This window comes from Enterococcus sp. DIV1375a (assembly GCF_051712205.1).
Classification (GTDB): domain Bacteria; phylum Bacillota; class Bacilli; order Lactobacillales; family Enterococcaceae; genus Enterococcus; species Enterococcus faecalis.
Genome location: NZ_JBIOOM010000001.1, coordinates 1,604,902 through 1,661,619, shown reverse-complemented (window position 1 = coordinate 1,661,619; position 56,718 = coordinate 1,604,902). Strand labels below are relative to the sequence as shown.

Genomic DNA, 56,718 nt, shown 5'->3' with positions numbered 1-56,718 from the left:
GGTCGTAAAAAGATTGGAATTATCGGGGCGAGTGGTTCTGGTAAGTCAACGTTAATTAATTTATTAAGTGGCTTTTTATTACCAACAGAAGAAACGAGTCAATTGGCAATAAATGGCCAAACGATTCCACATTTTTTACAAAAAGACTGGCAAAAGCAAATCCTTTATATTCCGCAAGCGCCATATATTTTCCAGGATACTTTGGCAAACAATATTCGCTTTTATACACCTGAAGCAACAGATGAGGCGATTCAGCAAGCGATTCAGTTAGTTGGCTTAGACGAGCTGGTTAAAGATCTTCCCGAAGGAATTCATACCTTGATTGGGGAAAGCGGTCGAATGTTAAGTGGGGGACAAGCGCAACGAGTAGCGTTGGCCCGCGCCTTTGTTGATCAAAAACGCCACGTCTTGCTGTTTGATGAGCCGACAGCGCATTTGGATATTGAAACAGAAGTTGAAATGAAAGAGCGCATGTTGCCATTAATGAACAATCATCTTGTCTTCTTTGCGACACATCGTCTGCATTGGATGGAAGAAATGGATTACATTTTAGTGATGGAAAAAGGTCAATTAGTGGAACAAGGAACGCTAGCAGAGTTGATTGAAAAAGATGGCTACTATGTTCAATTAATGAAGCAAATGAGAGGAGGACGCCAATGATGGAAAAACAGCCGACAACGAAAGACGTTTGGAAAAACGATCAATGGGTTCGTCCTTTCTTAAAACGCTATAAAAAAACCTTGTATTTTGCCTTACTTTTAGGCTTCTTGACGTTCTTTAGCGCAGGGGCATTAATGTTTACTTCTGGTTACTTAATCAGTCGTGCGGCTTCCTTACCAGAGAATATTTTATTAATTTATATTCCCATTGTTTTAACAAGAGCATTTGGGATTGGCCGTCCTGTTTTTCGTTATGTGGAGCGTCTAACGAGTCATAACTGGGTGTTAAAAATGACCTCTGATCTGCGCTTAAAACTTTATAATGTGCTAGAAAAAGATGCGATTTTCTTTAAGACAAAATATCGCACTGGGGATATCTTAGGTTTGCTTTCAGAGGATATTAATCATATCCAAAACTTGTATTTACGAACGATTTTCCCAACCGTTATTGCTTGGATTTTGTATATCTTTTTAGTGATTGCATTAGGTTTCTTTTCTTGGTGGTTTGCTTTATGTATGTTACTGATGTTAGGAGTGGTTGTTTTTCTATTGCCACTTGTTTCAGTTCTAGTGAATGGTGCGCGTCAAGAAAAACATAAATATGCCAAAAATGAGTTATATCAAACACTAACCGACAATATTCTAGGTGTGTCTGATTGGGTATTTAGTCAACGAGGCTCTGAATTCGTTGCTCGTTATGAAACAGATGAAGCAAACGTTCGTGCATTAGATGAAAAAATGAAGCAATTTAACCGTGGCCGAGACTTTGTTTTACAACTTCTGTTTGGTGTGATTGCGATTGCTGTCTTAGCTTGGACTAGTGTGCGGTTTCCAGGTAATCATGGGGGCGCAGCCAATTGGATTGGTGCCTTTGTTTTAACCGTTTTTCCGTTAATTGATGCCTTTGCTCCGCTACCTGCTGCAGCACAGGAAACAACGATTTATAAGGATTCCATTCGTCGTTTTAATGAGCTTCCTGAAGGGGAAGATGACTCAACAGAAGCGCCTGTTCAGCCAAATGGTACCAGTTTATCGATAGAACATTTGTCTTTTGCATATGAAAATCAAGAGAAAAAGGTATTAAATGACTTATCGTTAACAATTCCTGAAAAACAAAAATTAGCGATTTTAGGGCGCAGTGGTTCCGGAAAGAGTACGTTGGCTTCGCTCATTCGTGGTGATTTACGGCCTACTTCGGGAGAAATCCTTTTAGGAAACATCCCAACTGAGGCATTTGGAGAGACGATGACTGAATATATTGGGGTTATGCACCAAGCACCGTACCTATTTCGAACAACCATTTTAAATAATATTCGGATTGGTAGAGAAGAAGCGAGCGAAGCAGAAGTTTGGGCGGTTTTAGAAAAAGTTGGCTTAAAAGAAATGGTTGCCCAATTACCAGAAGGTTTACAAACAATGGTGGATGAAGCAGGTTTGCGTTTTTCTGGTGGCGAACGACATCGCTTGGCACTAGCGCGGATTCTTTTGCAAGATACACCGATTGTGTTATTAGACGAACCAACTACTGGTTTAGATCCAATTACAGAACAGCAATTGCTGGAAACCTTTTTTGAGGCATTAAAAGATAAAACCGTCATCTGGATTACCCACCATTTGCAAGGCGTAACTTTGATGGATCAAGTGATCTTTATTGAAGATGGCCAATTAGAGATGAGTGGTACACCAGAAGAATTACTTGCAACCAATGCGCATTATCAAAAACTTTACCGAATTGATCGTGGCATTAGTTCTTTCGAGGAATAAAAAAACGACTGGTTGTTGATTAAAGCAAACAATCAGTCGTTTTTCTATTTCAATTAATGGCAATTCTTCCATAAAACGTTTAAAATGAACGATGTAATAAGAGCTCAGTTAAGGAAAGTAAGGTTTCTTTTGCTGTGCCATCAGGCAATTGTTGAATATCAGTGATTGCTTTGTTGGTTACTTTTTTAGCAAAAGCTTGTGCTTCTGTAACGCCATGATAGTCGTTGACTAGCGCCGCAACTTCAGCTGCTTCTTCTAAGGTAATGGCGCGTCCTTTATCCAAATAAGGGCTGAATACGTCAGGTGCTGCTTGGTAAGCGAAGAGAAGGGGTAACGTATAAACACCTTGTGACAAGTCTTCTAAAGCGGGCTTTTTCAAGGTTTCCGTGTCGGCAGTATAATCTAAAATATCGTCATAGACTTGAAAAGCAATGCCAATATGACGGCCAATTCGTTTAGCTAAACGTTGGACTTCTTTTGAACTATGACCGAAATAGGCCCCTTCAAGACAGCTTAGTGAAAAAAGTTCGGCTGTTTTGCCGTTGACACTTCTTAAATAAGCAGGAATCGACATGCGGCGGTCAAATCGATGACTCATTTGATCGAGTTCACCAAGTAATAACCGTTTCATTCCTTGTGCATTGATTTTCATAAATTCAGAGCCATTCATGGCATCTGCAATCAAAGTAAAGAATTCAGTGAATAGTAAATCACCTGTGTAAACAGCCACGTCTTTACCATATTGTGATTGAATAGTCACAGCGCCTCGGCGCAATGGAGAATCGTCAATAATGTCATCGTGAATCAACGTAGCCATATGTAGGATTTCCAAAGATGCAGCTATTTTTAATAGTTGTTGTTTCTCTTGTTTTTCTTCATCACCCAGTTGAGCAAAAAGAAAGAAAAAAGCGGGGCGTAATAATTTGCCGCCAGAACGAGCCAAAGTTACTAAGGCTTCTTCAATGTCTTCGTTGCGTGTATGCAACGTTTGTTCAATTAATTCACATGTTTCCGTTAAAGAACGTTCAACGTCAGGAAACGACTTCCAAAATGTGTTCATAAATATACTACGATCCTTTCAGTGGTTCAATACTATTTGATTGTATACGAATTGGCGACAGAAATACAGTAATTAAGTTTTAAAAGTAACAAAGTTTGTAAAAAAGTAGCGGAGGGATAGTTTGAATCGAGAAATATTTTTTGAATTAGTAGAATTAAAAGCAAAAACAGCTAGTGTTTTGCCATTTTTGTTAGGAATTTGTTTTAGTTGGTACCAATATGGTCGGCTCCATGTTGGTTATGTTTTAATTTTTTTCATTGCGATGTTTATTTTTAATATGGCGGTCGATATTTTAGATAATTATAATGATTACCATCATGCCACAGAAGTTCATGATTATAAGGAAAAAACGAATATTATCGGTCGAGAAAATTTATCTTTGCCATTAATACGCAAAATGATTTTTTGGATGATTCTCGTTTCTGCTTTAATGGGGATTGGGTTGTCATTTATTGTCGGCTGGCCGTTATTAATTATGGGTCTTTATTGCTACTTAATTGGTATTTTTTATTCATCAGGACCGAAACCTTTGTCCAGTCTACCATTAGGGGAAGTTTTCTCAGGATTTACAATGGGGTTCATGATTACCCTTATTTGTGTCTACATTAATACGTTTGAAGTTTTCAATTGGTCAGCAGCTAATTTATGGGGGATTTTCTTAGTCGCCTTACCTAACACTTGTTACATTGCTAACTTAATGTTAGCAAATAATATCTGTGACTTAGAGGAAGATGAAAATAACAAGAGATATACATTAGTTCATTACCTTGGCAAAGCAAGTTCTTTGAAATTATTCGTCGGATTAAATACAATAGCAATGTTAGCCATTTTGTTAGCTGTCGGTTTAGGATTAACCCCGCCAACAATGTTACTCATGCTTTTAACTTTACCTTTTGTACGGAAACAAACCCAAGCCTTACTGAAGGAACAAGTGAAGAGTAAAACATTTGTTTGTGCTGTGAAAATCTTAGCTGTGGGAGCAACTGCACAAGTGCTATTTTTTGCCATAGGTTTGTGGTGGCTGTAAATTTTTTATAGAGTGGAAGGGAATCAAAATGAATAAGAAACATGTTGTTATTTTAGGTGCTGGTTACGCAGGCTTAAAAACATTACGCGAATTACAAAAAGGCGCCAAAGACGTCGAAATTACTTTAGTGGATCGTAACAACTATCACTACGAAGCAACGGATTTGCATGAAGTTGCTGCTGGAACACAACCAGCTGAAAAAATCACATACAATATTATGGATGTTGTCAATGAAAAAATGACCACCTTTATCCAAGGAACAGTTAAAACAATTGATGCTGCAACACAAACAGTTGCTTTAGAAGGTGGCCAAACAATCAATTATGATTACTTAGTTGTTTCTCTTGGGTTTGAATCAGAATCATTTGGTATCCCTGGTGTGCAAGAACATGCTCTACAAATGGTAGATGTGAAAACGGCTTTAAACGTGTATGAACATATCCAAGAACAAATGCGTCAATACAAAGCGACTCAAAACGAAGAATTCTTAAAAATTGTTGTCTGCGGAGCAGGCTTTACAGGGATTGAATTATTAGGTTCTCTTGTTGAAAACAAACCAAAATTTGCTGAAATCGCAGGTGTCTCAGCAGATCAAATCCAAATTTATTGTGTCGAAGCAGTTACTCGCCTATTGCTGATGTTTAACGAAAAACTTGCGAACTATGGTGTGCAATTATTAAAAGATTCAGCTATTCATTTATTATTAGGTAAACCGATTAAAGAAATCAAACCAGGCGCAGTTGTTTATCAAGACAACGAAGCAGGCGACTTGGCAGAACTTTCTGCCAAAACAATTATTTGGACAACGGGTGTTAGTGGAAGCCACGTTGTAGGCGATTCTGGCTTTGAAGCTCGTCGTGGTCGTGTCATGGTTCAACCAGATTTAACAGATGCGAACCATAGCAACGTCTATATTATTGGTGACTGCTCAGCAGTTATGGATACAGAAACTAATCGACCTTACCCAACAACAGCACAAATCGCCTTGAAGATGGGCGCTCATGCTGCTAAAAATATTCAAGCACAATTGAAAGGGGAAGCAACTAAACCTTTCAGCTTTAAATCACAAGGTTCTGTTTGTTCTATCGGAAATACACGTGCCTTAGGAATTGTTGGTAAAACAGACATTAAAGGATACCCAGCTTCATTCATGAAAAAAATTATCATGAACAAAGCGCTCTTTGAAACAGGTGGTACCAAAGAAATGATGGCTAAAGGTCGTTTCGACTTATACCATTAAGAATCAGTAAAATAAGAAATAATGGAACAGTGGTTGAGAGACCATTGTTCCATTTTTCTTAAATGAAAGTTTTTAAAAAATTTCCATGATTTTTCAAGTAAAATGAGGTGGGCACTTTTGTTCGATTCCATTTTTATGTATAATGAGAAGTGATGGAAAGAGGGAAGTTAAATGGCACAAAAAAGAGCAACAAATAAGAAAAAAAGTACGACAAAGAAAAAGACCAAAAATCAACAGCAACAACAAGAACGTTTAAATTATATGTTTCTTGGCCTGATTTTTATTTTATTCGGTGTCTTTGGACTCTTTCGCTTAGGGTTTTTAGGCACGTTATTAGCAAATTGTTTACGCTTAGTTGTAGGTAATACCTTTCCATTTGCAGCGATTTTACTAATCCTGTATGGCTTATTAGTCATGATTTATGGGAAAGATTTTCCGTTAAAAAGAGGGCGCCCTATTTTTGGAGCTGCTCTGATTTATATTAGTGTTTTGTTATTTTTCCATGCCTTTATGTTTCGAAATGTTAGTGGTAGTCAACCAGATATTTTAGGTAACACTTGGGAATTTTTGCAAAGCGATTTAAAAGCCAACCAAGTGACGCAAAATGTAGGGGGCGGTATGATTGGCGCGCTGCTTTATCAAGGAACGTACTTTTTGGTGGCACAATTTGGTAGCTATTTAATTGCTACATTGCTACTGTTAGCGGGTATTTTCTTGATGAGTATGTGGGATTTTCAGCAAATTGTTGATCATTTCCAAAGTATTCAAGATCGCCTAAGTCATGTTTCGGCAAAATCACAGGCGCGACAAGAAGAAAAAGAGGCGAAGCGAGCAGTGAAGAAAGAAGCCAAAGCTGCAGAACGCCAAGCAAAAATTGAAGCCGCTGCCCAACAAAAATTACAAGAGCGGGAACGCATGGAACAAGCGGCAGCCGAGCGCTTAACAAAAACACCAGTTGAAACCCACCAACCAATGGTGGAAGAACCGGCTGCACCAACGCCTGTTCAAATTGATTCGTTTCAACAGCAAAATCAGGCGATGCCTGTACCACCAATCGCAGCAACAAAACCGCAACGAGAGCAGGAAGAAGAGGCGTCAGATGAAGCTGGTGTTCTCGAATTTGAAATTTCTGAAGAAGCGGAAGATCGTGATTATCAACTACCACCAACTGATTTGTTAGATACAATTCAAGCAACGGATCAAAGTAGTGAATATGAAAAAATCGAAAAAAATATTGGCGTCTTAGAACAAACCTTCAAGAGCTTTGGTGTTGATGCTAAAGTAGTCAAAGCTAGTTTAGGACCATCTGTCACAAAATTTGAAGTTCAACCCGCTGTTGGGGTAAAAGTTAGCAAAATTGTTAACTTGACGGATGACATTGCTTTAGCGCTTGCGGCCAAAGACGTTCGTATGGAGGCCCCAATCCCTGGCAAATCACTAATCGGGATTGAAGTTCCTAATAGTGCAATTAGTACAGTATCCTTTAGAGATATTGTTGAGGCACAACCAAGTCATCCAGATAAACTACTAGAAGTACCTTTAGGTCGAGATATTTCAGGGATGGTTCAAACTGCGGATCTATCAAAAATGCCGCATTTATTAATTGCAGGATCGACAGGGAGTGGGAAATCGGTTGCTATCAATGGCATCATCACAGGTATTTTGATGCAAGCGAAACCCCATGAAGTAAAATTAATGATGATTGACCCGAAAATGGTGGAATTGAATGTGTATAACGGGATTCCTCATTTATTAACGCCAGTGGTTACTAATCCGAGAAAAGCGGCCCAAGCCCTACAAAAAGTAGTTCAAGAAATGGAATTTCGTTATGAAAAATTTGCAGCAACAGGCGTCCGAAATATTACTGGTTACAATCAACTAATTCAACAGAAAAATGCGGAAGATGGCGAAAATCGTCCGATTCTACCATTTATTGTTGTCATTGTTGATGAGTTAGCTGATTTAATGATGGTGGCAAGTAACGAAGTAGAAGATGCGATTATCCGCTTAGCCCAAATGGCACGGGCAGCGGGTATTCATATGATTTTAGCGACACAACGGCCAAGTGTGGATGTCATTACAGGAATCATCAAAGCAAATGTCCCTTCTCGAATGGCTTTTGCGGTCTCAAGTGGGACAGACTCGCGTACCATTATTGATACCAACGGGGCGGAGAAACTATTAGGTCGAGGCGATATGCTCTTCTTACCAATGGGAGAAAATAAACCAATTCGTATCCAAGGGGCCTTTATCTCTGATCAAGAAGTCGAACGAGTGGTTGCGTTTGTAACGGACCAACAAGAAGCTGAATATCAAGAAAGCATGATGCCAACAGATGAACCGACCACTTCAGGCGGTGGCGAAGCTCCTCAAGATGAGTTGTTTGAAGAAGCGAAAAACTTGGTGGTTGAAATGCAAACAGCTAGTATTTCATTGCTACAAAGACGTTTTAGAATTGGCTATAATCGTGCGGCTCGCTTAGTGGATGAATTGGAAGCACACGGAGTTATTGGACCATCAGAAGGTAGCAAACCAAGAAAAGTCTTTCTACAAGCGGAATCAGAAGAGGCAGCAACTGAAACGCCAGAACAATAAACAAAAAGAACAAAAATAGATAAATTTATCTATTTTTGTTCTTTTTTTATAATTTCAGCAAAGCATCATGTTATAATCATCATTTTCTGGTAAAATAGAAAGGAATAGTGCGGTTGGGAGGGAGCGTATCATGAGAAGAAAGAGCGTGCTTTATTTAGAAGTAGCAGATCAGATTAAAGAAGATATTTTGAGTGGCAAGTATCCAGTAGGAACGTTTTTACCAACAGAAACAGAATTGGAAGAGATGTTTAACGTTAGTAAAATTACGATTCGGCGGGCAATCGAAATGTTAGCAACGGAAGAATTTGTTGAGAAAAAAAGTGGCCGGGGCACAACTGTTTTAAGCAATCGTCCCTATAATAAACTATCAAAAGCAGGGACGTTCACTGAATTTTTGAATGAATCAGGTCAGAAAGTAACTAAAAAAGTTTTACAAGTTGAAAACTTGACGTTGTCAAAAGAGATGCCGGCTTATCAATTTTTAGGAGAAGAAGTGGTTCACCTTTCACGGTTATATCTAATCGATGAACAACCCTATATTTATTTTAATTACTATTTGCCAGCTGCCATGAAAGATGTATCATTGACTGAATACAAAGAAGAATCCTTGTATCGTTTGATGGATCGCCATGCCATTGAAATTTATAAATTTGAAGACCGTTTTGAAGTTGCAACTTTGACAGAAGCAGAGCAAAAGATGTTGCAAACAACTGAAACAACGGGCTTAAAAAGAATTCGGCGTTCGTTAAGCCCAACAGGTCGTTGCGTAGAATATTCAGAAGCTATTTATAATACGAAGATTCATCCTTATGTGATTGAATATGAAGCATAACTTTTAAAAGAATAACAGTGCACTTACAGTAATGTAAGTTCATTGTTATTCTTTTCTATTGTCGTTTTTTCTCGTTTTCGATACACTAAATGAGTGAGAAGAATAGGAGTGGAAAATATGTTAGAAGTACAAAATTTGAAAAAAGTTTACGGAAACGAAATTAAATATGAAGCCTTAAAAGGGATTAATTTAACTGTCCAAGATGGTGAATTTATTGGTATTATGGGACCTTCTGGAAGTGGGAAAAGTACACTTTTAAATTTATTGGCAACAATCGATAGTCCAACAGACGGTGAAATACTTTTAAATGGAAAAAATCCAAACAATTTGAATCAAGAACAAATTGCTAAATTCCGTCGTACAGAATTAGGATTTGTTTTTCAAAGCTTTAATTTAATGCCAACATTAACCGTTGAAGAAAATATTGTTTTGCCATTGACGCTTGATGGAGAAAAAGTCTCTGTAATGAAACGACAATTAGCAGAATTAAGTGAGCGTTTAGGTATCAATCATCTGTTGAAAAAACGAATTGCAGAAATTTCTGGTGGACAAGCACAACGGGTCGCCGTTGCGCGGGCAATGATTCATCATCCACAATTATTATTGGCTGATGAACCAACAGGAAACTTAGATACGAAATCATCTAAGGATGTGATGGGCTTGTTACAACAATTAAACGAAGAAGAAGCGGCGACTATTTTAATGGTGACCCATGATCCGCTAGCCGCAAGTTATTGCAAGCGCATCGTCTTTATTAAAGATGGTGAATTAATTGATGAAATTGTCCAAAATGGCAATCAAAAAGAGTTCTACGATTTAATCATGATGAAACTGGCTGAGATTGAAGGTGTCGATAATGAATTTTAATCAGTTTGTTATAAGAAACACGATTCGAAATAAGCATTTATATTTGGCTTATTTCCTAAGTACAATGTTTTCTGTGATGATCTTTTTTACGTTCACTGGTTTTGTCTTTCATCCAGCCTTAGCTAATGGTTTAAATCCTAAAGCACAAATGGGAATGACGGCTGCGGCTATTATAATCTATGGTTTCTCTTTCTTATTTGTTTTATACTCGATGGATGTCTTTATCCAATCTCGAAAAAAAGAGTTTGGAACCTTGATGATTCAAGGGATGAGTCCAAAACAGTTAAAGAAAATGATTTTTATTGAAAACTTAGTGATTGGTTTCTTTGCTACAATTTTTGGTAGCATTTTAGGTGTTGGATTTTCACAGTTTATTTTATGGATTAGCAATTTATTGATGCATCTAGGTTTAGGTTTTTATTTGCCAGTGATGCCGTTTATCATTACTGTCATTTCATTTGCGGTCTTGTTTTTAGTAATTTCTTTCTTTATTCAATTCCGCTTGCCAAAAGCGACACTTCAAGAGCTATTAAAAGCAGGAGAAATGGGTAAAGGTGAAATCAAAAGCTCTAAAGTTAAATCTTTCTTAGCCGTGTTACTTTTAATTGTCGGTTACGGAATTGCTTTAGTTGCTAAGGGACAGTTAGTTTTAATGGTGATGTTCCCAGTAATTTTCTTAGTTATTTTAGGGACAAAATTCTTATTTGACCAATTGAGTGTTTCTGTCATTGAACGTTTAAAACGGAAACCAAAAATCTTTTGGAAAAAAACCAATATGGTCGTTTTATCAGATTTGGCTTTCCGTATGAAAGATAATGCACGTTCGTTCTTCTTGGTTTCGGTGATTTCAACGGTCGCTTTTGCTGCCATTGGAACGTTATACGGCGTGAACGAGATGATTTTTAAAGGAATAAGTTCTGTACCGTACGAACTGACATTGTCTGATTCGACCAACCCAGAAAATCAAGAAATGAAACAATTTGCGACAAAAACATTCCAAGAAAAAAATATTCAGTTTGATCAGATTGATTACACAATGTACAAAACAAGTGCCGGTATCCAATTGATTAAAACATCTGAATATAATAAACTTGCAAAATTTATAGATGAACCAACTTTAACAGGTGAGAAAGTAGTTAATTTATCACAAAAAGATGCTCCTTCTGCTGCATCAGTAGATGTCAAATCTGTTCAATTGGGAAATGATCAAGTTTTAAACATTGATAAAACAGAAGAAACCAATGTATTACCGACTTTTGGCGGTGTGGTTGTTATCCCAGATAGTACCTCAACTGATGGAATCAAAGCGGAAACAGAAACAATTTGGCAGCCCAAAGCAGGAACCAATCGTGAAGAATTGATAAAAGCAGAAAATATCATTGGTGACAAGTATCCCATGTTAGTAGGAACAGCTGCAATGTCGGCAGCCATTACGCAACATTATACGCCAGTTCTATTTGTCGGACTATTTATCGGTATCGTGTTCTTTGTCTCTGCGGGTAGTTTCTTATACTTCCGTTTATACAGTGATATGAATACAGACGTTGAAAAATTCAAGATGATTTACAAACTTGGTTTGACGAAAAAAGAATTGAAGAAAATGATTTACCAACAAGTAGGTATTTTATTCTTTACCCCAATTGTTGTTTCATTTATTCATGGAGCTGTTGCTTTGAAAGCAATGTATGCTGTCTTAGATCAGCCAATGCAATTAGCTGGCTGGGAAGTTTTAGGTGTTTTCTTATTGATTCAGGTCGTTTACTATTTAATTGCCAGAACGTTCTACTTCAAAAAAGTTTATCACTTAGTGAAAGATTAATTATAAAAAATCGTTAAGTATACACGCTTAACGATTTTTTTTGATGCTCTTCGTGATATTGCATTCAAAGTGAGAATACGTTATAGTTATGAAGCGAATGTAATAGCAGAAATGAGGAAAAGAAATGCAGAAAGAATCCATTTATGGACTGACGAGAGAACAGCTTGTGGACTGGTTTTTAGCCCATGGCGAGAAGAAATTTCGCGCAACACAAGTGTGGGAATGGTTGTATACAAAACGTGTTGCTTCATTTAGTGAAATGTCGAACATTTCTAAATCGCTGATGACTTTATTAGAAGAGAATTTTTTATTAAATCCATTAAAACAAGTCATTGTGCAAGAAGCGCAGGATGGTACTGTGAAGTATTTATTTGAATTACCAGATAAAAATATGATTGAAACAGTCTTAATGCGTCAAGAATATGGATTATCTGTTTGTGTGACCACTCAAGTTGGCTGCAATATTGGGTGTACATTTTGTGCTAGCGGGCTATTAAAAAAACAAAGAGATTTAACTGCTGGCGAGATTGTCGCCCAAATTATGTGGGTACAACATTATTTCGATGAACGTGGGTTGGATGAACGTGTTAGCCATGTCGTTGTGATGGGAATTGGTGAACCATTTGATAATTATGCCAATGTCATGAACTTTTTACGAACGATTAATGATGATAAAGGGTTGGCTATTGGTGCCCGCCATATTACAGTTTCAACAAGTGGTTTAGTGCCAAAAATTCGTGAATTTGCAGACAGTGGACTACAAGTAAACTTAGCAATCTCATTACATGCTCCTAACAATGAAGTCCGTACATCAATTATGCGGATTAATCGTAGTTTTCCAATTGAAAAATTAATGGCAGCAATTGATGAATACATTGAAAAAACCAACCGGCGTGTTACATTTGAATATATTATGTTGAGTCAAGTGAACGACCGACCAGAACATGCTCAACAATTAGCAGATTTACTACGGAATAAGAAAAAACTTTCTTATGTTAATCTGATTCCGTATAACCCAGTGAGTGAACACGATCAATATAGCCGAAGCTCTAAAGAAGCGGTATTAAAATTTTATGATGTACTCAAAAAGAATGGCATCAATTGTGTTATTCGTAAAGAGCACGGAACAGATATTGATGCGGCTTGCGGACAATTACGCAGCAAACAAATGAAAAAAGAAAAAGTCAAAAACCAATAACGTAGTTAAAATCGGATCAGAAAGGTTTCTTTTTGATTCGATTTTTCATTTATTTAATGAAAAATCGTCGGTTTCTCAGTTCTTGTTTATAAACAAAAGATGAATGCTCTAAAACTTTTATGACAAATTTTCTTTTTGTGGTTTTCAAACTTGAAATTCTAAAAGAAATAGCTATACTGAAAAGAGATCGTCACAGAATTTTTCATGAAAACAGCTATTATTTTCGTTATCTTTTCAAGAAAGTGAAAATTTTGTTACGCTTGTTTAGTTTAAATGAAATGAGGGAGTCTATGGAGAAAAAGCAATTAAAAAGAGAGATCACAACGTTTGGCGCATTATCCACGGTAATGGGTACGGTGATTGGCGCTGGTGTTTTCTTTAAAGCTGCGAGTGTCGTTGGACACGCACAGTCAGCTAGTTTAGCTATCTTTGCTTGGGTGTTAGGTGGTGCCTTAACCATTTGTGCAGGATTAACCAGCGCCGAACTTGCTACAGCAATCCCTGAAACAGGTGGCGCCGTGAAGTATATTGAATATACATATGGTAAATTAGCTGGTTTTCTTTTAGGGTGGGCACAAAGTATCATTTATTATCCTGCCAACATTTCGGCGTTATCCATTATTTTTAGTACACAACTAATCAATTTGTTTCATCTATCGGCAAATTTATTGATCCCGATTGCCATTCTTGCGGGAACTAGTATCACCGTAATTAATTTATTAGGAACAAAAATTGCTTCTTTGGTCCAATCAACGACATTGGTAGTAAAACTGATTCCAATTGCCTTGATTTCTTTAGTGGGGTTATTTACTCCAGGACAAGTAGCTGTTTCGCTTTTTCCCATTGAAACAACAGCGAATACTGGCTTTTTAGTTGCTTTTAGTGGCGCCTTAGTTGCCACCATGTTTGCTTATGATGGCTGGCTAGGTGTGGGTAACGTGGCTGGTGAAATGAAGCGACCAGAAAGAGACTTGCCTAAAGCCATTATTTTTGGTTTGTTATTGATTACTTTAATTTATGCCTTAATTAATTTTGTGTTTCTAAAAACATTACCAATTGAGCAAATCGCTGGGAATTTGAATGCAGCTTCGGATGCTTCTGTGGCTATTTTTGGACCAATTGGCGGCAAAATCGTAACTATTGGGATTTTAATCTCTGTATATGGTGCGTTAAACGGCTACACAATGACAGGGATTCGGATTCCTTATGCCTTAGCCTTAGATAATCTGATGCCTTTTAGTCGTCAGTTTCAAAAGTTGTCTAAACGTTTTGTTGTTCCTTACGTTGCTGGAATTTTTCAGTTAGCCGTGGCCATTATTATGATGTTTTTCGGGACCTTCGATTTATTGACGGATATGTTAGTTTTTGTTATGTGGCTGTTTAATCTATTAATTTTCTTAGCCGTTTTTATTTTAAGAAAACGAGAACCTGAATTAAAACGACCGTATAAAGTTCCTGGCTATCCAATTATTCCAATTATCGCAAGTCTAGGTGGTATCTTCATCTTGGTTACAACAAGTATTACACAGCCTATTCTTGCATTGATTGGTATAGGGATTACGCTTCTAGGAATTCCAGTTTATTTAGTTAATAAACAAAAAACGAAGCCAAAAACGTAAACGATCCGATCAGATTCTGATAGTTTTTCTCAAAAATTTTGTGATTCAGAGAAATTTTTGAAAACTAAACGCAAGATTTTTTTAGTATAATATTAAGTGTCTAGGAGTTCCACTATTTTGGGGAAGATAGATGGACAGCGCAAACTTCAAAAAAAGAACCTTCATCTTATTGGTGAAGGTTCTTTTTTTTGCTGAAATCATAAAATAAATGCGTAGTTTATTAGTGAGAGGAGGAAATGAATGACTGAAAATGTAAAAAAATTAGCCCATCAATTAATTGAATGGGGCGTTCTTCATGGAGCGCAAGACGTTTATTTTTTACCTAATGATACTGAAATAGCCATCTCTTTTCGGACAGGGATGCAACGGACACCTTACACACAAGTTTCCGCAGAAATAGGCGAAAAGTTAATTTTCCACTTTAAATTTATCGGCGGCATGGATGTCGGAGAAAGACGAAAAGCACAATTAGGCGCGACAACTTATCTAATTGGCGAGACGAAGCAACGCTTGCGTTTATCATCTGTGGGAGATTTTCAGAATCGAGAGAGCTTAGTGATTCGTTTTTTGCACCGATTTGGTGAACAAGCTGAACATTTTTTCTTTCCCCACCAGCTGAATGAAATTGAAGCATCTTGTCAGAAACGAGGACTTTATTTATTCAGTGGGCCAGTTGGTTCTGGGAAAACAACAACCATGTATCGTGTGGCTAAACAAAGAAGTGGCGAACAACAAGTGATAACAATTGAGGATCCTGTTGAAATTGAGGAAAAGCAGTTTTTACAGTTGCAAACAAATGAAAAAATTCAGTTAACGTACGAAGCCTTGATCAAAGTTTGCTTGCGCCATCATCCTGATATTTTGATTATTGGTGAAATTCGTGATGGCGAGACGGCTCAAGCAGTTATTCGAGCCGCCTTAACGGGTCATACTATTTTTGCGACAATTCACGCCCGTAACTTATTGGGGGTGCAACGGCGTTTGATAGAATTAGGTGGCCCAGAGCATGAATTGGCTGAATGCTTGCAAGGTATCATTTACCAACAGATTTTGACAACCACGATTAATAAGGAACAAGTAGCGGGAATTCTTTATGATTATTTCTTCTTTAAGGAAGCTGTTATAAAGAGTAGTTGGCAAAAGAATCTAAGAAAGGCGTGGGCGTATGGGTTTATTACAGAAAAAACGTATTTTCAAGCCATCGAATAAACTAACGAAAAAACAACAGCAGCTTTTTTTGAAACTATTAGCGGATTTACTTGCCAATGGTTTTAATATACAAGAAAGTTTTTCCTTCATGAAAAAATCAAACGCATTACCTCAGCACAGTATAACTTTTTTAGTTGAAGGTTTTTCCTCAGGCATTGCCTTACAAGCTTTAGTCGAAGAATTAGGATTTTCAACAATGGTCTCGGCTCAATTATCGTTTGCTACCGCACACGGGGATTTGGTAGGGACACTACAAGCGATTTCCGAACATTTTTTTCAAACGGAAAAATATCGGCAACAGTTCTTTAAAATAATTAGTTATCCGCTGCTCCTGATTGTTTTTTTGATTCTCGTCATTGTTGGTATTCGGCAATTTTTATTGCCCCAATTAATAGAAAATGATGCCAATAGTTATTCTAAAAATATTGGGATTCTTCTGATTGTGTACAGTCCGTACATTCTGGTTACCTTAGTTTTTGTCCTCTCATTTAGTTTCTTTATTTTAAGCCGTTATTTGAAGCATCAGTCTGCTATTCAGCGAGCGTTCATTTATCTGAAATTGCCAATTATCCGTGGCCTTTATCGGGAATACGTCAGTGCTTTTTTTGCACTAGAATGGGGGAAGTTGCTCGCACAAGGATTAGAAATGAAAGAAGTCATCGATTTGATGCGCCATACAACCAATTACCCCTTAATGAAAGAATTAGCTGGAGCAATTAGTGAAGGTCTGCTAGTTGGTGAAACCTTACATAGACAATTAGCTGCTTATCCTTTTTTTACAAAAGCATTGGGTTTAATGATTCAACAAGGAGAAGTAAAAGGAAAATTAGGCAAGGAGTTGATGGTTTATAGTAATGTCTGTTTCCAAGGTTTTTTCAAAAAAATTGAACGAGTCATTACTCTTGTTCAACCATTTATTTTTATCATAATTGCTTGTTTAATTATCGGTGTTTATGGGGCAATGTTGCTGCCTATTTATGGCAATATGGAAGGAGTTTTATAATGAAAAAGAAACAAAAATACGCAGGGTTTACATTATTAGAAATGTTGATTGTCTTATTGATTATTTCCGTATTGATTTTACTTTTTGTCCCTAACTTAGCGAAACATAAAGAAACAGTTGATAAAAAAGGCAATGAAGCAATCGTAAAAATTGTAGAATCACAAATCGAGCTCTACACACTAGAAAAAAATAAGACGCCTTCCTTAAATGAATTAGTCAACGAAGGCTACATTACTAAAGAACAGTTAGATAAATATACAGCAGAAAAGCAATGAACAAGTCAGCAGGATTCACATTAATGGAAACACTTGCTAGTTTGACGATTGTTTGCTTTATGACTATGCTCCCAACACTCGCTATTCACCGCTGGCAAGAAACGTTAAAAATTGAACAGTTTCTTGCTACGGTAGAAAAACAACTTCGTTTTGCGCAACAGCAAGCAATTGTTTTAGAGGAAACACAAGAAGTTTGGTTTTTTGAAGAACAACAAAGCTTTTCATTTCCTGATAAATTGAACCAATCAGCTCGAAGGACTTCGCTAGCTGTACCTGAAAAAATGACAGTGAGTGGTCCAAACAAGCTCAGTTTTCTTCATTCGTCAGGGAACAATGGCCGTTTAGTGAAATATATTTTTACTTGGACTGAAAAGAAACAGCAACTTATTTTACAATTTCAGATGGGGAGTGGCAAATTACTTATATATCAATAGTTTTTGATGTTTTTACCACAAATTTACCACAAATCACAAGTTCTCAATAAGTTTATCCATCATATCAGCTGTTTCTTTTTCTTCTTCTTTTAATACATCGCTATAAACATCCAAAGTTATATTAATATTCTTGTGTCCTAACCGAGTTGAAACGTACTTAATGTTTGCTCCTGCTTCAATTAAAAACGTTGCATGGGTATGTCTTAGACCGTGTACGGTTATGTTTTGAACTTCTGCCTTTTCACATAACAGGCGAAACATATACGTAATTCTAGATTGTTTGATAGGTAAATTTCTAGAACTTAAAATAAAGTAGTCCTTATCTTTTAAAATTATTCCTTCTTTGAAAAGGCGTTCTTTCTCGTGATTTTTGTATTTTTTTATTAAAGTGAGTAATGAGTTGTCAAAATAAACTTTACGAATACTAGTTTTTGTTTTCGGCTTATTTTCACCATAATCGCCACGTGTAGAATTGATATCGAAATATTTTTCGTTTAAATCAATATCACTCCAACGCAGCCCCATCAATTCACCTTTTCTCATTCCTGATTTTAGCAGAGTCAAAAATATAACTTGTGTTTGAATATCTTCGTTTTCTAAAACCGCTACAAATCGCTGTAATTCCTTTTTAGAGAATGAACGAACATTATTACTTAAATCAAATTTAAAGCCTGTTAGCGTGTTGCTAGGTATGATTTGATTGTGTACCGCAGCGTTAATCATCCTCATTACAATTTTATGCCACGTTTGAATCGTAGATTCTGTATATTTGTTTTCTTGTCTTAATTTGTCAATAAATTCTCGCTTATAGGTAATCTTATTTAAAGAAGATAGTTTCTGATTTCCAATTAATGGTGATATGTGAAATTTGATAGCAGATTCAATATTTTGTTTTGTTGAAACACTCCAATTGTCTTGGGCGTAAGGTATCCAGACTTTGATCCATTCATCTATGGTGAGTTGTTTATTTTCGACGAAGGAAGTATTTTGTGTTTCTAAATCATATTGGATTTTTAGCAATGCTTTATTCGCCGCTCTTTCACTTTCAAATCCACGTTTGCTAGCTTCTTTTCGGTGTTTTAGAGAGTTGTAATAAGGATAGCGATATCCCCAAAAAGTTCCTTTTTTATTTGAGTAAGAAAAAACATATTTGTATTTTTTGGACCAATTTAGTTTCGCCATATTTTCACATCCTTTTCTTTGTGGTAAAATAGGCGTAACAAAATAAGCCTATTTTGGTTCTATTTTTAACGCACTAACTTCTTAGCCGGAGAGGGTGCGTTATTTTTATTGTAACAATTCACGTTTTTTTATTTCAAATTCTTGTTTTGTAATAATGCCATCATCTAACAAGGCTTTAAATTTTCTTATCTCGTCTGCAGAAGATAATACAGTGTTATCTTTATTACTTGAATTAGTTTTTAGTATTTGGTCCAGTTTTGCAATTAATTCGTTGTATTTATCCATTAAACCTTTACCAATCATAGAATCAGTTTTTGTTTCAGTTGTGATTAACATATATTTTACTGTCTGATTATTAGGAAGATGTAACATAACTCCTAATTGCTTAATGGAAGTAAATTCTTTTCCACCTGTTCCAGCACCAACTAAAGCCCCAACAGGACCAGCTAAAACGCCACCAACAACTGCACGAGTTATTCCGTGATGTTTTTTTATATTGCCACCAACAAAAATATCTGTGTAACTAATCAAATCATCATAGTTGATAACTTGTTGTTTTCTTGATTCAGAAATACTTTTTGAGATAAATATTTTTTTGTCTGAATCATTAAAATAAATACCGCCTATTACAATATCATGATTATTTTTAAAATATTCTTTTATTTGCTTTTCTTCTGCTTTCTTTACCTTTTTTTCTTCTTTATTTCCAAATAAAAACATACTATATTCCTCCATTTTTGTTGTTAGTTTTATCAACAAACCTCAAGATAAGTTTTAAGTCTGTGTCCTTACACGAGATTTTTTACGCAAAAATAATTCTTTGTAGTTCATCAGCACAAGCACATTTTTATATAACTGATTAATTTTGTTGAATTATAGTTATATCTATATTGATTAATAGCTGATCTTGCTAAGCATGGATTTAATAAGAATATTTTTGTTAAAAAATCATATAACCTTACGTATAGTGCTGCAGCACTCATTTCAAATTCTTCGCAAATTTGACGGAAAGACATTTGTTTTTGTAAACATTCTTTCAATGCTTCATTGTTTATTAAAGCAAGGGATGCAAATATATTAGCTCTTATTTCTTTTGGTTCATCTTCGCTAGTGTATCCTTTTCCAGTAATTAAATCTGAAAAACTTTGAGACTTGCATTCCTTATTCATATCAAAAAAATAATGTGCAGATTCATGAAGTATTGAGAAATTTTGCCTTCCTTTAACCATTGTTGAATTATAGGAAATTCCGCATTTATCGTGAAATCTTATTATGTTTCCTGAAAATATTTTTCTTGAAACATCACCGAAACTATAGGGAATTATGTCAACATTTTCTACGTCAATCATATAATCTTTGTAGTGTTTCCATCTTAACTCTTTTAATTCAATTCCATAGTAATTAGCAACTTTTTCAATAATAATATATGTCTGGTCATGATATTCAAAATAAGTATCGTAGTCTAAATACATAGGGGTCATCCAATCATTTGTTTTTAAGTCTTGATTTCATGAATTCTAAGTACTCTTTTAACTCTTCTCTGAGCTGATCTTTTTCGGATTCGGTTAAATCTTCTGTATTTACACGGAAGAAAGTTGTAATTTCATCTTCTTCTAAGTTACCAGAATTTGGATTATCAGTACGACCTAGTAGATAATCGGTAGTTACATCAAAATATTCAGCAACTTTTTCTAAGGTTTCTGCTTTAGGACTACTTTTTTTCCATGAATATATTGAGTTACGGCTTAAATTTAATTTTTCTGCTAAATCAAATACGGATAATCCTTGTTTTTTTGCTAGATACGAAATCCTTTCAAATAAGGTCATTTTAGCATATTCTCCTTTGTTGAACAGTTATTTAATACAAAACTTTTAACTTTGCTGTTTACAAATTAAAAGTTTTGTATTATTCTGTTCTTGTAAGTTATTTAGATAGAAAAAAGCAAATTAAAAACACTACCTTTAAAGCATTAAGTTTGGCGACCGAGTGCAAAATAAAGGCTTTTCTATGTTTTTTCTATACACCGATAGTACAAAACTTTTAACTTTGTGTCAATAGTTTTGTAGTTTATTTTCTATCTAATTAACTTACTAATACTAATGAAAGGAGCATCGAAAATGCCAGACACATCAGTAAGTCGTCAAAAAATTCGTGATTACTTTGAAAGCAAGGGAATTTCGTTGGTTAGTGTTGCTACTTATTTTGATATTCCAAGACAAGATTTGATCGATTATCTGAACGGAAAAAATAAAAGTAAAAAAGCACACGAAACACTTTTGGCAATTATCGACTTTTACAAAATCAGATAGGAGGAATGAAAATGGAAAATTTCTTAGATACATCTTCAAAAAACTTTCTATACAACATTATTGAAAAAATCCTGAGAAAAATGTTTGAACAAGTCATAAATGAAGCTAGTCAAGGATTAAATGAACGTGCTGAGTATTTAGACATCAAACAGTTATCGTCTAGATATTCAATGTCTGTTCCTGAAGTTGAACAAAACTTTGTAAAAGATAAACGTATGCAAATGATTGAAAAAAGAAAGCCTGGTACTAGCAAGGGAAAAAGATATTGGCCTGCTAAAGAAGCTATAAAAATTTGTAATGACATCATGAATCATTGGGATTAAAGGAAAGAGCGATACAGAAACAATTTAAGGAGGAAAAAATGGACAACTTAGTAATTATGAAAAACCAACAAGCAGTAACAACTAGTTTACAAGTTGCTGAAGTATTTGAAAAACAACATAAGCATGTTATTGAAGCAATAGAGGCTAAAATTCAATCGGCCGAAAATTCGGCTTATTACCAAAGTATGTTTGTTGAGGGAGAATATAAAGATTCTCGAGGTAGAAAACAAAGATTGTACTACATGAATCGAGATGGCTTTTCTTTCATTGCATTTGGATTCACTGGGAAAAAAGCAGATTCATTCAAACTGAAATACATTGAAGCATTCAATCGAATGGAAAAAGAAATTCAACAGCCTAAATTACCAACCTCAAAGCGAGAATTAGCTTTACTAGCTTTATCAGCAAACGAAGAAACAAACGAACGTGTAGATGTAATCGAAAAAGAAGTAGCTGATTTAAAAAACAATCAAAAAATAGATGCGGGTGATTATAGCTATTTATCACGACGAGTTCATCAGAGAGTTGCAGAAGTGGCGAAAGGATTTGGAAAAATCACAAAAGAACAGCGTAGCAAGCTATACAAAGATATTAATTCAGGCATTAAGCAAATTACTGGTGTAGGGTCTCGCTCCCAATTAAGAGAAAAACATTATGAAACCGTAATTGAATATATCAACGATTGGGAACCGTCCACAGCAACAAAAACAGTTGTAAGACAGATGAATTTAGACTTAAACGACGTAATATAAGGAGAATATTATGGCTTATACGATTGATCAAGAAGCTTGGATACTTAATCAAATCAAAAAAGAGCGTAAACAGCTTCAAGATGATAGAGCAGCACTCAGACAATCTGAACAATTAACGGAAAATAAAGCAGCTCAAATCGAAATAGAGCTTGAATTTTTAAGAGGTTTAGAAATTCAAAATAGAATTCATTTATAGGAGGTTAATCATGAAAGAAAATGAATTCAACGAAGAAAGAAAACAAAAAATATATGAATTAGCATTGGAAATTGTAGAGCTATTAAAAGAACATGGTAATCCTAATATGAAAATTGAAATTAGCATAGATAGAATCGAACAAACAAGTGTTGACTGGTCAGAGCCAACACCTGCATGGGACTGATTAGTATCCACGTCTGAAAGGGTACCTTTTAATATTTTGATGATAGTAGCTACCTTTTGAAGAAGACGACAATAGTCCCTCGTAAATATAATGAGGCACACCTGTATGCGTATAAACACCGTTGTGGAATTGGACCGTCAACTCTTGATTGGATGAATTATATCCAACAGCAACCATATTACTAGAAGAAACAGGAATCATTTCCACTCATATTCACCACCTTATTAGTTATTTCAGTGGACCACTCACTGATAAGAGAATTTTAGCAAAAAAAAATTATATAAATCAATAGCATAGGAGGTTAATCATGAAAGCAATACGTGAAGCACGATTGATAGGCGCATTTTTATTGATGATTGTACTAGGTGTGTTATTGAAAAGTTATTTTTCAGTGTTAGTAGTGACTATATTCATTGTAGCGATCTTTATCTATTGGTTTTTTAACTGGGATGAAGCGAAGTATCAATACTCTAAAAAAAAGAAGAGGAATTAAATATGAATAAAAAGAAACAAATAAAAAAATTACTCACCGCATTGGCTATTGGAGTAGTCATTGGGCAGGTAGTTTTAATAAGAGTTGAATTTTATGACTAATTCAATTTAGTTTTTGCACCGCAAGCAGGGCAAGTTACAGAGCTAGAAACTCCGCTAGGGAGTTTTCTACCACAATTGAAACAAATCAAATTTTTACGGACAGCCTTAGTAAGCTCACGTCTAATTTTAGCTTTACTAGGGACTTTAACCTTGATTTTAACCCCCATAGTATCACCTACTTTCCATAAGTATTTGAATAAAGCTCAGTTGGCATTAGGTCTTTATTCTTTGTAAATATATCACAATATACTGTATTAAATGTTAAGTTGATACTACATGTTGTATTTATTGTGTTACAAATGTTACGAAAATACGTTCGTAAAAAGGGAGATAAGATTATGTGGAAAAAAATAGAAGAAATTATGCAAGAAAAAGAGATGAGCCAATATAAATTAGCTAAAAAGATGAAGGTTCATGGTTCTGTAATTACTGAATTAAAGAAAGGAAGAATTAAAAAACCAAGTTTTGAGTTAGCTTGTAAATTGGCAGATGCATTGGGAATTAGTGTAGATGATTTGAGGGATGATAAGAAATGACAAAAAAGGAGGGGATAAAAAATGTATGTAGCTGTAGGTGAAACTAGTAGAGAAATATACGTGATTGGAGAAACACAAGCGGAAGTCTTTAGAAAATTACTTGAAAAATATCCATATGTTTCATTTGATGAAGGTGTTTACCCAGAGAGATTAAGCATAGTACAAAAAAGCCCCAATCGTTTGCAGACGATTAAGGCGCATAACAAAAAATATACAAATAAATAATAGCATAATTTACGGAGGAAAACTAGATGATTGAAGTAAGAGGTTTAGGCAACGACATTTACGAATTAATGTTAGCAAACGCACAGAATAACATTGTCCAATCTGTTCGGACATCTGCATCTTATGGCAATACAAGTTGTGTGGTAAGCAGTAAAGGAGCTACAAAACCATTTTTAGATCAACTACAAATGCAAGGTGTCGATTATATCGAATTGGAAGATGAAAAAATAAAACTATTTTGGGAGGGATTGTAATGCCTGAATTTGATTCGTTAGGGGCAAGACAAGAGCCATCCGCAGAAAAAGAAGTGTTAGAGCCAACGTGGGAATATGACGAGGAGGAAGACGATTATGCAAACACTCTATGAACTTAGTAATGATTATTTAAAAGTATTATCACTTGCTGAAGAGCTTGACGATGGCACTTTGAAAGATACGTTAGATAGTATTAACGATTCTATCGATTTAAAGGTTGAAAATACAGCGAAAGTCATTAAAGAACTTGAAAGCACTTCGTCAATTGTGGATACGGAAATTAAACGATTGCAAGCACGAAAAAAGGCACTTTCAACTAACGTCGATAACCTTAAAGGATATTTGCAACAGGAAATGGAAAAAGTCGGTAAAACAAAAATTAAAGGGGAGTTATTTAATGTAAGTATTCGGAATAACCAAGCTTCGGTAAAAATTACTGATGAAAAATTAATTCCGTCAGGCTTTTTAATTCCGCAACCTCCTAAAGTAGATAAAAAGGCGTTGAAAGAAGAATTGAAACATGGAGAAGTTGAGGGTGCAGAATTAGTTCGAACAAAATCAATTCAAATCCGATAGGGGCTAAGTAAAATGACAACAGAAATTATAAATCAAAACCATTCTATGGATATGGTAATGGATGCAGATTTAAGTAAAGTGACACAACAATTACAAGCAATATCTAATTTTCAAACAGTAGTGCAAGAGAATCTAAAGAGTGGACAAGATTTCGGATTGATTCCAGGAACAAATAAACCTACGTTATTAAAGCCAGGTGCAGAAAAGATTCAGATGCTATTTGGAGTAACAAGTGAATATGAAGAAATTGAACGGATTCAAGATTATGATAACGGTTTTTTCGCTTATACAATCAAGTGTACATTGTCTAAAAATGGACAGAAGATTACTGAGGGCATGGGACATTGCAACACGAAAGAGAAAAAATATATCAAACAAGATCCATTTACTTTGGCTAATACCTGCCTGAAGATGGCAAAAAAACGTGCACAAATTGATGCTACGTTAACGATTGCGAGCCTATCCGAAGTATTTACTCAAGATATGGAAGATTTACAAGAATTTGTTCAAAGAGAACAAACGGAAACGATGAATGAACAAGATGCTCGATTAATGAAAGTTACATTTGGTAAACATAAAGGGCGTACGCTGGGAGACATCGTTCAAGAAGATGCTTCTTATGTGGAATGGTTAGCAAAAAATGCAAAACAAGAAGCGATGAAACAAGCTGCTAATATGCTTCTTGGAAAATCTAAAGGACAACAGAATGCTGTCCCGTTGATTACAAAAGAACAAATAGATGAAGTATATTCATTAGCCGATATAATTGCTAAGGCAAATAATCTTTCTCGAGAAGAAGTTATAAAAGCTTATGGAATTAATGAACTTGAAAAAATTAATCAAATGAAAGCAAAAGAATTTATTGAACGATTAGGAAATAAAGTTTCTTCATTAATGCCAGAAAGTGTGGAAAAACAAGAAGAGCTGTTTGATGATTCTAATCCTCCTTTTGAAGGAACAGAAATTGATATTTCTAATGATGATTTACCATTTTAATAGCAAACAAGTCGAGAGGGGATTTTCCCCTCTTAATAAGGAAGTGATAAAGTGGCAAGGCCATATAAACAAGGCGTTGACTACTATTCATTAGATGTTGATTTTTTGAAAGATATTAAGTATCGAAAAATTCGAAAATCGTGTGGACCACAAACTTGCGAGATACTACTTTGCTTGCTGAGTTATATCTATGGAGATATGGGATATTTCTTGCGGTGGGATGAAGATTCGGCGTTCTTAGTTGCTGACGATGTTGGGGCGAAAGAGGGTCTAGTAGAAGAAGTTGTAAACAAAGCGGTACAAGTAGGATTTTTTGATCATGATAAATATCAAAAATATAAAATCTTAACATCAAATGGTATTCAAAAAAGATATAAATTGATGACATCTAAACGGAAAGAAGTAGTCTTACAAGAAGAGTATTTGATTATTGACGGCAATAATTCTCTTTCAACCGTAGTTAATGACGTCAATAACTCACCTTTGGATAGATGTCAATAAAGTAGACACAAAAAGAGAAGATACTTAAAGACATTCAAAGTAAAGAGCCTCCTTTTCATTTGGTGTAAGCATATCTAATGTTCCGTGAGGACGTTTGGTGTTATAGAATCCTTCAATGTAAGCGAAACAAGCCAAACGTACTTCTTCGATTGAATGGAATGAACGGCGATTTAATTCTTCTTTTTTCATATATTTAAAAAAAGCTTCGGTAACGGCGTTATCCCACGGATAACCTGGTTTTGAAAGAGAATGGACAATCGGATGATGCTCTATAAACTTTCTAAATTCAAAAGAGGTATATTGAGACCCTTGATCTGTATGAAAAAGAACAGGATTCATTAATTTTCGAGAATGAAGTGCTTTTTCTAATGTTTGAATGGCTAGTTTTGTATCAATCGTTGATCCTACGGTCCAAGCAATTACTTTTCTAGAAAACAAATCTAAAACGACACACAAATACGCAAATGTTTTCTTCCCGATGGGGATATAAGAAAAATCACTTGTCCAAACTTGATTTGGTGCAGGTGGATTGAACGCTTGGTTTAGATGATTTGGCCGTGTTAAAGAAACCTTGTTTTTCCTTTTTTTGAAAACAGGCTTTACTGTAGACATTTTTGGGAGGTCCATTGCTTTCATCAAGCGATAAACACGACCAATACTAATCGAAATGCCATAATCACGCAAAAGAATCTGGCGGATTTTTGCAGCGCCAAGACGTTTTTGAGAAGAAGTATAAATTTCTAAAATCACTTTTCTTAGGTGTTGATTTTCTTTTGTTCTTGGGGCTACTTTTCCAGAAAAGCGTTTGTAATAAGTGGAACGATTGACTTTGAGTACACGACAGAGTGTAACAATACTGTGTTCATATCGAAGAATGTGTATGGCTTTTAATCGTTCGTCAAGCGAGGCGTGAATATGGCAATCGCTTTTTTTAGGATTAAATTTTCCTCCTCGAGTTGCGCATTTCGTTTTTGTAGCTGTTTGATTTGACGGGCCGTAAGGATCGTGTCATCGTCAATTTTTACTTCGGAATATTGTTTGACCCAACGAGCAATTGAAGAAAGAGCAATGCCGTACTCCTTAGCTAAAGCATTTTGAGTTTTACCACTTTCGTGAAGTTTTACAATGGATTTTTTAAACTCTTCGTCAAATTTACGTGGTGATTTTCTGTTATTTACCATATTAAAAATTCCTTTCAAAATTTCTGTCTATTTATTTAATAGTATACCAAAAAATGTGTCTACTTTATTAGGATACATGCACCTTCAACTGTAGTTAATGGTGTCAATAATACACAAAGAGAAAAAGAAAGAGAAAGTAAAGTAAATAAAAGTAAAGTAAACAAAAAAGAAACAGAAAGTAGCATCAATCCGTCGTCACCTGAAACGTCGGTTGAAAAAGCATTCTTTGAAGAGCCGTTAGGTGAAGAAAAGCTAACGGAGTTAATCCGCTATTATTCACAGAATGTAAGTCCTGCTACTCCTGTTAATATCACTGATTTACAATACGATCTTTCTGATTTTGACGGAGACCTCGAGCTATTGAAAGAGGCTGTTAATATCTGTGCTAGAAATAACGAACGAAGATATAGCTATTTTGCTGGTATTTTGAAAAATTGGCGAGCAAATGGTGTAAAAACATATGCTGATTATCTAAATAACGAGAGAGAACGAGCAGATAAAAAAACACAAAATAAGCAATATCAAAATAAACCTGTTCGGCAAGAAAAGGTGCCTGAATGGATGAATCAAGCAAACGGTGAAGAAGAAAAGCTATCACCAGAAGAACAAGCTGAATTTGAAAGACAAATGCAAGAATTGTTGGGAGGATAAAAACATGGATGAATTAGTTAAATTAGTGGAAGAATGGGCGAAAGAAAAGCGTTTAGATAAAGCAGAGCCTGAAAAGCAAATGCTAAAAGTGATTGAGGAAGTCGGAGAAGTTGGGGCTGCATTGGCAAGAAACAACGAAAACGACCTAAGAGATGGCATTGGTGATGTGGTTGTGACGTTAATTATTCTCGCTATGCAAAAAAACATGGATTTATACGAATGCTTAAATCAAGCATATAGCGAAATCAAAAATCGCCAAGGAGAAATGGTAAACGGAGTATTCGTCAAAGAAGCCGATTTGTAAGGTTCGAGGTGGAAGAGATGCGAATTATTCTACCGATTGAGCCCAAGCCACAAAGTCGCCCACGATTCGCAAGGCGTGGGAATTATGTTCAAACCTATGAAGATAGCGCAATGAGAGCTTATAAACAAAAGGTAAAAGCGTATCTACGAAAGGCAAAACCAGAATTGATTGAAAAAGGGGCTATTTTTGCGCATGTGACGTTTTACGTTCCTGCACCTAAATATCTATTAAGTTCTAAAAAGAAACGCTTAGAAGTGAAATTAGAGCGGAAATATTGCGATAAAAAGCCCGATTTAGACAATTATTTTAAAGCAGTGACAGATGCTGCCGAAGGTATTTTATATAAAAACGATGGTCAAATTGCTGTAATGGTTTGCCAAAAGTTGTACAGTATGCGACCACGGACAGAAATTGAAATTATGGGTTTGGAGGAACAAAAGTAGTGGAAAAAAAAGGAAAACGGATCAAAAAGCGAAATCGAAAACAAAAAAACGCAAAAATTGCAAACGGCACATACAGCAAGCGAGGGAAAAGCGATGGTATGTATAAAATGCAAGTGACAGATGATTGTCTGGGAAAAAGATAGATTCGGTCATTCAAAAGCAACTTCTTGTCCGTTATGCAACAAAAGCGGACAGAATGTTGCGAAAAAGTTAGCAAAGATTAGGAGGAAACGGAATGTCTACAGGTAGATTAATAATTAATGGCAAAACGTGGGGCGAATTTGAGTCAGCTAAACGTATTAAAAGCCATATTGTCATAAGTGGCTATGAATCGTATGGTGGATGTCACACTGTTAGAGGAATCAAACAATCAGAACTCAACGAAAATCAAAAGCTTTTACTTAATTGGTTGAAAGCTCGATTTAATGAAACTGAAATTAAAGCGCCATGTTTGTTTTATCTTTGTGAATTATATCAAAGTTACCCATATAACCTTATTAATGTATGTAAATATTATGAAGAAATCGAAGTGGTACGAGCGTTTGTAGACTGGATTGAACAGGAGGAAAACAGCGATGAATAAATTATACTTATTTACAATAGAAAGATTGGTAAAAGAAATAAAAAAACAAAAATCCCTCGTAGGTTACTACAAAGGACTTTATACAGCTGAAAAAATTAAGAATCAGAATCTGCGAGAACATCGTTGAGTTTTTTGAATGCTTCCGGATCTTGTGTGGCCATTTGCAATATTGGCCCCAAAATACTACCTACAATCTCTGCTTCTGCTGATTTTTGTGGATGGGAATATTTTGACATTAATTCTGCAATTCGTTCGGTTTCTCTATCATTTCTGAGCTGAACAGCAGCTTCAATATCTTCAAGCTTATCAATAATATTTAGAAGCAATGTATTATCAATATTCAATTCATTTTGAACGGACGCAGTTGATGTTTCAAAATTCATATGTTTTATTGTTTCGGATAGTTTGTTTTTTACATTTTCAACTTTATCTAAATCAGTCGTAACATAATAAATTGTTCTAAGTGTGTTCACATCAAAAGGAATACTTTCACCCTCTGTAATTAAAGGTATTAGCGGTAATTTTAATGCTTGTCTGAATCCAAATTCATAAAAAACGTTAGCATTATGATACGTTAAGTCCACTATGACTAGATCTGACTCGGTTAAATATTCAGTTATTGTGTGGTCGATTCTATCTACTGTATGTAATTGATCAACACGAATTACCTCAAAACCTAATTTTTCACAAACTGGTTTTATGATGTGCTTAAGTACAGTGTCAGAATTTTTTCTTTCGAGAGAGTCGTCTTCACCGATAGGCGTTACAAAAAAGCATTTTTTCAAAATCATCATCCTTTCTTTTTTTTATATTATATCAAAAAAAGAAAAAAATAAGTATAAATAATAAGTTGGAGGAACAGCGATGAATAAACAAGAATTGATTGAAGAATTAGAATGCATAGAAGTTTCTACAGACAGCCTTGATTATTTGAAAGGTGCTGACTATGCCAACGAAAGAGCAATTAGTTTAGCAAAACAACTAGACGAACCGAAAAAAGTCGTGATACCACAAGTTGTGGCTGACTGGATTAAATATGCTAAAAGACAAGGCTATGGATTTATGCAGTCGTATGATCCAATATATATGTCTTATCCAATTAACGATGGCCTCGATAAATGGCTAGATGACAATAAAGAGACGTTCGCTCATGCATGGCTTGATGGCTACGAAGTCATGAAAGAGCCGCTTTATTATGTGAAGTTGCCAGAAATTGGATATGCGAGATTTGGTTTTTGTATACCTATTACAGAAAGTATAGACGAAGCAAAAAAATATACTGAACAAGAAATCAAAGCAATTGACGAGCGCTATTGGCCGTTTGCTGTGAAAGTCGATGGTGAATAGATGAACAGGATATTTAGAGTCATAGGAAATAGCCGTTTTGATCATAATTTTAAAGTTGGACAACTAGTAGAATTGGTCCGACTTTACCCAGACGGTGTCTGTGAGGTTAGAGGAAAGTACTTCATGTCAGAAATTAACCAAGATATACACCCTTGTGATCTAGAAGAGATTTTTGGGAAGGAAAAGTAAAAATGTTAAGTTATCCAGAATTATATATACTAGGCCGTCAAGTCGATGGCATTTATGTTGAATACATGAGAAGAACGTTTTACACATTATCAGATGCTAAACGTAATGCAGATTTTTATAACAAACACTATAATGGCGAATGGAAAATTTTAAAGTATGGCAGCCCGATAACGGTCGAATTAAACAATAAAAAAGCCAACCGACCACTGGTTGACTAAGAAGAATATTTTACCAGAAAAGTGGTAGCTTGTGATATGTGAGGTTACTTTGCCCCAAACATTGGTCACAATAAAAATATTTTATCATAAATAGAAAAACTCAACTAGTTTTTTCTAGTCGAGTTTTCTAGATGACACCACTCAAGATGAATTGAGTTGTCCATATTATATCATGATGAAATATGAAATTTCAATAAGAGTAAATAAAAAAAGCCGGATTGCTCCGACTGTGAGTAATGTTTTCGACATAGTTATTATACCACAAAAGGAGCGATTCCACTTGATTCAATTGCTAAAAGAAGTAGATTTTCGACAAACAAAAGCGAATGCTAGAAATGTGTTGAAGAGTTTTAGACGTTTAGAGCGAATAGCTGGTCGCTCTTTGATAGATTTAAAATCACCAATTATTACAGAAATGCCTAAAAGCCAAAGTCACGGGAACAAAGCAGAAGATGCGCTAGTACAATTAGCAGATGCAGAAGCAGAAAGAGACGCAATTTTATCTGCGCTTATGGCATTGAGCCTAACTAGCAGACAAATTTTGCATTATAGTTTCTGTGTGCAGGACCATTACTCTAATTACAAGATAGCTAGGGAAGTTGGATATTCCGAAAGAAGTATTCAACGAATGAAATCAGAGGCTTTAATTGAATTTGCTGAAGCGTATCGAAATGGTAAAATAATTGCATATAAAAATTAAGTGTTGACATTTTTTTTAAAAAAAGGCAAACTATAAACATAGTATAGGTGAAGTTTATCGAGGAGGCCTTTTTATGGAAATTTTAGAAAATCATTTAAGAAAAAATTGTGATCCTAGATTACCAGGGATACTATCATTAAGTATTAAAGAAGCCTATAGATTTTTGGATGAACTTGTTTTAAGGGAAAAAGTATTTCAAAGACAAGAAATGAAACAGGTTTGGGGATACGTGCGACATGGTTTAGTAGATGTAGGATTAAAACAAGTATTTCAAAGTTCTAATATTTTGCACGAGATTGCTGATAAATCTAGTAGTAGATATCCTAATGGTCATACTTATCTTCTTGTCGAAGTAGAAGGTGGAATATTAACTCCAGCGAAAGTAAATACGCCATATGCTGTACCTAGAAATGCAGTTTATAGGAATCGAGGAAGTCTATTAAACAAACAGTATAATCTTTTTACTGATCCTAAAGATATAAATACAGAATACAATGAAAATACCCCGCCTTTTTTACTATTGACATATGGAGGTAAAAATCATAAATTAGACTTTGTGAAATTGGGATTACCAGAAGTAAATGAAGGCAAGACAAAATTATCTTGGATAGATCAAGTTGATATAACTAACTCGCCTATCCTTTTGGAAAATCCTAAGCAACTGGTAGACGAATTACAATTAACGTTTACATCAAAAGCTAAAGAGATTATGGGAAGAGGTGCCGAAAAGGGTGAAAGAGAGGATAGCGTTTAATCCAAAACAATTGACTTCAGCACGAATATCTAGAGGATTGACAATGAAAGAATTGGCAGAAAAGTCTGGTTTATCTCGTCAAATGATTTCAAACTATGAATCAGGAAAAACAATTCCAAAGGCTGAAAGTCTTTTGAAACTATTATCTGTTTTAAATTTTCCTAGAAGTTTTTTTTCAAAAGAAACGTTGGAACTTACAACAGGAGCGACTTTTTTTAGAAGTCAGAGTGCCTCTACTAAACGTGTTAGAGATATGCAGAAAGAAAGATTGAAATATTTATTTGATGTGTATAGTAGATTATCATCATACGTAAATTTCCCTAATTTACAATTGCCAGATGTATTAGATAAAGAAATATATGACATAACAGAAGCTGATATAATTGAGAAAGCTCATCAATTGCGAGAAAAATGGAATCTTGGGGCTAACTTACCAATTGATAATTTAACTCAAGTAGCTGAAAAAAATGGAATTCTTATTGCTGAAGCGAACATGTCTGATACAACTTTAGATGCTGTATCAAGGTGGATTATAGACAGACCTTTCATAATGCTTACAGATAATAGTGAGTCTGCAGTCAGAAGACGATTTAATATTGCTCATGAACTGGGGCATATTTTGTTGCATAATAGTATTGAAAGTATTCACGATTATTCGGCTCAAGATCTCAAAAATATTATAGAAAAGCAAGCAAATTTATTTGCTTCGCATTTTCTACTTCCTTCAGAGGCATTCTCTGATTCTTTATTATCTACTTCATTAGATTATTATGTAGACTTGAAAAAATATTGGGGTGTGTCAATTCAAGCTATGATATACAAGACATATTTATTAGATTTGATTAATGATGATCAACGTTTATATCTGAACAAAAGAATTTCGGCTAATAAGTGGAGAACTAAAGAACCTTATGATGATATTTTGCCTGTAGAAAAACCTAAGTTGCTGAAGATGGTTATAGAGATGATCATTAATAATGATGTAGTTTCCCAAAATGAACTATTTCAATTAATTAAATTACCTAAAGATGAATTAGAAAAAATTACTGGATACGAATTTTCATACGAAAAACAAACAACAGAATCACCTAAATTAAGATTACTAAAATAACCGCCAATTTTTGGCGGTTTTTTGGCGGAAAGTTGGCGGTTTTTATCAATATTTAGGTGTTATTATGGTAGTGTCGAAAGATAAGGAAACGAGGTAAGGCATGCATTACCTATCTTAGCTCCGTTTCGCTTATCTTTTGAGGCTACCTACAAAAAAAATAAAGAATAAGGATGTGGAAAGTCCAGTTCTTTCTGTCTCGTTTAGTCATAGGTAGCAAATATTGCAATAAACTTGGCATGAAGCTTACACGTAGACGTACGCTGAAAGCAATTGTCAAGATAGCGCTATGTAAGTTGCAATGATCACTCACAAATCATACGTTCTCAAACTAAAAGAAATGGGGTGTAATTCCTCTCTCTTTTTTCTACAGGTTTGTGAGTGAATTATCGCTGTGGCGGAACAGGTAGACGCTCGTACGTGAGATTAGACATTGGAACAACGTATAAGTTCGTATGTAGGGCTTTGGCCCATCGGGTAAATCTAATCATGCAAGGTGCAAATCCTTGCCAGCGATATTGAGTTTGTGGTAGGCAATCTCAAAAATGGCATAGTATAAAAATTCTTTCGGTTGGCGTGTAGCATCTGGGATGCAACGAGCATATAGCGAGATAAGAGGCAGGTTCGATTCCTGCCGCGCCAATAGGTAGCTTTGCTACTTAAATAAAAGAATCGTCGATAGATGTTTCTGTACATTCACGCTGAGGCACTAGCTTGCAAGTGCCTCTTTTTTTATCTGGTAGAAGAATGAAAAATTATGTATAATAACGTTTGTAGAAAAGTGAAAAGATGGTGGCTAATCTCTTGAATAAAGGGGTGATGCCTATGGTTCATAGCTTTATCCCTAGAAGGGAGTAGGCATGTCTGTATTCGAAGCATTATCGCTAATGATTGCATTTGCGACATTGGTATTGCTGATTATAGACCATACGAACACAAAAAAATAACCATCTAACACTTTGACAGAGGATAGATGGTTAAAACATTTATTCAAGTCACCGTCTTTTTAACGGTTCTACATGGGGCGTGTTAGTAGCACGTCCTTTTTCTATGTACATTATACCATGAAATAGAATAAATTCAATCAGGATCACTTTTTTAGTGGTCTTTTTGTATTTTAAGAAAAGAGGTGAATCATATATGATTACAAGCGGCATTCTAAAGGTAGAAGAAATAAAAAAGCCACTAGACTATGGGTTCTAGTGGCTAGGTAGCAAATCTTTTTAATTGGATTGTTAGATAAAATGAGGGTTGCAAAACATTTAATCAGCATCGATAAACTATTATTTATAAGGAGTTGCTACCTATCAATAGTATATCAAGAAATAATTTGCTGAATCAAGTACATAAAAACAACTAGGAGAGAAAAATATGAAAAGCTATTGGTATGTATCGTTAACACATAAATATCCACAGCCGAACCGCTCAACTGATTCAATGCGCGTTGTAATGTCTGTGCAGATAAAGAAGAATGCTTCCATTGTCGAAATGACAAGAGAAGCCACACCGAAAGAAATTGATGCGTGCAAGCTTGTTTATTGTGGGCATGGTAGTTGGGGTGATAAGCATATACAAGAGAATGTAGAGAAGTACATGAAATGATAAATTATTAGACAGAAAGGAAGAATAACTATGATTTTACAATATGTAAGGCGATTGAACGTAGAAGGAACAGAGAAAGCCGAACACATTGAGGACGGTGTAACCTCTGTTACCATCACAGAAAACGAAATTAAAGTCTATTACGAAGATAAACGTGGGGTAAAAAATAGCACTACGTTTTTTAAGGATTGTTCGCAAATTTACAACATGTGGTTACTGAGTGATACGTTTAAAACGTTAAAAAGATTAATTTAGCTTATATTGATACAGAAAGGCGGTGAGGTCATGGCAAAGTACACAGAGTGGCTAACCAATGAAGGGTTAATCAAAATCGAAGGATGGGCGCGAGATGGCCTCATCGATAAGCAGATAGCCCAAAATATCGGAGTATCCGAACGAACATTTACCGATTGGAAAAAGAAATTTTCTTCCATTTCTTCCGCCCTTAAAAAAGGGAAAGAAGTTGTCGATCGCCAAGTGGAGAATGCATTGTTTAAGAGTGCTACAGGCTACGAATACACCGAAGTTACAGAAGAACTGACAGAAAACGGTATGGAAATTACAAAAAAGGTTACAAAACAAGTAGCTCCTAATCCAACTGCGGCTATTTTCTGGTTGAAAAACAGAAAGCCAGACGAATGGCGAGATCGAAAAGAAACTCAAATTTCTGGCGAAATGTCTGTTAGCAATCCGTTCACTAACTTATCTGAAGAAGAATTAAGAAGGTTAGCTAAAGATGATGGATAAAATTGTTTTAGGTGCAAAGTTAGAATTATCCCGTCGTTATTTTTGGGACTATTGCAAATTGACGGCATCTGACTTTTATAAACAAGATAGAGTGTACTTAAAAGAATTATGCGATGATTTGCAAGAATTCATTTATGATAGTGATGATAACGTTCTAGTTATCAATGAACCACCTAGACATGGAAAATCAAGAACCGCTGGTAAATTCGTAGAATGGTTATTAGGAAATGACAATCAAAAAAAGATAATGACAGGTTCGTATAACGAAACATTATCTACAACATTTTCTAAAGGTGTGAGGAATGCTATTCAGGAAATAAAAGCTGATGAAGGCAGGATAGTATTTTCAGATGTATTCCCTGGTGTAGAAATAAAATCAGGTGATGGCGCTATGAATTTGTGGAGCTTGAACGGTGGGTACAATAATTATTTAGCGACATCTCCAACAGGAACAGCTACAGGTTTTGGTGCAGACATTATTATCATTGATGATTTAATTAAAAATGCCGAAGAAGCAAATAATGCTATGGTTTTAGAGAAGCACTGGGATTGGTTTATCAATACTATGCTTTCTCGTTTAGAAACAGGCGGTAAAATTATAATCATCATGACTAGGTGGCATTCTAATGATTTAGCAGGAAAAGCTTTAAAGGAGTTACCTCAATCTGGTTATAAAGTAAAGCATATTAGCATGAAAGCATATAACGAAGAAATAGACACCATGCTTTGTGAGTCTGTCCTTTCTAAAGAAGAATATTTCCGTAAAAAGAAAACGATGGGTGCAGATATTGCTTCTGCTAACTATCAACAAGAACCGATTGATTTAAAGGGTCGTTTGTACCAAAAATTTTCAACATATGAAACACGCTCTAATTACATTAAAATATGGAATTATACCGATACAGCAGACACCGGTGCTGATAATCTTTGTTCAATTGTTTTTGGTGAGACAGAAGATCATAAAGCAGAAGTATTGGATGTTCTATTTACAAAAGAACCAATGGAACAAACGGAAACAGCACACGCTGAACAAATTAAAAATAACCAAGTAAACCATGTCCGCATTGAGTCTAACTCTGGCGGGCGTGGTTTTTCTCGTAATTCAGAAAGAATTGTTAAAGAACGAGGATATCGTGGTGCTTATTACGAGCCATTTCATCAATCGGCAAATAAACAATCACGTATTCTTTCTAATTCGGCACTTGTAGAAAATAATGTGTATTTCCCATCAGATTGGAAAATAAGATGGCCAGAATTTTATGAAGCTATGACGACCTACCAAAGGGAAGGTAAAAACAAACACGATGATGCACCAGATGCTGTAACAGGCATTGTAGAAACATTAGCAAATGATAACCAAGTTAGATTTATCCAATATTAGGAGGTGTGAAAATGTTTCAAAACAATTTAAGTTTAAAGCGGTATAAAAGATTACGAACAAAATATTCTACACAAATTAATGAAGAAGTTTTCGATCCTAATGATTTTATTACTGAAATGAAGCCATTTTTTGATGATAGAGAGCGCAAATACAAAGCTTATACAAGCGAACAAAATGAGATCGATAGAAGACCTAAACCAAACACAAAGATTATAAAAGTGAATAATAAACTTCATGCTGGTTTATACAATACTATTGTCGATCAAGCAGCGGACCATTTCACAGGTATTCCAATTAAGTGGGATTACGATATTACAGAGCAGAGACGATCAATTATGCAACGTGCTAAAGATTTATTTTTGAATAATACATTAAAAAACACCAAAACACCAAAAGAGTTCGAACGGCTTACAGAGTTAGTGAATGATATGCGGTTTGCCATGCTTGATTCTGACACAGCTCGGTTTCAAGGAGCTTGTGGTGTTGCTTTTCGTTTGTTAGAACCTGTTAAAACCAAGGAAGGTTGGCAATTATGGGCGAGCAATATCGAACCATGGAAAGCTGAAAAATACGAAAATGCAGATATCTTTATTCGTGAAAAATACGACACACACCAAAAAAAATTTTTTGAAGAAATGAAAGTCATTACTAAAGAAAGAATACGCATATATAGCAGATACATTGAATTTAATTTAGTCGGTACATCTGGAACATTTAAATTGATTGAGGAAGTAGAAAACCCGCTAGAAACGTTTTACCTATCAGAATTTAAAAATAACACGAATCGTTATTGCGATTTTGAAGTGGCGGAAGAACTTTCTGATGCATTTGATAGAAGCTTATCAGACCAACAAAACGAAGTTGAACAGTTTAAACTTGCTTACATGGCCATTAGCGGCTCAATATTAGATGAAGAAAAAGCACAAAGAATGATGGATCAATTAGGTATCCTTAACTTACCAGATCCACAAGCTAAGGTTGGGTATGTAACGAAAGATATTAATAAAGATTTCAACGAGTATCATCTAAACCAGCTAAAAAAAATGTTCTATACAATCACAAAATCAATTGATTTTAATGATGAGGTATTTAAATCAAACGCTTCTGGTGAAGCTCGTAAATGGCAAATTATTGCCTTAGAAGCAAAAACAAATACAAAAGAGCAGTATTTCAGGGAAGGTTTAAAAGAAGTCGCTGAAACGATGGCAGCTTTCATTAAATTTAACGATAAGCTTGATTTAGATGTGTCTAAAATTGTGTTTACATTCAGTCGCAGTTTGCCAACAGATATTGGCTATCTTGCTGATGCATTGCCAAAACTTTCGCCGTTTCTATCTAAACGAACAATTATTAATCAGATTCCATTTGCTAAAGACCCAGATTATGAAATGGACTTGATGAATTTAGAACAAGGTCAAGATTATCCTAGTGGTGACTACAAACTAGGTGGTGCGGATAATGACGAAGAAGAAAGCAACAGTTAGTGAACGTTACTGGGAAAAACGTCGTGAATTAGAAGACAAAGCACGCTTGAAACTGGAAAAGAAAACTCTTAGTGAACTAGAATCTGTTTTCGAACGTGCTTTAGTTAAAATTCAAAGACAGTTATTGGCACAAGCTGATTTACACGGTATTACTCAAAGTGAGATGCTAGAAGATTTTAGCAAACGAGACCAAGAGAAGTACCGTAAGTATATTGAGAAGAACTATGAAAAGTTGATGGAGTCTGACGAAGCTTATAAGCAGTTTATTGATGAATATTTTCCATCTTTTGACTATGCGAAAGTTAATCGCTTGTTACAGTTACGAGCAGACATCTTTTCTACCCTTGCAGGTGAAGCAATAGCTAGTGATGTTAACGGTAAATTTAATAACGACTTAGAGAATATCACAAAACGAATCTACAATTCTAATTCTAATGCGTTAATACAATTATTAGGCGGTTCAGCACCTGGATTAACTAAGAATGAACTAGAAAGCATCATGAACTATCCGTGGAGCGAAAAAACATTTTCATCTCGCTTGTGGGGCAACATATCAACTCTAGAGCAACGTTTGAGCAATTCCATTATTAATTCATTGGCAAGTGGTGGAGGGGTTGTGGAAGCTCTTAAAACGATGAAAAATGATGGTGTTATTAGCGGCATGTTTAAGTTGGAACAAGGAAAGTTTAATCGATCGATTGAAAATCTTGTTAGAACGGAATATTCACATTTTGCTGTAGAGGGTGTAAGAAAATCGCTAAAGGATATAAGTGTTAAGCAAACATGGATAGATGTCAATAAAGTAGACACAAAAAGAGAAGATACTTAAAGACATTCAAAGTAAAGAGCCTCCTTTTCATTTGGTGTAAGCATATCTAATGTTCCGTGAGGACGTTTGGTGTTATAGAATCCTTCAATGTAAGCGAAACAAGCCAAACGTACTTCTTCGATTGAATGGAATGAACGGCGATTTAATTCTTCTTTTTTCATATATTTAAAAAAAGCTTCGGTAACGGCGTTATCCCACGGATAACCTGGTTTTGAAAGAGAATGGACAATCGGATGATGCTCTATAAACTTTCTAAATTCAAAAGAGGTATATTGAGACCCTTGATCTGTATGAAAAAGAACAGGATTCATTAATTTTCGAGAATGAAGTGCTTTTTCTAATGTTTGAATGGCTAGTTTTGTATCAATCGTTGATCCTACGGTCCAAGCAATTACTTTTCTAGAAAACAAATCTAAAACGACACACAAATACGCAAATGTTTTCTTCCCGATGGGGATATAAGAAAAATCACTTGTCCAAACTTGATTTGGTGCAGGTGGATTGAACGCTTGGTTTAGATGATTTGGCCGTGTCAAAGAAACCTTGTTTTTCCTTTTTTTGAAAACAGGCTTTACTGTAGACATTTTTGGGAGGTCCATTGCTTTCATCAAGCGATAAACACGACCAATACTAATCGAAATGCCATAATCACGCAAAAGAATCTGGCGGATTTTTGCAGCGCCAAGACGTTTTTGAGAAGAAGTATAAATTTCTAAAATCACTTTTCTTAGGTGTTGATTTTCTTTTGTTCTTGGGGCTACTTTTCCAGAAAAGCGTTTGTAATAAGTGGAACGATTGACTTTGAGTACACGACAGAGTGTAACAATACTGTGTTCATATCGAAGAATGTGTATGGCTTTTAATCGTTCGTCAAGCGAGGCGTGAATATGGCAATCGCTTTTTTTAGGATTAAATTTTCCTCCTCGAGTTGCGCATTTCGTTTTTGTAGCTGTTTGATTTGACGGGCCGTAAGGATCGTGTCATCGTCAATTTTTACTTCGGAATATTGTTTGACCCAACGAGCAATTGAAGAAAGAGCAATGCCGTACTCCTTAGCTAAAGCATTTTGAGTTTTACCACTTTCGTGAAGTTTTACAATGGATTTTTTAAACTCTTCGTCAAATTTACGTGGTGATTTTCTGTTATTTACCATATTAAAAATTCCTTTCAAAATTTCTGTCTATTTATTTAATAGTATACCAAAAAATGTGTCTACTTTATTAGGATACATGCATAGGAGAGGAGGATAGCAATGAAAGGATTATTCGAAGCAGTATTAAATCTAGAAGTTACGAATGGTACAGAAAAAGCCTATAAAAAAGCTTTTGAACAAGAAAACGAACGATACTTAACCAAACACACTTTGAGAGATGGCAACGGTAATATCGTCAAAGATGAGCTTAAATCAGTTTGGAGTGGTAATTATTGCCACGTTGATATTTTGTATTCTATACCAGGTAGAAAAAATAAATTAACTATTTCGATTGTGTCGAGAACTCTGCAAAATGTAAAAGATGCTGTCACTGATTATCAAATGCTTGGTGCTGAACTGGTCCATAAAAATTGGGAGTGATTTACTTTGAATAAAAAACCTGTTTTAACGATAGCGTTAAAACAAAAATTATACTGTCGGTATAGATTTTTTCAATTGTACTTCTTGAATATGTTTAACTATAAGAAGTTTTTGGAATTACAAGAATTCATTTTAGAAGAATTAGAAACGGATATAGAAAAATATTTTAAAGTTAAAGTGAAATAAAAAGTCTGACAAATGTTAGGCTTTTTATTTTGTCCGAAATGACGTTAAACTAGCGCAATGCTGGGCTTAATTGAATGGTGGGACGCAATAAATAAATCTAAAGCAATGCGGGGCGATTAGTCGAATCGTGGGGCGAAAGGAGAAACAAAATGAAACCAAACCTATTACCAATGGATTTACAAATGTTTGCTGAGGGAGAAGGTGCTACAGACTTCACTTTCGATGATTTTAAGGCATTTGTAGAATCAAACGAAGAAGCACAAAAATTTGTACAATCACAGTCACAATCAGCTGCAGATAAACAATTAGAAGCTTGGAAACAAAATAATCTTGAAAAAATCAAGGAAACAACAATCAAGGAGTATGAAGAATCTAAGAAAAATAAAACTCCTGAACAAATTAAATTAGAAGAATTACAGGCTGAATTTGAAGCTGAAAAGGCATTACGTGTGACTAGTGATAATAAAGCTTTTGTTGCAGAAAAAATTGCTGGCTTAGATTGGGATGGAGATTTGAAAGATTCTATTTCTCAATTTATGTTAAATAATCTTGTTAGTTCAGATACTGAATTTACTAAGAAGGCTGTAGAAGGTTTTACAGAACTTTTGGAAGCAATAAATGATAAGCATGCAGAAGCTATTAAAAATGTAGAAATGACTAAAGCTTTTGGTAATAAATCGCAACAAACCAACATGGGAACTGGTAATCAAACAAAATCGTTTGAAAATCCAGAGGCAGCATTAGGACAAAAATTACAAGCATTTATCGATTAGGAGGAAACTACAAATGAAAAAAAGTTCATTAAATAATCTTGAGTATTTAGATATTTCACAGGAAGTTAACGCATTACAAGTTCCAAACACACCATTTTTAAGCTATTTGTTAGGCGCAGGCAAAGTTGAAGCTGCCAAGTCAACTGAGATTAAATGGCGAGAATATGGCATGAATAATGATGATTCATCTGCTCAATTAGAAGGCGGAGAATACGCAGATGCGGAATCTGATCGTACATGGTTTAACAACTATACTGAAATTTTCAGAAAATCAACTTCTGTATCTGGCACATTAGATGCTATTAATGTAGATGGTGTAGGAAATGAATTGAATAGCCAAGTAGCTCTTCGTGCTACAGAAATGAAAATTGACTTAAATCGTAAATTGATTGTTGGTGTAAAGGCTGATGAATCTGGTTCTAAAGGTCGTCAGATGAACGGAATTTTAAATTTGATTAGCTCAACGAATAAAGTCGAAACAGCAGCTTCGGGGGCAGTAACAAGAAAAGATATTGATGCCTTATTTAAAACAATGTTCCAAAAAGGATACATGGGCGAAAAATTATGTTTAGTAGCACCTGATATGCAAGAATTAATGACTGATCAGTTGGATGAAAAATCAACAAAAATTGTGCAATTTGGCGATAAACTTACTTTTGGATTGCAACTTGGAAATATTGTCTCAAATTACGGTTCAGGAATTGCGTTAATTGAACCTAATTTACCTAATGGAACAATCGCAGCTATTGATACTAATTATGTAAAATTACGTCCATTACGTGAATGGCGTGCGGAAGAATTAGCAAAAACAACAGATTCAAGACGGATTGGATTAGTTGGTGAGTATTCAATTGAATACAAAGCTTCTAATTCTGGAGCAATCTTGAATTTGAAAGCCTAAAATATAATAACAAAGGAGGAAATTAAAAATGGCAACAACAAAAAAAGAAGTAACTTATCGTGTACTTGACAAGAAAAACTTTGTGGGCTTTATGCATCCTAAAACAAAAAAATTTATCACAGCAAACGAAAATAATGAATTTATAGTTTCAGAAGACGATAAAGAAGCTATTGAAATATTAGAACGTGCTGCAGATATTTTTAAAGTTTAGGTAATGATGCTTTATGGTTGATGAAAAAAAAGAAGAAATCGTTGAGAAAATTCAATTGATGCTACCTAACGCTTCTGAAGATAGGATTTTGTCTGTTTTAAACCTTGTTATCTTTGAAATCAATTCTTACAATACTTGTAAAATTGATATTGCTTGGGACGAGTTTGAACCACTTATAATTGAGGTTATCTATAAAGCTTTAAAAAACGAAATGGATAAGTCTGTAGCTAGTGTAAAACGTGGTGATACATCAATTAGTTATGTAGTTGAATCAAAAGACATACAATCACTTATGAAGAACTATAGCAGTGCCATTAAACGTATTTTAGGCTGTGATAGCGGGGTGTTTTTCTATTGAATGAAGCAGAAGTTTTAGCAGCTACTTATTTTGATACCTGTGTTATTGAGCGAATAAGTGATATTGAAAATGTGGAAAGCGGAATTACTGAACAAGTTTATTTTCCAATTCATGATGGCAAGTTACCCTGTGCTTTCTCTCAAGGAAGTATGGGAAACTTACCTGTAATAGAAAACAAAGAAGCGTTTAATATCTCTTATGAAGAACAAAAACTTTTTTTAGAACCTAATATAAAAGTTAAAAAAGGAGATAGAATAACTATTACTCAAGGTACAGGTCAAAAACATGTGTTATTTTCAAAAAAACCTTTTTATTATCCAAGCCATATAGAAGTAGTGCTATCAGGAAGTGCAATTGATGAGTAAAAGCGATCTTAGAATGAAATCAAATGCTGATAAAGTTATTGCAAATTTAAAGAAAATGACACCCATTGCTGAAAAAGAAGGTGCTGCAATGGTGAATGATTCGTTAGCTAAAATTTATCAGTTAATTGTACCTATGACACCAATTAAATCGGGTGATTTAAGACGAGGTTATCGAATCATTAAAGCTAGAAAGCTGTCTAGTGGTCGTATCGTGGGAGCATTGATTAATAATGAAAAATATTTTAGATATGTAAACGATGGCCACCGAACAAAAAATGGCGGATTTGTTAAAGGCAGATTTATGTTGCAAAAATCTAATAAATTAGCTAATGCAACATATATTCCGAAACGATTTAAACAAATGGCGATTATCATTGTTAAGAAAGGATAGATATGTACGATAAAATTTTAAAAATACTTACTGACACAATAAAACAGTTCTCGAATGCGCCTATCTATCTTGATGATGTAATGCAATCGTCAGAACCGTTTTATTTTGTGTTAAGTCTTGAAGAGAGTCTGACTGATAATGTAGGTCAAAACGTTCAAAATAAAGCATACAATGTTGATATTGCACTGGTTGATAGTAAGAAAGATAAACAATTAGTAACAAGCCTAACAGAAAGCTGTGGGGCTTTTTTTAATGTGTTGAATTTGGACGGAAATGAATTGTTTCCAGAAGATTATCAAACGTTTAAAACAGACGGAATTCAACATATCAATTTTAATGTTGCGTTCCCACAATTAATTGAATGGAGTGAAAAATAGATGGCAAAAAAGAAAAATGTAAGTGTCATTTCTGTAGAGAAGCCAACGTGGTTCCCGCTAACAGACGAAACGGGCGCTTTTCCAGTTTACGGAGCGCCAATTACAATCGGTACTGCTGTAAGTATCAAACCAGATGTTACAACAGAAACAACGCCTGACTATGGCGATAGTGTAGTTCAAGATCAGTATGTTGCATTTGGTGGAGCAGAAGTTACTTTAGAAACAAACGGCTACCAAAATGAAGTTTTAGCTGAAATTACAGGGGGAAAAAAATTAAAGGGTGGCGTATTGCGGTCTGCGGATGATATTGCATCAGATGGCGCATTTGCTTATCGTCGCCGAAAATCGAACGGTAAATATCGCTATACGATTTTCTATAAAGGAAAATTTGCTTTAACATCTGATGAAACATCTACATTAGAAGGAAGTTCAGTATCTTATACCCATCCAGAATGGACGGGGTCTTTCGTTGATGTTCCAGGGTTGGGTTATATGTATTCCGTGGATGAAGACGATGAAGGTGTTGACTTAGAGATGATTAAAAACTGGTTTACTGAGGTAATGGATCCACGTAAAGAAAATACTACTGCTGTTACTGGTGTAACTTTAGACCAAACAGAGTTAAATTTAAAAGTTGGCCAAACAGCAACCTTAACACCGACAATTACACCAGATAACGCCTCAAATAAAAAATATCAGTTCCGTTCAGAAAGCGAGTCTATTGGAACTGTAACACCAATTCAAGGGAAGGTTACTGCTGTAGGAGAAGGGACAACGAAAATCGTAGTCACAACAGAAGATGGTAACTTTACTGCAGAATGTACATTACATGTAACAACAGCAGATTAAAAATAACAATTTAGGACGACCTTGTCGTCCTATTTTATATGGAGGAATTAAAATGGCAAGTAAATTTCAACAAAAAATTAAATTAATGATTAAAGATGGTAGCAAATATGTTACAAAACAATTCACGTCGGCAGAATTTTTACCAGGTTCAGTCATGGATACAGGAACTGATTTACAAATCAGGTTAGAAGAAGCAACAAAAACAAATGATATGGAAGCAATTCGTCCTATTTTAAGAGAATGCTATGACTTTATTGCTGACGTTATTTTTGAAGGACAGTTTACTGGACAAGAATATATTGACGGTATGGATGCTCGTGAATTATTGAAAATTACAGGTCAATTGTTAGGTTCTGTTACTTCTGGTTATGATGCAATTTATTCTGAACAGAAAAAAAAGTAACGGAACTTTTATATCATCCTCATTTTAAGTACACGCCACAATATCGAGAAGCAGAACTAAAAAGTTCGCTTCTTGAGAATGGGTGGACTTTAAACGAGATCGAAAATACAGATTTAAACGAGCTTTTGAAAATTTACGCATTTAAAGATGCTGTAGAAGAATTTGAAAATATCAAATATCTTGATGAAAATACTATGTTCTAAGAGGGAGGGGGTACTTTTTGAACAATGAAGACTTAGTCTTAAAAATGATACTGGATGAATCTGGCTTTTCACAAGGATTAAATTCAGCAGTAAAAAAGTTACAAGGCTTTGATGTTGAAGTTGATAGAACAGGACAAAAAGGTGGCCGATCTCTTGGGAACATATGGACGTCGTTTGTTGGTAACTTTTTAGCTAGCGGAGCTACTAAAATCATTTCAAAAGGAATTGGGCTGATTACCAGTAATATTGACGGAGCTATTAATCGTGTAGATACGTTAAACAACGCAAATCGCGTATTTGAAAATATGGGCTTTTCAGCTGGCGAAACATCAAAAACAATGGATAGCTTAAAGAAGAGTATCCAAGGGTTGCCTACGCCGTTAGATAGCGCTATTAAAGGTGTTCAATTAATCGCTTCGTCTACAAACGATTTAGGGAAGTCAGAACAGATTTTCGCAGCTTTAAATAACGGTATCCTCGGTTTTGGTGGTTCTGCTGAAATGGTAGACAATGCTATTATCCAGCTGTCTCAATCGTTCTCAAATGGTAAAGTAGATGCGCAAACTTGGAACTCAATGATTAACAGTGGTTTGGGGCCAGCTCTAAACGCACTAGCTAAACAGATGGGATTAACAGCTGGTCAGATGAAAGAAGGTCTCTCCGATGGTTCAATTTCAGTTGAAGAATTCCAAGATGCTTTAATCAAATTAAATAAAGAAGGCGGTGGCGGTCTTAAATCATTAGAACAGATTGCTAAAGATTCTACCGCTGGTATTAAAACAGGTTTAGCTAACATGAAGACTGCAATCGTTCGCGGCGTGGCCAACGTTGTTACTAAAATTGACGAAGGATTAAAAAGTGCAGGTTTTGGAAGTATTAGTGAAATCATTGCTGACAAAGGGGCAAAAATGGAAGCAGCTTTATCTAAGTTTGCTGAAATGATTCCTCCAATGATAAAGACAGTTAAAACATTGTATGATACGTTAAAGCCTTTTGCACCGCTACTTGCGGGTTTAGCGGGTAGCATTGGGACGTTAATGCTTGCTAAAAAAGTAAGTGCAGCATTTACAGCTTGGCAAAAAGCAACAGAAGGACTATCAATTGCGCAAGCGATACTTAATTCAACAATGTTAGCAAATCCTTTTGTCGCTATTCTAGCTGCAGTTGTAGGTTTAGTTACAGGATTTATTTATCTTTGGAAGACTAACGAAGGGTTTAGGGATGCTGTTAAAAATATTTGGAAAAATATACAAGAATTTATTTCTAGTGCTGCAGAAACGGTTGTGAAAGCTTGGGATTCCACAATGGAATTTTTCAGTAACATGTGGGATGGCACAAAAGAGGCTTTTTCGAATGCTGGCACATGGATGAAAGAAGCACCTGGAAATGCAGCCGACTGGGTTAAAAATAAGTGGAACGGTACCAAGGAATTTTTCAGTGGACTTTGGAATTCAACAAAAGAAGGCTCAAAAAATACATGGGAAAATATTAAACAAAGTGCTGCCGATAGTGCTAAAAACATTGGAGAAAGCTTTAAAAATGGATTTGATAATATCAAAAATTGGTTTAAAGGAATTGGCGAATCTATTTCAGAAGTATTTTCTACCGCATTTAATTTTGTGTGGAAGTACATTGGACCTTTAGTTACAGGTGTTAAAAATGCTTTTCTTCATATGTCTTTATTTTTGAAAAATTTGTGGGAAAATCTTGTAAATATTGGAAAAAATTTATTTACTATATTGAAGAATGTAATATTAGCTCCTATTCTTTTTGTAACTTCTATGATCACTGGCGGTTGGGAAGAAGCAAAAGAAAACATGTTAGCTGTTTGGGATAATATTACAGAAGCCGCTTCTGAAATATGGAATTCAATCACTTCAATTATCAGTAATTATTTGCTCAATGCGAAAATGGCAGTACTTAACATATGGATTGGACTGAAAACATCTGTAATTACTATATGGACAGATTTATCACTTAAAGCTAGCGAAATATGGAATAATATTACCACTTTCTTTATTCAAACATGGGAGAATATCAAACAAGCTTCATTGCAAGCTTGGGAAAACCTGAAACAAACAACAATGGATACTTGGGAAGGGTTGAAAACTTGGTTTTTTACTACTATTGAGAATATAAAGAATGGTGTAATTGATGGTTGGAATAGCTTAAAACAAGGCACAGTTGATACATTTAACGCAACTGTTCAATGGTCAAAAGATACCTGGAATAATTTTAAACAGTGGATTGTTGATCTTGTGACAGGTATAAAAGATGGTATCATTAGCGGTTGGGAAAACTTAAAACAGGGAACAGTTAATATTTTCAACAATTTGGTACAAGGTGCTAAAAATGCGTGGAATAATCTTAAAAGAAGCGTTAGTGATACAGTTGAAAATGTGAAGCAAACCTTTAATGATATGCGCCATATCGATTTATTTGAAATTGGTAAAAATATTATCCAAGGATTAGTTAACGGTATTGGTTCAATGATTGGTGCTGTGAATAAAAAAATTAAAGAAGTTGCTGGTAATATTAAAGAAAAAATCAAAGGTGCTTTAGGCATTCATTCACCTTCAAGATGGATGCGGGATATGATTGGTAAAAATATTGTATTAGGTGTTGTAGCTGGTATTAACCAAGAAAAAGGAACGCTTGACAAATCAGTGAAAAAAATGACCGATTTACCAACAGAGTTACCAAATTTTTCTACTACTGGCAGATATATCAACCAACAAGGAGCTCAAACAGAAAGCTTAGCTAAAAATAAAGGTAATGCTACGACTAATATTGGCGGTGATACTTTCAATATCAATATACAAGCTATGGGAAAATTAAATGAAAAACAATTAATGGATATGGCTAAAGACCTCGTTAAGTATATTCAAATTGTTAAAAATAGAGATAGTGATGCAACGGGGGGTGCTTTTGGTGGAATTTAAAAGAGGACAGTTTTTTCTTAATGGAAAACATAGTTCTGAATTCAATGTATTTATGAGAGAAAGACCTGAACGACTTTCTGCAGGACGTGTGGTAGAGCTTAGGGAGCGAATGGGTAATGATTCAATAGCCGTTGATTTTGCATATTATAAAAATGTAGAACGTACCATTACATGCTATGCGAAAGCAAATACTTTACAAGAAGTTTCTTTTTTAGAAGATGAAATTTCCTTTTGGCTCGATATGGGAAATTATTCTGATTTTATTGTCTATTTTGATGAGCATTATATTTATCAGGCGATTGTAACGAGTCCACCAAAATTTACAGGAACAAGAAAAAGCGGGGTTTTAATTCCTTTTGAATTTACTGTAAGTATCCGACCTTTTAAGAAAAATCGTATTGGCCAATATTGGATAAGTAATCCTAATCAGTTAATCAATACAGAAAAATATCCTTCAGAACCCATTATTCAGATTTTGGGGTCTGGGGATATTTCTTTTTTTATCAATAATCAATCATATTCATTAAAAGCAATTAACGGTGACATCATTATAGATTCAGAAAAACAAGAAGCTTATAGAAAATCAGGTGGAGCATTTGAAATCTTGGATCATAAAACACTTTTTAAAGATTATCCGATTTTAAAATGTGGAGAGAATAATTTTCGCTGGACTGGTAAAGTAACAGAGTTTAAGGTTCAGCCGAATTGGAGGCGAAAGGTTTGATTCCAGTTATTTTTAAACCTGGAGAAAAAGATTTTTCAACAAATGGATTAGGACGTCTTGTTGATGCGACACGTTGCGAAATCACTGAAGAAGCAAACGGAAAATATGAACTAGAAATGGACTATCCAGCGATTAGCAGATTTAGTGATTATTTCGAAAATGGCTATCAAATTAAAGCAAAGCCAAATGACTTAGAAGAATACCACATTTTTGAGATCAAACAAACGTTTAAAGATACTTTTACTAATAGCATTGTTATTTATGCCCAATCTCGTACTTATAAGCTAGGAAACAGACAAGTGAGGCTAGTAACAGTTGATAATCGTAATGGTGCAGAAGCAATGAAATTAATCGAACAGAACATGGACGAACCTTGTGATATCAAACTATATTCTGATATAAATACAGCTTCTAGCACTACATTTGAAGCTAGAAATGTATTGAATTGTATTGCAGGGGAACAAGGTTCTCTACTTCAATACTGGGGCGGAGAAATAAAACGAGAGCCTTTTAAATTATCTTTGCTAAGGCGTAGAGGACGAGATAACGTTGGAACTGTTCGTTATGGTAAAGATTTAAAAGGATTAACCATTAAATTTGATTGGCAATCAATTGTTACTAAAGTTTTGCCATTTGCAGAGCTCCAAAGTAGAGCAGACGGAACTTCTCAACGGATTTATGGAAATGCAGTTAAAAGCGAATATATCAGTAAGTATCCTGATGTTTACGCTCAATACATCCAGTTTACTGAAGATCAAGGAGTAAAAGATTTAGCTAGCTTAAATAAAGTGGCAAGTAAATACTTCACTACATTATATCCAGGAAGTGATAAGCCTAAAGTTTCTATTGAATTAGAAATTGAGAAACTTACAGATTCAGAAGAAGCAAAAGAATTTGCTAAGATGCGTAACTATAATTTATTCGATACATTCACTGTGTACCACAAGCTTTATGATATTGACATTCAAACGAAAGTTACAGGAATTGTCTATGATGCTTTAGCAGAAAAAACAATAAAAATCACTGCGGGAGATATCCAAGTTGCTTTTTATAAACAGCAAAGTCAAGACTTTCAAGAAGCTATAAAAACATTGACAAAAAAAGAGTATATGAGTGATTTTGTAGATTATATTACTGATTTGATTAACGGTGTTGAAGGCGGAAGTATACGTCAGTATCCTAAAAATCGACCTAACACCCATTATTACTTAGATACGGAATCCACGGATACTGCAAAAGATGTGATTGCAATTAATCACAAAGGAATTGGATTCTCAAGAACTGGTTGGAAAGGTCCATTTAAAAATGCGTGGGGAATTAATGGAATATTGAATGCCGACTTTATAGGAGCTGGCAAAATAAAATCCAATATTTTTGAAACATCATTTAATAGCTGTGGAGATATTTTACGTATGGTAAATGGTACTTTACAAGCTTGGAATAACAAGAAAAAAATCATGGAATTAACTAAAAAAGGGATGGAGTTTTGGGATGGTTCTAATCACGTTGGCACAATGGGTACAAAAGGAAACCCTTTTCCTGAATTAAACGATGTTAACGGAAATCCAGTCGTTACAGATGGTAAATCGTTATTGCTTGTTGGAGATAGTCCTAAAAATATTATCGGTTTATCTAATCAAAAAAGTACTGGCTTGTTAATAGCAGGAACGAATCAATGGCATCTGGCCAATCATATTTATTTTATCGGTAAAGATGGAAATCCTTCTACGTTACACGTAGATAAGATTTTTATTAAAGGACAAGAAGTTATTCCAGGAAGCGGTACTGGTGGAACTGGTAGCGGTACACCTCCAGAATTGACTACTGAAAAAGAGAAAAACGCTTGGGCAGTTTGGCAGTTCTTAAAATCTAAAGGTTATAGCGAACAAGCAACTGCAGGTATTTTAGGAAATATGGAACAAGAATCAGGCATTATGCCAGACATTGACGAAGGCGGTGGCGGTCCTGGCTATGGTTTAGTTCAGTGGACATCACCTGTAGCTGGTGAAAGTGGTCGTGCATATGTTCAACGTTTATTGGCACAAGCTGGTATTAGTGGTGACTATCGAAACATTAATACGCAACTTCAATTACTGGACTGGCATATGCACAACGGTCAGTATATTCCTACTTCTGCTTATCCATATTCCGTTGCACAATTTAAAGCATTAACAGATATAGGAACAGCTACGATGGCGTTTGAAGCCAACTTTGAGCGACCAGCAGTTACACATCCAGAACGTATTGATATGGCCATTTACTGGTATAACAAATTGCATGGGTTGCAACCAAGCAATCCAACGTGGATGAATCCTGTACGATCTAGCTATACGATTACGCAAGAGTGGGATCAAATTGGCTGGGGAACGAACGTTATTCATGGCGGAATCGATATTGCTTCAGTTCCTGCTGGAAGTACGCCCCCTGTTTATGTGGCACGTAGTGGTACAGTAGAAACCGTTACTTACGACGGAACAGGTGGAAATTATGTTGTGATTAAACATGACGATGGTTATTGGACGTATTACGGTCATTTAAATTCTGTTGATCTATCAGTTGGAGCTAGAGTAACAACGAATTCACGTGTTGGAATTATGGGGGCAACAGGCTTAGCTTCTGGTGTTCATCTTCACTTTGAAGTGTGGAAAGGCGCACAATGGCAACGAATCAATCCACGTGATGTAATTAATTTTTAGAAAGGAGTGCACAAATGGTTAAATGGCAAGCAACGCTAAGTACAACCGAACACAACTATGTCGGTATTATTAATGTACGGCAAGGGAATAAGAACACAGAAGTCTTAGAAGTAACTATTACAGAAAATTCTTTGCTGTTAGATTTAACAGACGGTAAAGTTTTTTTTGAATCACATATTGATAATAAATTTCCGATTCAACGACCAACAAAAATCATAAATGCTAAAAAAGGGATTATTCAGTATACGTTTGACGAATATTCTATGCAGTCGTTACACAGACAAGAAGCTTATTTTAGTATTTATAAAGGCGACGATTTAATCGGCACAACGCAGAATTTTTCTTATTTTGTAATAAATGCTGCTTCTAAAACAGAAGGTGAAATGGGTTCTTATTGGCAATCCATTGAAGATTTAATCGCAGACATGACCGCTTTTATCAACGAAAATAAAGGCGATTTTACTGATTGGATGAATGCCAGAAAAGAAGAGTTTGAAGCGTGGCGAGATGCGCAAAAAACAGATTTCACTTCATGGTTCGAATCAATCAAAGATATTTTAAAAACGATTGATCCTGGCGGTACGATGTTAGCCGAGCTAATGGATGCACGTGTAGACATTCAAGGAGTGCGCCATAATTCAATTTCTGAACGTCTATTGGCAGATATGGAATATTTGTATCAGAAATTAGAGAAACGCTTATATACGTTAGAATATGGCGAAATAAGTGACTTGATTATTTTACAAGATGATGCTTTTTCACTGAATCATGAAACAGAAATTGTTGGAACAGTTGATTATCCTGCGATAGATGGGGCATTGGTTATCGCAACAGTTGATGAAACAAAACAGAATGCTTATGTGTTTGAAAAAGTGGGTGAAATAAGTGGTTAAAGCAAAACGAATGATGGAAACCGATGAAAATGGCGTGGAACGTCAGTTTTATCCTATTACACATGCATCCGCTGTTCGAGGATTAGAAAAAATTATTGCGGGTCAATCAAAAGTATTATCTGTTAATGGATATACTGGGGCAGTAATTATCACTAAAGCAGATCTAGGCTTAGAAAATGCACTGACAGAACTTCCTTATGCGACAGAAGAAACAGACGGCATTATCACTGCTGAAATGTTTCAACGATTGTCAAATGGCGAGGGAGGCGTGTATATTCTTCCAATCGCTACCACAGACGAACTGGGCGGAATAAAGGTTGGCCAACTGTTAGAAATTGCAGAAGACGGAACGTTGTCTGCGGTAAAGCAAACAGATCAAAATTTCACCACTGAACTAAAATTGAAACTGGAAGAGTTGAAAGGTTATACTGCTGGAGCGAATATTTCTATTTCAGAAGATGGTGTTATTTCAGCAACTGGTGGTGGCGATGGCGGCGGAGTGAATCAACAATATGTTGACCAAAAAGTTCAAGAAGCCATTGACAGAATACCTGATATTACGTTTGAGAGAGTAGGGGAAGTTGAATGACAGATATTGTTAAAGTAAAACAAGGAGGAACACAGGTATTTCCTCAAACACATTGGAATGCTGTGGAAGGGAAACCAGAAGTATTAAAAGGTGAAAAGGGAGACCCAGGTCCACAAGGTCCAAAAGGAGATAAAGGAGACGTTGGTCCGCAAGGTCCAGCAGGGCAAAACGCAACAACGACAGACGTTGCAACCTCAATAAAAAATGGCTTGATGTCTAAAGAAGATAAAACAAAACTAGATGGATTGCCAGCAATTACGTTTGAAAAGGTAGGGGAAGTGTAATGACAACAGATATTGTTCAATTAAAAGAAAAAGGAAAACCAATTTATCTTAAAACACATACTGCCGCAATTGATGGGCTTGAATCGTATCCAACTAAAGTAGATACGGATAAAATGTATCAAAAAATTACCAAAAAAGAGCCATTATGGACGGGCGGATGGTATGGCGGAGCTTCGGGAAACGGTAATGTTCCTTCTAAGCCGCTTTCACAGTGCGAGAACGGGTGGATTTTCCAATGGCAAGAATATAAAAAAGACGGTACATTAAACGGTGCATGTTATCACTTTTTCTTAGTACCTAAACAGCATGTGCAGAATCCAGGTTCTGGAGGAGTTGTTTTTCTTTTACATGGATACAACGCTAATAGTTTAGTGCGGAAATATTTATATGTTAAGGATACTAAAATTACAGGTAATGATATAAATGCCTCTTCTAGTGATACAGCTGGTTCAGGTAGTAAACTGTTTGCGTTAAGTGCGATTTATGAATACTAGGAGGAAATAGAACATGAAAATTTGGATTGATGATATTCAAGGGTATTTAGACGGATATTCCACAATGGAACAACCGAATAAGATTGAACTTGAAGTAGAAAAAGAACCAACAGATTTCTTTAATTATCGTTGGGACGGAACAAGCTTAATTTATGATCCTGACAATGTGCCAGAACCAGAGCCCGCACCACCAACCGACATTGAGGTATTACAAGCCGAAAATGCGGAATTGAAAAAACAAGTATCTGAATTAACGGATTCTATGTTGTTCTTATCTGAACAAGTATTAGGAGGGGCTGAATAATGGAGGGACTTTGTCAAATTTGGGCAAAAGCAATTTCAGAAAAAACAAAGAAAATAAGTGATTGCCCAAAAGCGCTAGTTAAACGAGTAAAAGAAATCTTAAAAGAGCAAGAAGCAGCTGAATAGCTTCTTGCTTTTCTTTTTGGAAAGGAGGGAGTTTTGTGTCTCATAATAAAATTGGTCAACTAAAGGTGCGAACTTCTGTAGCGAATTATCATGATATAGAAACAAACTATATTTTTTATAGCTATGATAAAGGTTCAGTTGCTTTCGATTTTCGTTTGAAAAATCAAAAAAATGAAGCATTGGATTTAACCAATGTTACGGTAAAACTTTTATTTACAGGAGTGCAAGATGGCGAAGAACGAAAATTCACTTATTTAGATAGCCAACCAGTTATAGAAAATCCGAAAGAAGGAAGAATCCTTTATCCTTTACCAGATAAGCTTTTAAGCTATGAAGGAGAAATTAAAGGATACTTGTATTTAGATTTTGAAGATGGTTCGCATAGTGATGAATTGTCGTTTACTTTTACTGTTGTACGTTCAAAAATTGATGAAACGTTAGAAGAAGTCAATGATATTTATATCAAAGACTTTGAACAAGTAAGAAATGAAGTGTTTGAAGTAGCTAAGCGTGAAAAAGAAGCTATCGAAGCGTTAAGACCAGAACTAGAAGAAAGCCTTGTGCAATTAAATGAACAAGTTGAATCGCTTGGCCAAAAAGTAGCAGTCAATGAAGTAGAAACAAACCGTTTACTACAATTGATAGAAAATAATGGCGTATTATCAAAAGAAGAATTTATTTTAGCTTTAGCACGTGGCTATTTCGAATTTGAGAAAGAGCTGAACTTTCAGGGGAAAATTGTTGGAAGCATGGTAGAAAATCCTAATAATGCAACAGACAATATTCTTTTAAGAGAAGGCGACCCGATGCCGACACCGAATGATTCACTTAAAGATATGAGTAGTAATCCAACCCCTGAGAACGCTAAAGCTGTTCAAGCATTCAATGGTACTGGTTTTGTGAGTATTTCGATGGCTGGTTGGGGAAATGACAATTATCATCCTTTTGTAAGAATCCAATGGGATGTTGTAGAAACAATACGTCGATGGTTAGGAGAAGAATACTATCTTAGCTTTCAGGCTGAAACGATGGAGCAACGTGTTAAATTTGTAGAAAAAGGCCTTTGGTCCATTACGCCGTTAAATGAAGCTTATGCCAGTCATTATGATGAAACGAAAAAAGATTGGTTTGGTGGAATTTCTGTTTTATGGTATGACAATGCCAAAAAAACATGGAATGAGTTTGGCAGAAATGAAGAGAGAAAACGTAAAGTAATGACACAAACAATCGATAAGCACGAAACAAGTCAATTCTTAGATAATAAAGGGCGAGTAAATATCTTGTTATTTGGAGATAAAGCGAATAGGATGGGGCTTAATTACAGCA

The 56,718-nt window shown here is 35.3% G+C and carries 68 protein-coding genes, 1 tRNA gene and 3 pseudogenes (2 of these 72 cut by a window edge); 63 read left to right on the top strand and 9 right to left on the bottom strand.

Annotated elements, in window-relative coordinates; translation table 11 throughout:
• Both cydD and cydC read left to right on the top strand, forming a co-directional pair.
• Positions 1-660, top strand: the final stretch of a protein-coding gene (gene cydD, locus IGJ63_RS08220) for a thiol reductant ABC exporter subunit CydD (protein WP_101732240.1). It extends 1,074 nt beyond the left edge of the window; only the last 660 of its 1,734 coding nucleotides appear in the window; the start codon falls outside the window, past its left edge; its stop codon occupies positions 658-660.
• Positions 657-2,423 carry a thiol reductant ABC exporter subunit CydC gene (gene cydC / locus IGJ63_RS08215; protein WP_002364246.1) on the top strand — a complete coding sequence of 589 codons (1,767 nt, stop codon included), beginning with the start codon at positions 657-659 and terminating at the stop codon, positions 2,421-2,423. The genes cydD and cydC overlap by 4 nt, the downstream gene beginning before the upstream one ends.
• A gap of 79 nt (positions 2,424-2,502) precedes the next feature.
• Here cydC and IGJ63_RS08210 read toward each other — a convergent pair whose 3' ends face one another.
• Positions 2,503-3,483, bottom strand: coding sequence for a polyprenyl synthetase family protein (locus IGJ63_RS08210; RefSeq protein ID WP_002360015.1), 981 nt, complete (start codon positions 3,481-3,483; stop codon positions 2,503-2,505).
• 121 nt (positions 3,484-3,604) lie between these two features.
• Between IGJ63_RS08210 and IGJ63_RS08205 the strand changes: the two genes are divergently transcribed.
• From IGJ63_RS08205 to comGD, 12 genes are all read left to right on the top strand, one after another.
• The gene (locus IGJ63_RS08205; protein WP_002360016.1) at positions 3,605-4,510 is read left to right on the top strand and encodes a prenyltransferase; all 906 of its coding nucleotides are present in this window, start codon (positions 3,605-3,607) and stop codon (positions 4,508-4,510) included.
• A 28-nt stretch (positions 4,511-4,538) separates the two neighbouring features.
• Positions 4,539-5,750, top strand: a complete 1,212-nt coding sequence (locus tag IGJ63_RS08200; protein ID WP_101732239.1) for an NAD(P)/FAD-dependent oxidoreductase — start codon at positions 4,539-4,541, stop codon at positions 5,748-5,750.
• Positions 5,751-5,921: 171 nt separating this feature from the next.
• Entirely contained in the window at positions 5,922-8,345 is a 2,424-nt protein-coding gene (locus IGJ63_RS08195; protein WP_438746242.1) for a DNA translocase FtsK, read from the top strand.
• Between the two features lie 130 nt (positions 8,346-8,475).
• A complete protein-coding gene (locus IGJ63_RS08190; protein ID WP_002356983.1) occupies positions 8,476-9,177 on the top strand; it encodes a GntR family transcriptional regulator in 702 nt (233 codons plus the stop codon).
• Positions 9,178-9,294: 117 nt separating this feature from the next.
• Positions 9,295-10,044, top strand: a complete 750-nt coding sequence (locus tag IGJ63_RS08185) for an ABC transporter ATP-binding protein (protein WP_002419702.1) — start codon at positions 9,295-9,297, stop codon at positions 10,042-10,044.
• Entirely contained in the window at positions 10,034-11,863 is a 1,830-nt protein-coding gene (locus IGJ63_RS08180) for an ABC transporter permease (RefSeq protein ID WP_002419701.1), read from the top strand. Before IGJ63_RS08185 ends, IGJ63_RS08180 begins: the two co-directional genes overlap by 11 nt.
• A gap of 124 nt (positions 11,864-11,987) precedes the next feature.
• Positions 11,988-13,061, top strand: coding sequence for a 23S rRNA (adenine(2503)-C(2))-methyltransferase RlmN (rlmN, locus tag IGJ63_RS08175; RefSeq protein WP_010816625.1), 1,074 nt, complete (start codon positions 11,988-11,990; stop codon positions 13,059-13,061).
• A 290-nt stretch (positions 13,062-13,351) separates the two neighbouring features.
• A complete protein-coding gene (locus IGJ63_RS08170; RefSeq protein WP_002396609.1) occupies positions 13,352-14,680 on the top strand; it encodes an APC family permease in 1,329 nt (442 codons plus the stop codon).
• Between the two features lie 240 nt (positions 14,681-14,920).
• Positions 14,921-15,889: a competence type IV pilus ATPase ComGA gene (gene comGA / locus IGJ63_RS08165; RefSeq protein ID WP_010715324.1), complete on the top strand. Its 969-nt coding sequence runs from the start codon at positions 14,921-14,923 to the stop codon at positions 15,887-15,889.
• Positions 15,846-16,892, top strand: coding sequence for a competence type IV pilus assembly protein ComGB (comGB, locus tag IGJ63_RS08160; protein ID WP_101732236.1), 1,047 nt, complete (start codon positions 15,846-15,848; stop codon positions 16,890-16,892). The genes comGA and comGB overlap by 44 nt, the downstream gene beginning before the upstream one ends.
• On the top strand, positions 16,892-17,167 hold the full coding sequence (gene comGC, locus IGJ63_RS08155) for a competence type IV pilus major pilin ComGC (RefSeq protein ID WP_002356991.1): 276 nt from the start codon (positions 16,892-16,894) through the stop codon (positions 17,165-17,167). Before comGB ends, comGC begins: the two co-directional genes overlap by 1 nt.
• On the top strand, positions 17,164-17,601 hold the full coding sequence (gene comGD, locus IGJ63_RS08150) for a competence type IV pilus minor pilin ComGD (protein WP_438746238.1): 438 nt from the start codon (positions 17,164-17,166) through the stop codon (positions 17,599-17,601). The genes comGC and comGD overlap by 4 nt, the downstream gene beginning before the upstream one ends.
• Positions 17,602-17,634: 33 nt before the next feature.
• On the opposite strand, the gene IGJ63_RS08145 is transcribed toward comGD, so the two are convergent.
• From IGJ63_RS08145 to IGJ63_RS08130, 4 genes are all read right to left on the bottom strand, one after another.
• Positions 17,635-18,783 (bottom strand): tyrosine-type recombinase/integrase, encoded by a 1,149-nt coding sequence (locus IGJ63_RS08145; RefSeq protein WP_010711674.1) that lies wholly within the window; start codon positions 18,781-18,783, stop codon positions 17,635-17,637.
• Between the two features lie 105 nt (positions 18,784-18,888).
• Positions 18,889-19,518: an SHOCT domain-containing protein gene (locus IGJ63_RS08140; protein ID WP_438746635.1), complete on the bottom strand. Its 630-nt coding sequence runs from the start codon at positions 19,516-19,518 to the stop codon at positions 18,889-18,891.
• 95 nt (positions 19,519-19,613) lie between these two features.
• Positions 19,614-20,264 (bottom strand): ImmA/IrrE family metallo-endopeptidase, encoded by a 651-nt coding sequence (locus IGJ63_RS08135; protein ID WP_025191954.1) that lies wholly within the window; start codon positions 20,262-20,264, stop codon positions 19,614-19,616.
• 4 nt (positions 20,265-20,268) lie between these two features.
• Positions 20,269-20,610 carry a helix-turn-helix domain-containing protein gene (locus IGJ63_RS08130; protein ID WP_349511005.1) on the bottom strand — a complete coding sequence of 114 codons (342 nt, stop codon included), beginning with the start codon at positions 20,608-20,610 and terminating at the stop codon, positions 20,269-20,271.
• Positions 20,611-20,901: 291 nt separating this feature from the next.
• On the opposite strand from IGJ63_RS08130, the gene IGJ63_RS08125 reads away from it, so the two are divergent.
• Genes IGJ63_RS08125 through IGJ63_RS08105 form a run of 5 tightly spaced genes read left to right on the top strand, consistent with a single transcriptional unit; the run spans position 20,902 to position 22,548 of the window.
• Complete coding sequence (locus IGJ63_RS08125; RefSeq protein WP_002356998.1) at positions 20,902-21,093, top strand: hypothetical protein; 192 nt, start codon at positions 20,902-20,904, stop codon at positions 21,091-21,093.
• Between the two features lie 5 nt (positions 21,094-21,098).
• A complete protein-coding gene (locus IGJ63_RS08120; protein WP_002356999.1) occupies positions 21,099-21,416 on the top strand; it encodes a hypothetical protein in 318 nt (105 codons plus the stop codon).
• 38 nt (positions 21,417-21,454) lie between these two features.
• Positions 21,455-22,168, top strand: coding sequence for a Rha family transcriptional regulator (locus tag IGJ63_RS08115; RefSeq protein WP_262217578.1), 714 nt, complete (start codon positions 21,455-21,457; stop codon positions 22,166-22,168).
• A 10-nt stretch (positions 22,169-22,178) separates the two neighbouring features.
• Entirely contained in the window at positions 22,179-22,364 is a 186-nt protein-coding gene (locus IGJ63_RS08110) for a hypothetical protein (RefSeq protein WP_099704312.1), read from the top strand.
• A 10-nt stretch (positions 22,365-22,374) separates the two neighbouring features.
• On the top strand, positions 22,375-22,548 hold the full coding sequence (locus tag IGJ63_RS08105) for a hypothetical protein (protein WP_010708397.1): 174 nt from the start codon (positions 22,375-22,377) through the stop codon (positions 22,546-22,548).
• On the opposite strand, the gene IGJ63_RS08100 is transcribed toward IGJ63_RS08105, so the two are convergent.
• Positions 22,549-22,725, bottom strand: coding sequence for a KTSC domain-containing protein (locus tag IGJ63_RS08100; protein ID WP_202491999.1), 177 nt, complete (start codon positions 22,723-22,725; stop codon positions 22,549-22,551). It lies immediately after the preceding gene.
• Between the two features lie 130 nt (positions 22,726-22,855).
• Here IGJ63_RS08100 and IGJ63_RS08095 point away from each other — a divergent pair, with 130 nt between their 5' ends.
• The 7 genes from IGJ63_RS08095 to IGJ63_RS08065 all read left to right on the top strand — a co-directional run bounded on the left by IGJ63_RS08095 (position 22,856) and on the right by IGJ63_RS08065 (position 26,230).
• The gene (locus tag IGJ63_RS08095) at positions 22,856-23,041 is read left to right on the top strand and encodes a hypothetical protein (protein ID WP_438746234.1); all 186 of its coding nucleotides are present in this window, start codon (positions 22,856-22,858) and stop codon (positions 23,039-23,041) included.
• A 439-nt stretch (positions 23,042-23,480) separates the two neighbouring features.
• Entirely contained in the window at positions 23,481-23,678 is a 198-nt protein-coding gene (locus tag IGJ63_RS08090; RefSeq protein ID WP_010708402.1) for a helix-turn-helix domain-containing protein, read from the top strand.
• A gap of 21 nt (positions 23,679-23,699) precedes the next feature.
• Positions 23,700-23,903 carry a hypothetical protein gene (locus IGJ63_RS08085; protein ID WP_438746232.1) on the top strand — a complete coding sequence of 68 codons (204 nt, stop codon included), beginning with the start codon at positions 23,700-23,702 and terminating at the stop codon, positions 23,901-23,903.
• A 26-nt stretch (positions 23,904-23,929) separates the two neighbouring features.
• A complete protein-coding gene (locus tag IGJ63_RS08080; RefSeq protein WP_002405008.1) occupies positions 23,930-24,157 on the top strand; it encodes a hypothetical protein in 228 nt (75 codons plus the stop codon).
• Positions 24,158-24,253: 96 nt separating this feature from the next.
• Positions 24,254-24,733: a siphovirus Gp157 family protein gene (locus IGJ63_RS08075; protein WP_129240364.1), complete on the top strand. Its 480-nt coding sequence runs from the start codon at positions 24,254-24,256 to the stop codon at positions 24,731-24,733.
• Between the two features lie 12 nt (positions 24,734-24,745).
• Positions 24,746-25,729 carry a hypothetical protein gene (locus IGJ63_RS08070; RefSeq protein ID WP_016632631.1) on the top strand — a complete coding sequence of 328 codons (984 nt, stop codon included), beginning with the start codon at positions 24,746-24,748 and terminating at the stop codon, positions 25,727-25,729.
• Between the two features lie 51 nt (positions 25,730-25,780).
• The gene (locus IGJ63_RS08065) at positions 25,781-26,230 is read left to right on the top strand and encodes a DUF4373 domain-containing protein (protein ID WP_438746229.1); all 450 of its coding nucleotides are present in this window, start codon (positions 25,781-25,783) and stop codon (positions 26,228-26,230) included.
• 24 nt (positions 26,231-26,254) lie between these two features.
• Here the strand turns inward: IGJ63_RS08065 and IGJ63_RS08060 are convergent.
• Positions 26,255-27,411, bottom strand: a protein-coding gene (locus tag IGJ63_RS08060) for an IS3 family transposase (RefSeq protein WP_438745968.1) whose coding sequence is annotated in 2 segments (ribosomal slippage) — positions 26,255-27,153 and positions 27,153-27,411 — 1,158 coding nt in all. Because the reading frame shifts where the segments join, the coding sequence is not laid out codon by codon here.
• A 93-nt stretch (positions 27,412-27,504) separates the two neighbouring features.
• On the opposite strand from IGJ63_RS08060, the pseudogene IGJ63_RS08055 reads away from it, so the two are divergent.
• The 4 genes and pseudogenes from IGJ63_RS08055 to IGJ63_RS08040 form a co-directional block, all read left to right on the top strand.
• A pseudogene (locus IGJ63_RS08055) lies at positions 27,505-28,062 on the top strand (DnaD domain protein); the annotation flags it as partial.
• A gap of 4 nt (positions 28,063-28,066) precedes the next feature.
• A complete protein-coding gene (locus tag IGJ63_RS08050) occupies positions 28,067-28,366 on the top strand; it encodes a MazG-like family protein (protein WP_010784387.1) in 300 nt (99 codons plus the stop codon).
• A gap of 17 nt (positions 28,367-28,383) precedes the next feature.
• The gene (locus IGJ63_RS08045) at positions 28,384-28,809 is read left to right on the top strand and encodes a RusA family crossover junction endodeoxyribonuclease (RefSeq protein ID WP_438746227.1); all 426 of its coding nucleotides are present in this window, start codon (positions 28,384-28,386) and stop codon (positions 28,807-28,809) included.
• Positions 28,810-29,044: 235 nt separating this feature from the next.
• Positions 29,045-29,392 (top strand): hypothetical protein, encoded by a 348-nt coding sequence (locus tag IGJ63_RS08040; RefSeq protein ID WP_438746225.1) that lies wholly within the window; start codon positions 29,045-29,047, stop codon positions 29,390-29,392.
• 95 nt (positions 29,393-29,487) lie between these two features.
• Here IGJ63_RS08040 and IGJ63_RS08035 read toward each other — a convergent pair whose 3' ends face one another.
• Positions 29,488-30,177 (bottom strand): hypothetical protein, encoded by a 690-nt coding sequence (locus tag IGJ63_RS08035; RefSeq protein WP_070363864.1) that lies wholly within the window; start codon positions 30,175-30,177, stop codon positions 29,488-29,490.
• Between the two features lie 79 nt (positions 30,178-30,256).
• On the opposite strand from IGJ63_RS08035, the gene IGJ63_RS08030 reads away from it, so the two are divergent.
• The 13 genes and pseudogenes from IGJ63_RS08030 to IGJ63_RS07970 form a co-directional block, all read left to right on the top strand.
• On the top strand, positions 30,257-30,739 hold the full coding sequence (locus tag IGJ63_RS08030) for a DUF1642 domain-containing protein (protein ID WP_438746223.1): 483 nt from the start codon (positions 30,257-30,259) through the stop codon (positions 30,737-30,739).
• 191 nt (positions 30,740-30,930) lie between these two features.
• Positions 30,931-31,146, top strand: coding sequence for a hypothetical protein (locus IGJ63_RS08025; RefSeq protein WP_438746221.1), 216 nt, complete (start codon positions 30,931-30,933; stop codon positions 31,144-31,146).
• Between the two features lie 280 nt (positions 31,147-31,426).
• Positions 31,427-31,846 (top strand): ArpU family phage packaging/lysis transcriptional regulator, encoded by a 420-nt coding sequence (locus tag IGJ63_RS08020; RefSeq protein ID WP_438746219.1) that lies wholly within the window; start codon positions 31,427-31,429, stop codon positions 31,844-31,846.
• 73 nt (positions 31,847-31,919) lie between these two features.
• Positions 31,920-32,600, top strand: a complete 681-nt coding sequence (locus tag IGJ63_RS08015) for a hypothetical protein (RefSeq protein WP_438746217.1) — start codon at positions 31,920-31,922, stop codon at positions 32,598-32,600.
• Positions 32,578-33,711 (top strand): helix-turn-helix domain-containing protein, encoded by a 1,134-nt coding sequence (locus IGJ63_RS08010; protein ID WP_438746215.1) that lies wholly within the window; start codon positions 32,578-32,580, stop codon positions 33,709-33,711. Before IGJ63_RS08015 ends, IGJ63_RS08010 begins: the two co-directional genes overlap by 23 nt.
• Positions 33,712-34,280: 569 nt before the next feature.
• Positions 34,281-34,351 (top strand) — tRNA-Arg (locus IGJ63_RS08005).
• Between the two features lie 217 nt (positions 34,352-34,568).
• Positions 34,569-34,655, top strand: a complete 87-nt coding sequence (locus IGJ63_RS08000; RefSeq protein ID WP_219376566.1) for a putative holin-like toxin — start codon at positions 34,569-34,571, stop codon at positions 34,653-34,655.
• Between the two features lie 424 nt (positions 34,656-35,079).
• Complete coding sequence (locus IGJ63_RS07995; protein WP_438746213.1) at positions 35,080-35,310, top strand: hypothetical protein; 231 nt, start codon at positions 35,080-35,082, stop codon at positions 35,308-35,310.
• 30 nt (positions 35,311-35,340) lie between these two features.
• A complete protein-coding gene (locus IGJ63_RS07990) occupies positions 35,341-35,565 on the top strand; it encodes a hypothetical protein (RefSeq protein ID WP_438746211.1) in 225 nt (74 codons plus the stop codon).
• 30 nt (positions 35,566-35,595) lie between these two features.
• Positions 35,596-36,057 carry a helix-turn-helix domain-containing protein gene (locus tag IGJ63_RS07985; RefSeq protein WP_438746209.1) on the top strand — a complete coding sequence of 154 codons (462 nt, stop codon included), beginning with the start codon at positions 35,596-35,598 and terminating at the stop codon, positions 36,055-36,057.
• A complete protein-coding gene (terL, locus tag IGJ63_RS07980; RefSeq protein WP_438746632.1) occupies positions 36,050-37,438 on the top strand; it encodes a phage terminase large subunit in 1,389 nt (462 codons plus the stop codon). The genes IGJ63_RS07985 and terL overlap by 8 nt, the downstream gene beginning before the upstream one ends.
• Before the next feature lie 11 nt (positions 37,439-37,449).
• Positions 37,450-38,922 (top strand): phage portal protein, encoded by a 1,473-nt coding sequence (locus IGJ63_RS07975; protein WP_289861244.1) that lies wholly within the window; start codon positions 37,450-37,452, stop codon positions 38,920-38,922.
• Positions 38,897-39,706 (top strand): annotated as a pseudogene (locus IGJ63_RS07970) (head protein); the annotation flags it as partial. The gene IGJ63_RS07975 and the pseudogene IGJ63_RS07970, both read left to right, overlap by 26 nt.
• 41 nt (positions 39,707-39,747) lie before the next feature.
• Here the strand turns inward: IGJ63_RS07970 and IGJ63_RS07965 are convergent.
• Positions 39,748-40,904 (bottom strand): IS3 family transposase gene (locus IGJ63_RS07965; protein ID WP_438745968.1). Its coding sequence is split into 2 segments (ribosomal slippage): positions 39,748-40,646 and positions 40,646-40,904, totalling 1,158 coding nucleotides; the frame shifts between segments, so codons are not numbered across the junction.
• Between the two features lie 99 nt (positions 40,905-41,003).
• Here IGJ63_RS07965 and IGJ63_RS07960 point away from each other — a divergent pair.
• The 20 genes and pseudogenes from IGJ63_RS07960 to IGJ63_RS07865 all read left to right on the top strand — a co-directional run.
• Complete coding sequence (locus IGJ63_RS07960) at positions 41,004-41,324, top strand: hypothetical protein (RefSeq protein ID WP_078127061.1); 321 nt, start codon at positions 41,004-41,006, stop codon at positions 41,322-41,324.
• A gap of 335 nt (positions 41,325-41,659) precedes the next feature.
• The gene (locus IGJ63_RS07955; protein ID WP_010820917.1) at positions 41,660-42,283 is read left to right on the top strand and encodes a capsid assembly scaffolding protein Gp46 family protein; all 624 of its coding nucleotides are present in this window, start codon (positions 41,660-41,662) and stop codon (positions 42,281-42,283) included.
• Positions 42,284-42,296: 13 nt separating this feature from the next.
• Entirely contained in the window at positions 42,297-43,184 is an 888-nt protein-coding gene (locus IGJ63_RS07950; RefSeq protein WP_202454484.1) for an SU10 major capsid protein, read from the top strand.
• A gap of 28 nt (positions 43,185-43,212) precedes the next feature.
• Positions 43,213-43,395: a hypothetical protein gene (locus tag IGJ63_RS07945; RefSeq protein WP_438746206.1), complete on the top strand. Its 183-nt coding sequence runs from the start codon at positions 43,213-43,215 to the stop codon at positions 43,393-43,395.
• Between the two features lie 13 nt (positions 43,396-43,408).
• Positions 43,409-43,753: a hypothetical protein gene (locus tag IGJ63_RS07940; protein ID WP_231433024.1), complete on the top strand. Its 345-nt coding sequence runs from the start codon at positions 43,409-43,411 to the stop codon at positions 43,751-43,753.
• Positions 43,750-44,118, top strand: coding sequence for a hypothetical protein (locus IGJ63_RS07935; protein WP_002407273.1), 369 nt, complete (start codon positions 43,750-43,752; stop codon positions 44,116-44,118). Before IGJ63_RS07940 ends, IGJ63_RS07935 begins: the two co-directional genes overlap by 4 nt.
• Positions 44,111-44,509, top strand: coding sequence for an HK97 gp10 family phage protein (locus tag IGJ63_RS07930; RefSeq protein WP_002357036.1), 399 nt, complete (start codon positions 44,111-44,113; stop codon positions 44,507-44,509). The genes IGJ63_RS07935 and IGJ63_RS07930 overlap by 8 nt, the downstream gene beginning before the upstream one ends.
• Positions 44,510-44,511: 2 nt before the next feature.
• Positions 44,512-44,886 (top strand): phage tail terminator family protein, encoded by a 375-nt coding sequence (locus tag IGJ63_RS07925; protein WP_142956357.1) that lies wholly within the window; start codon positions 44,512-44,514, stop codon positions 44,884-44,886.
• The gene (locus IGJ63_RS07920; RefSeq protein WP_231424515.1) at positions 44,887-45,735 is read left to right on the top strand and encodes a major tail protein; all 849 of its coding nucleotides are present in this window, start codon (positions 44,887-44,889) and stop codon (positions 45,733-45,735) included. It abuts the gene before it with no gap.
• 52 nt (positions 45,736-45,787) lie between these two features.
• On the top strand, positions 45,788-46,138 hold the full coding sequence (gene gpG, locus IGJ63_RS07915; RefSeq protein ID WP_438746203.1) for a phage tail assembly chaperone G: 351 nt from the start codon (positions 45,788-45,790) through the stop codon (positions 46,136-46,138).
• A 247-nt stretch (positions 46,139-46,385) separates the two neighbouring features.
• Positions 46,386-49,283 (top strand): tape measure protein, encoded by a 2,898-nt coding sequence (locus IGJ63_RS07910; RefSeq protein ID WP_438746630.1) that lies wholly within the window; start codon positions 46,386-46,388, stop codon positions 49,281-49,283.
• The gene (locus IGJ63_RS07905) at positions 49,273-50,007 is read left to right on the top strand and encodes a hypothetical protein (protein WP_002357042.1); all 735 of its coding nucleotides are present in this window, start codon (positions 49,273-49,275) and stop codon (positions 50,005-50,007) included. Before IGJ63_RS07910 ends, IGJ63_RS07905 begins: the two co-directional genes overlap by 11 nt.
• On the top strand, positions 49,989-52,703 hold the full coding sequence (locus IGJ63_RS07900) for a phage tail spike protein (RefSeq protein ID WP_438746201.1): 2,715 nt from the start codon (positions 49,989-49,991) through the stop codon (positions 52,701-52,703). Before IGJ63_RS07905 ends, IGJ63_RS07900 begins: the two co-directional genes overlap by 19 nt.
• Positions 52,704-52,717: 14 nt before the next feature.
• On the top strand, positions 52,718-53,596 hold the full coding sequence (locus IGJ63_RS07895; RefSeq protein ID WP_438746199.1) for a phage baseplate upper protein: 879 nt from the start codon (positions 52,718-52,720) through the stop codon (positions 53,594-53,596).
• On the top strand, positions 53,589-54,185 hold the full coding sequence (locus IGJ63_RS07890; protein WP_279446807.1) for a hypothetical protein: 597 nt from the start codon (positions 53,589-53,591) through the stop codon (positions 54,183-54,185). The genes IGJ63_RS07895 and IGJ63_RS07890 overlap by 8 nt, the downstream gene beginning before the upstream one ends.
• Positions 54,182-54,469, top strand: a complete 288-nt coding sequence (locus IGJ63_RS07885; protein WP_002357046.1) for a collagen-like protein — start codon at positions 54,182-54,184, stop codon at positions 54,467-54,469. The genes IGJ63_RS07890 and IGJ63_RS07885 overlap by 4 nt, the downstream gene beginning before the upstream one ends.
• A complete protein-coding gene (locus IGJ63_RS07880) occupies positions 54,469-54,963 on the top strand; it encodes a hypothetical protein (RefSeq protein ID WP_438746196.1) in 495 nt (164 codons plus the stop codon). Before IGJ63_RS07885 ends, IGJ63_RS07880 begins: the two co-directional genes overlap by 1 nt.
• 13 nt (positions 54,964-54,976) lie before the next feature.
• Positions 54,977-55,213, top strand: a pseudogene (locus IGJ63_RS07875) (hypothetical protein); the annotation flags it as partial.
• A 53-nt stretch (positions 55,214-55,266) separates the two neighbouring features.
• Positions 55,267-55,392 (top strand): hypothetical protein, encoded by a 126-nt coding sequence (locus IGJ63_RS07870; protein WP_438746194.1) that lies wholly within the window; start codon positions 55,267-55,269, stop codon positions 55,390-55,392.
• 35 nt (positions 55,393-55,427) lie between these two features.
• A protein-coding gene (locus IGJ63_RS07865; protein ID WP_438746192.1) for a BppU family phage baseplate upper protein crosses the window boundary here: on the top strand, positions 55,428-56,718 show its 5' portion. 125 nt of this gene lie beyond the right edge of the window; the window shows 1,291 of its 1,416 coding nt (coding positions 1-1,291); it begins with the start codon at positions 55,428-55,430; the stop codon falls past the right edge of the window.

Coding starts and splice junctions, on each gene's coding strand:
- cydC (WP_002364246.1), top strand. CDS start 657: ATGATGGAAAAACAGCCGACAACGAAAGACGTTTGGAAAAACGATCAA.
- IGJ63_RS08210 (WP_002360015.1), bottom strand. CDS start 3,483: ATGAACACATTTTGGAAGTCGTTTCCTGACGTTGAACGTTCTTTAACG.
- IGJ63_RS08200 (WP_101732239.1), top strand. CDS start 4,539: ATGAATAAGAAACATGTTGTTATTTTAGGTGCTGGTTACGCAGGCTTA.
- IGJ63_RS08195 (WP_438746242.1), top strand. CDS start 5,922: ATGGCACAAAAAAGAGCAACAAATAAGAAAAAAAGTACGACAAAGAAA.
- IGJ63_RS08190 (WP_002356983.1), top strand. CDS start 8,476: ATGAGAAGAAAGAGCGTGCTTTATTTAGAAGTAGCAGATCAGATTAAA.
- IGJ63_RS08185 (WP_002419702.1), top strand. CDS start 9,295: ATGTTAGAAGTACAAAATTTGAAAAAAGTTTACGGAAACGAAATTAAA.
- IGJ63_RS08180 (WP_002419701.1), top strand. CDS start 10,034: ATGAATTTTAATCAGTTTGTTATAAGAAACACGATTCGAAATAAGCAT.
- rlmN (WP_010816625.1), top strand. CDS start 11,988: ATGCAGAAAGAATCCATTTATGGACTGACGAGAGAACAGCTTGTGGAC.
- IGJ63_RS08170 (WP_002396609.1), top strand. CDS start 13,352: ATGGAGAAAAAGCAATTAAAAAGAGAGATCACAACGTTTGGCGCATTA.
- comGA (WP_010715324.1), top strand. CDS start 14,921: ATGACTGAAAATGTAAAAAAATTAGCCCATCAATTAATTGAATGGGGC.
- comGB (WP_101732236.1), top strand. CDS start 15,846: ATGGGTTTATTACAGAAAAAACGTATTTTCAAGCCATCGAATAAACTA.
- comGC (WP_002356991.1), top strand. CDS start 16,892: ATGAAAAAGAAACAAAAATACGCAGGGTTTACATTATTAGAAATGTTG.
- comGD (WP_438746238.1), top strand. CDS start 17,164: ATGAACAAGTCAGCAGGATTCACATTAATGGAAACACTTGCTAGTTTG.
- IGJ63_RS08145 (WP_010711674.1), bottom strand. CDS start 18,783: ATGGCGAAACTAAATTGGTCCAAAAAATACAAATATGTTTTTTCTTAC.
- IGJ63_RS08140 (WP_438746635.1), bottom strand. CDS start 19,518: ATGGAGGAATATAGTATGTTTTTATTTGGAAATAAAGAAGAAAAAAAG.
- IGJ63_RS08135 (WP_025191954.1), bottom strand. CDS start 20,264: ATGACCCCTATGTATTTAGACTACGATACTTATTTTGAATATCATGAC.
- IGJ63_RS08130 (WP_349511005.1), bottom strand. CDS start 20,610: ATGACCTTATTTGAAAGGATTTCGTATCTAGCAAAAAAACAAGGATTA.
- IGJ63_RS08125 (WP_002356998.1), top strand. CDS start 20,902: ATGCCAGACACATCAGTAAGTCGTCAAAAAATTCGTGATTACTTTGAA.
- IGJ63_RS08120 (WP_002356999.1), top strand. CDS start 21,099: ATGAAAATGGAAAATTTCTTAGATACATCTTCAAAAAACTTTCTATAC.
- IGJ63_RS08115 (WP_262217578.1), top strand. CDS start 21,455: ATGGACAACTTAGTAATTATGAAAAACCAACAAGCAGTAACAACTAGT.
- IGJ63_RS08110 (WP_099704312.1), top strand. CDS start 22,179: ATGGCTTATACGATTGATCAAGAAGCTTGGATACTTAATCAAATCAAA.
- IGJ63_RS08105 (WP_010708397.1), top strand. CDS start 22,375: ATGAAAGAAAATGAATTCAACGAAGAAAGAAAACAAAAAATATATGAA.
- IGJ63_RS08100 (WP_202491999.1), bottom strand. CDS start 22,725: ATGGTTGCTGTTGGATATAATTCATCCAATCAAGAGTTGACGGTCCAA.
- IGJ63_RS08095 (WP_438746234.1), top strand. CDS start 22,856: ATGAAAGCAATACGTGAAGCACGATTGATAGGCGCATTTTTATTGATG.
- IGJ63_RS08090 (WP_010708402.1), top strand. CDS start 23,481: ATGTGGAAAAAAATAGAAGAAATTATGCAAGAAAAAGAGATGAGCCAA.
- IGJ63_RS08085 (WP_438746232.1), top strand. CDS start 23,700: ATGTATGTAGCTGTAGGTGAAACTAGTAGAGAAATATACGTGATTGGA.
- IGJ63_RS08080 (WP_002405008.1), top strand. CDS start 23,930: ATGATTGAAGTAAGAGGTTTAGGCAACGACATTTACGAATTAATGTTA.
- IGJ63_RS08075 (WP_129240364.1), top strand. CDS start 24,254: ATGCAAACACTCTATGAACTTAGTAATGATTATTTAAAAGTATTATCA.
- IGJ63_RS08070 (WP_016632631.1), top strand. CDS start 24,746: ATGACAACAGAAATTATAAATCAAAACCATTCTATGGATATGGTAATG.
- IGJ63_RS08050 (WP_010784387.1), top strand. CDS start 28,067: ATGGATGAATTAGTTAAATTAGTGGAAGAATGGGCGAAAGAAAAGCGT.
- IGJ63_RS08045 (WP_438746227.1), top strand. CDS start 28,384: ATGCGAATTATTCTACCGATTGAGCCCAAGCCACAAAGTCGCCCACGA.
- IGJ63_RS08040 (WP_438746225.1), top strand. CDS start 29,045: ATGTCTACAGGTAGATTAATAATTAATGGCAAAACGTGGGGCGAATTT.
- IGJ63_RS08030 (WP_438746223.1), top strand. CDS start 30,257: ATGAATAAACAAGAATTGATTGAAGAATTAGAATGCATAGAAGTTTCT.
- IGJ63_RS08025 (WP_438746221.1), top strand. CDS start 30,931: ATGTTAAGTTATCCAGAATTATATATACTAGGCCGTCAAGTCGATGGC.
- IGJ63_RS08015 (WP_438746217.1), top strand. CDS start 31,920: ATGGAAATTTTAGAAAATCATTTAAGAAAAAATTGTGATCCTAGATTA.
- IGJ63_RS08000 (WP_219376566.1), top strand. CDS start 34,569: ATGTCTGTATTCGAAGCATTATCGCTAATGATTGCATTTGCGACATTG.
- IGJ63_RS07995 (WP_438746213.1), top strand. CDS start 35,080: ATGAAAAGCTATTGGTATGTATCGTTAACACATAAATATCCACAGCCG.
- IGJ63_RS07990 (WP_438746211.1), top strand. CDS start 35,341: ATGATTTTACAATATGTAAGGCGATTGAACGTAGAAGGAACAGAGAAA.
- IGJ63_RS07985 (WP_438746209.1), top strand. CDS start 35,596: ATGGCAAAGTACACAGAGTGGCTAACCAATGAAGGGTTAATCAAAATC.
- terL (WP_438746632.1), top strand. CDS start 36,050: ATGGATAAAATTGTTTTAGGTGCAAAGTTAGAATTATCCCGTCGTTAT.
- IGJ63_RS07975 (WP_289861244.1), top strand. CDS start 37,450: ATGTTTCAAAACAATTTAAGTTTAAAGCGGTATAAAAGATTACGAACA.
- IGJ63_RS07960 (WP_078127061.1), top strand. CDS start 41,004: ATGAAAGGATTATTCGAAGCAGTATTAAATCTAGAAGTTACGAATGGT.
- IGJ63_RS07955 (WP_010820917.1), top strand. CDS start 41,660: ATGAAACCAAACCTATTACCAATGGATTTACAAATGTTTGCTGAGGGA.
- IGJ63_RS07950 (WP_202454484.1), top strand. CDS start 42,297: ATGAAAAAAAGTTCATTAAATAATCTTGAGTATTTAGATATTTCACAG.
- IGJ63_RS07945 (WP_438746206.1), top strand. CDS start 43,213: ATGGCAACAACAAAAAAAGAAGTAACTTATCGTGTACTTGACAAGAAA.
- IGJ63_RS07940 (WP_231433024.1), top strand. CDS start 43,409: ATGGTTGATGAAAAAAAAGAAGAAATCGTTGAGAAAATTCAATTGATG.
- IGJ63_RS07930 (WP_002357036.1), top strand. CDS start 44,111: ATGAGTAAAAGCGATCTTAGAATGAAATCAAATGCTGATAAAGTTATT.
- IGJ63_RS07925 (WP_142956357.1), top strand. CDS start 44,512: ATGTACGATAAAATTTTAAAAATACTTACTGACACAATAAAACAGTTC.
- IGJ63_RS07920 (WP_231424515.1), top strand. CDS start 44,887: ATGGCAAAAAAGAAAAATGTAAGTGTCATTTCTGTAGAGAAGCCAACG.
- gpG (WP_438746203.1), top strand. CDS start 45,788: ATGGCAAGTAAATTTCAACAAAAAATTAAATTAATGATTAAAGATGGT.
- IGJ63_RS07910 (WP_438746630.1), top strand. CDS start 46,386: ATGATACTGGATGAATCTGGCTTTTCACAAGGATTAAATTCAGCAGTA.
- IGJ63_RS07895 (WP_438746199.1), top strand. CDS start 52,718: ATGGTTAAATGGCAAGCAACGCTAAGTACAACCGAACACAACTATGTC.
- IGJ63_RS07885 (WP_002357046.1), top strand. CDS start 54,182: ATGACAGATATTGTTAAAGTAAAACAAGGAGGAACACAGGTATTTCCT.
- IGJ63_RS07880 (WP_438746196.1), top strand. CDS start 54,469: ATGACAACAGATATTGTTCAATTAAAAGAAAAAGGAAAACCAATTTAT.
- IGJ63_RS07870 (WP_438746194.1), top strand. CDS start 55,267: ATGGAGGGACTTTGTCAAATTTGGGCAAAAGCAATTTCAGAAAAAACA.